The sequence below is a fragment of the Planococcus sp. TJ-301 genome, assembly GCF_058268475.1.
Genome location: NZ_JBZDOH010000001.1, coordinates 1,038,089 through 1,094,283 on the forward strand (window position 1 = coordinate 1,038,089; position 56,195 = coordinate 1,094,283).

A 56,195-nucleotide genomic window follows, 5' to 3' on the forward strand; every position below is an offset into this window, starting at 1 on the left:
TTTCGCCTGCCGTTTTCAAGATCACTGTGCCGCCTTCAACAATCGTCTCCCCGGCTTGAGGGAATTGGCCCTCCACTTTAGAGGCGTCGCCTGTTGAAATGACTTTCAGACCTTTAGCGGAAAGCTGCTCAGCAACTTTTGCTGACTGAAGACCGGTATAATCTTCAAGTTTCGCTTTTTTTACAGTTTCTGTATTTTTGGGTTCGATATTCATATATTTAAGCCCATTTTCCATTACAGAAGTGAAAATTTTCGCAACTGGCACTGAGCCATACTCATCTAGCGGCAACTCAGGTTGTTGAACGCCAATATAAATGAGCAGTTCCGGGTCTTCAGCCGGAGCCATCCCTAAAAATGAGAATAGGTAGTTGTTTCGCCCAGTCATATATAGCCCATTTTCTCCTGGAACCTGCGCCGTTCCGGTTTTGCCCGCTACGGTATAATCCTGCAGCGCAAATCCGCGTGCGGACCCAGCCTCTGAAGTTACAGTAGAAGCAAGGATTTCCCTCACCTGTTTCGCCGTTTCGGCTGAAATCGGGTTTCCGGCTTCAGTCGGTTCACTTTTCACCGTTACTTCACCCGTATCCGGATTTTTAATTTGGTCGATGACATACGGCTGCATCATCGTCCCGCCATTTGCAATGGCGGAAGCGGCTTGGATCATTTGAACCGGCGTCACCGTTGATCCTTGGCCGTAGGACATTGTCAAACGGTCAATCGGCCATTTGTCGAGAATCGTCCCCGAGGCCTCATTCGGCAGATCAATGCCGGTTTTTTGGCCAAACCCGAACGCGTCGATATACCTCATCAAATTTTCAGGTCCTAGGCGTTCGAGCAAATACGCCATTGACGTATTGGATGAACGCTGAAATCCTTCCAAAAATGTGATACTGCCCCAGCCGCGTCCGCTATTATGGTCACGGATTGTGCGGTCTAGTAAAGTATACGTCCCCGAATTGTAATAAGCATTCGGATCCCATTTTCCTTCTTCGATTGCTGAAGCGAGTGTAAACATTTTCATCGGAGAACCGGGTTCGATGGTCAACTCAATGCTTTCATTGAGCCAGTTGTCGGACAGACCTTCCCGTGTGTTCGGATTGAAAGTCGGCCGCTGGGACATGCCCAGAATTTCCCCGGTTTTCGGGTCCGCAATAACGGCGATCATGCGCGTCGGTGAATATTCTTCTTGAACGCTGGACATTGCATCTTCTAAAAAGTTCTGCAACGTTTTATCCACTGTCAATTGGACATTGGAGCCGTCCACTGCGGGAGTTACCGCCGATTCACTATTTGGCAGCAAAAAGCCCCATTTATCAGTGCTGAATTCCATTTTCCCGTTCTTTCCAGTTAATACTTTATCGTGGATTGCTTCAAGACCCATTTTCCCTTTCGTTACCATCTGCCCATCCTTTTGCTCTTCCTTCAATGCAAAGCCGATCAAATGAGAGGCAAAAGAACCGTTCGGGTAAAGGCGCTTCAAGTCCCTGACGAATAAAACGCCTGGAAGCTCCTGTTCTTTCATTTCGAGCATTTTTGTATGGCTGATTTCTCGTCCAGCAACGCCGAATTCAACTTGGTAACGTTCATTTTCCACACCGGAATTTAAAATGCTTAAAAGTTTATCTTCCGGGGTATCCAAATAATCAGACAATACTTGCGCTGTATGTTCCACGTCAGTTACATGCCGCGGGTTGCTGGCCTTCTGTGTGGCCGATTCGTCCAAGACGGCAACGACTTTATACGTCAGCGTATCTTCTGCGATAACTTCGCCGTTGCGATCAAGGATTTTCCCCCGTTTGGCAGTGAGCACTTCTTCCTGGCTGTATTTCGCTGCAGCTCTAGCGGCTAATTCCTGCCCTTCAACAGAACCTGTGGCCTGAATCGTTACGATTCTTGCCGTCAAAAGGAAAAAGAGCCCTGCAAAAACTAAAAACAGCAGAAAGGCTCCCCATTGAAATCGAAACTTTTTTTTCATTGCCCAGGCACTACCTTTACATTTCGCTCATTTAATTTTAGGCCGCGTTCATTAGCTTTTGCCCAAATGCGCTCGTATCTAGATAGTTCGCTGACTTGCACAGACAAATCTGTATTTTGTTTCACTTTTTCATCGATTGAATGTTCAATTGTTTGTATTTCTTGAGACGAAGCCTGAATCACTGACTGATTTTGCAGCACAAGCACAGCGCACAGCACGAATACAGCCACGAATGACAGGTACAAGAATTTTTCGCCTTTAGTGAGGAGATTTCTTTTTTTAGCCGGCTCCCGGGTAGGGTTTTGAGGAACGGCCGGCTGTTGTATGTATGCTTCTTTTCTTGCATGTAAAGCCATTTGAACACGTCCTAACTTTCTTTTTTATATCTTATTTCTGATCTTTCACTTTTTCGGCAATTCTCAATTTCGCTGAACGCGAACGGTTATTATGCTCTAATTCCTCCACTGAAGGAAGAATCGGTTTGCGTGTAATCAATTTTAATATCGGTTCCATGCCTTCCGGTATGACCGGCAAGTTCGGCGGAAGTTCAGGCAATGACGAATGTTCTTTGAGAATCGTCTTGCATAGCCTATCTTCAAGCGAATGGAATGTGATGACGCTGATGCGGCCTCCAATGGCCAGTAGCTCGATTGCGTCTTGCAGTGATGTTTCCGCTGCACCTAATTCATCATTGACGGCAATGCGGATTGCTTGGAAGACTCGCTTCGCGGGATGTCCGCCTTTGCGTCTGGCAAATGCCGGAATTCCATCTTTAATGCATTCGACCAATTGCCCAGTTGTTTCAATCGGCGCAAGCTCTCTCGCTGCTTCGATCTTTCTAGCAATTTGCTTGGAAAATTTTTCTTCTCCATAACGATAGAAAATACGCACCAAATCTTCGAATGCCCATTCGTTGACAACATCGTAAGCGCTTAACTTCGCCGTCTGGTCCATCCTCATATCCAATGGTGCATCATTATGGTAGCTGAAGCCCCGTTCGGGTGTATCAAGCTGTGGCGATGACACGCCTAAATCATAAAGGATGCCATCCACTTTCATAATGCCACGCATTTCCAGTTCTTCTTTAATGAATTTAAAATTCGCATGGATAAATGTAATCTTGTCTAAATAATCTTTCAACTTTAGTTTGGCATGGTCAATCGCTGTCGCATCTTGGTCGAAACAATACAAATGCCCTTTTTCAGACAATTGCTGCACCAGATACTCGCTATGCCCTGCTCCGCCAAGCGTACAGTCTACGTAAATGCCGTCAGGACGAATGTTCAGTCCATCGACGGTCTCGTGAAGTAAAACCGTGGTGTGGTTGAACAATCATTTCCCTCCGTTCAGTTTTTAAAAATCAAAGTCCGCTAAATTTTCCGCAATATCATTAAAAGAATCTTCAGATGCCGTAAAATACTCTTCCCATGCATCTTTAGACCAAATTTCAAATCTATTCGAGACACCGAGTATGACGCATTCCTTTTCAAGTTTCGCATATGATATTAAGGTCGATGGTATGTTGACGCGCCCTTGTTTATCGAGTTCCACTTCCGAGGCACCCGAGAAAAAGAACCGTGTAAATGCACGTGCGTCTTTTTTAGTGACCGGCAGCTCTTTCAGCTTGTCTTCGATCTTTATCCATTCATCCATTGTGTAGCCAAATAAGCACTGGTCCAGGCCTCGAGTAATTACAAAATTCTCCCCGAGTTGTTCACGAAATTTTGCCGGAACGATTAATCGTCCTTTAGCATCAACACTATGTTGATATTCTCCCATGAACATGCCATCCACCCCACTTATTGTTTTTAATGTACCACAATCCCCCACTTCCCACCACTTGTTTTTTAAATATTTCACGTATGTTACAGAAAAAAATCCCAATTGCACTTCTTGAGACAAAAAAAAGCCTGCCGAGGCAGACTTTACGTGCTTATAAATAGAAGAGTTTATGATTTTTGTCATATTTAAGATCGAATGCAAGCAGCTCTTTAACCAGGTTCAAGCCATAGTCATTCATATATGGGAACGGGCTGAATATTCGCTCCTGATACCCGCCATTCGGATGCAACTCCAGTTCCAGCAAATCAAAGTGGGCGAATTGCGTGCTGTTCTGCAGAATTACTTCATCCTCTAATTTGTTCTTCAGAAATTGCAGCTGTTTCTGGTGGAATTGCAGGTTTTTCTCAACCAGCGGTTCCAATCCCCCACTTATCGCTGAAAACGCACTTTTGATTTCGGCATATTTGGCTTGGAACTGCTGTTCCATTTCTTCGATGAGCCCTTCCGCTTGTTCTTCGCGTATCGACTCCATCAATTGCCGGCGCATTTCTGGAATTTTTTGGCCTTCTGCCACTTCGACAGCTGACAAATTGTATTTCTTTAATAACGCCTCAACTCTTCTTGAAACCAAAGTCATGCTTAGACGCGGCATGACAACCGGCATTTCCATCCCTGCTATTTGAAATACATTTTTTAATGCCGCCCAATAGGCGATTTCGCCTGGCCCACCTACAAAAGCCAGAACTGGAAAGACCATTTCCTGCATCAATGGACGGGTTACTACGTTATTGCTGAGATTTTCAGGCGCAGTTCTTGCGATTTCCAGCAGCTCCTCCAATGTGTATTCAATAGCTGCCCCTTTGGCTGTAAAGCGTTCGCCTTCGCGCTGAAGGAGAATCCGCTCGCCATGCACTGTGACAAATAGATTGGCGGCATTTTTTTCAGCGCCAATAGTTGCCGCATAGCCGGCTTTCTGCAATTGCGCTTCGGCATCCGCAACGGCATGCGCTATCTCTTCAGACTGGCGGATCATCCCCTCGAAATACGGAGTTTCGTATTGGCGAAGAGCCGGATCCGCAGCATCAATATACAGTAAACCTTCTTCGTTGAAAAAATGGTTTAAAAGCAACGCAAAGAAATCCGTGTAGGAATCTGCCTTTTCCAAATGTGAAAATGCCAAAGTTTGCAGCTCTCTGCTATAGGCTGTTTCTGGCAGGCTCCGGAAATATTCTTTCAAGTAGGCTTCGACCGTTGATTTATTCAATTGTGCCGTGGAAGCCGAATTTTTTCCATATTCAGTGTAGGGGACATTTAATTTGTCGAGCCGCCCGTTCACACCGCGGTACAAGTGGCTGACTTCGGCCAAATCATGGTCTTCGCCGGCGATCCAAAAAACAGGTACGACACTCGTTCCCAGGTCCTTGGCTGCCTGTTTAGCTAGCACGATAATGGAGATGGCTTTGTGGACTGTGTATAAAGGACCTGTCAGGAGCCCGGCCTGTTGCCCTGCAACTACGACCGGCGCACCCGCTTCGAAAGCTGCCAAGTTCTTTTCTGCTTTTTCGGAAAGGCCGTGCGGAGCCATATAATTGCGCAGGATTCCAGTAAGTTTGTGCCGGTCCACGGGATGCTCTTTTAGTTTTTGATAGCGCTCTTTGAACTGCGTGGTGTCCGGTTTATAAGAAAAAAATCGCTCGATTTCAGGTTCGCCGTTTATGTAATCGTTCATCAGTTTATTGGCCGGTGCTATATAATGTTCCTCGATATTCATTTAGAAATGTCCCCTTTTCCCTTTACATTCAATTTCAACTATAGCAAACCTTGGCGCCATTGAAAAAAAATAAGCTTACAAGGTTCAACTGCAGTAAATTAGCAGTCCCGCCTTATAAGCTTTATACCGTCAAGAAGTTGTTGAGTGCGAACGCGATTCCTGTTGCCCAGATTACGCAATGGGCAATGCTGAGCAGCAGAAAATAAACGCGCCAGGTTTTGCGGCCCAGTTTCAAGATTTCAATTTCCTTCGACTTTTTCCATTCATTGATAAGCATGGCAATGGCAACGATAATTGCTGCCGCATAAGAGATGAACGCAGCGTCAAAATTCCACAATGCTCCGATGGCCACCGGAATTGAAAAAAACAGCAGAAAAGTGGTCAAGTCAGCAGCCAGGCCGATTGACCGGTAGCCCATCCTCTTTCTAGCAAAAAGTACGATAAGTATAAAGGCAGTGGCAGGGGCAAATATGAAAACCGCCCCGAGCGAATAAAGGATATCCATTGATTAGACCTCGGCTGATTTTAATAAATTATAAAAGACTTTTAATGTCGGCAGTTCAATCGGCGCCCGCATCAATGTGTAACGGATAATCGTGTCGACTTCCATCTTTCGGCCGGCTCGTTTATCGGCAAGCATTGATGACGTGTTGCCAGCAGTTGATGCGCAAAGAGATGTAACTTCTTCAAACGGCAGCAGGGCGTCGATATCGGGAAATGCCCTGTATAATTCCGTATAGAGGTCTTTCATCAGTTCATAGGCGTAAGGGTTCGTCAGCAATTCGCCGTTCTTGATTTCCATTAGCGCTGTCAGCGGATTGATGATGCTATTGAGCAGCACTTTCCGAAACAGCATGCGATCAGCATCTTCATGCCAGCGAGTCAGGACTCTCCTTAAATCGAGCAAGGGCAAAAAATGCCTTTTCTCGCCTTTCAGCAAAGCCAAATTCAAAATCCCTTTACCGGTGTGTTCGATTTCGTTGTCGCTGATCCGGATAACTCCATGCTCGACACTGCCTGCACCTATGTTTAACTGAGGCATGCTTTTCAAGTACTCGAGGTGCAACATGCCGTTTTGCAGGAAGACGATCGGATTTTCCGCACATTCCTTGTTGACGATCGGCAGAATTTCTTGAAGAGCATCGTATTTCACGGCAAGCAGCACAATTGCATGGCGATTGATATTTTCCAGTTTTTCAGACGCTTCAACGACGTAATAGGCGCTGCCCCTTTTGATGCCTTGCTCGTTGATCAAGTCTGCCTGTTCTTTCCGGTGAGTAATCAGCTTGACGCTGGCCCCCGCATCGCGCAGCATGCATGACATCAGCATGCCGACAGAACCTGCTCCAACTACGACATATTCCATTACAACCCCTCCTAGCCAGAATGGTTTCATCTTTTGAAAAGAAGCCTGCCTTTGCAAGGCAGACTTCTGGTTTCATTATATTATACAGGAGTAATGGCATGTTTTCGATATGGCAACGGCAATTCTTTTGATTCATAGAATGATAGGCGCTGCGCCAGGACGTCCCGCAATTGATGGGGAGCCACAATTTCATCAATGATCAATTCAGAAGCCAATTTGTAGATATCGATTTCTTCTTTATACTCGCGATGTTTTTCCTGCACATACTTGATGCGCTCTTTCGGATCTTCGATCGCTTCGATTTTATTGGAATAAACGGCGTTGACTGCCGCTTCCGGCCCCATTACCGCAATTTGCGCAGTCGGCAATGCGATGCAGACATCCGGTTCAAAAGCCGGGCCTGCCATGGCGTATAATCCTGCGCCGTATGCTTTGCGGACGATGACCGAGATTTTCGGCACTGTCGCTGAGCTCATTGCGGCAATGAATTTCGCACCGTGGCGAATGATGCCTGCGCGCTCAACCTTCGTACCGATCATGAAGCCTGGCACGTCTGCTAGGAATAAGAGCGGAATCGAAAATGCGTCGCATAGATTAATGAATTTCGCACCTTTGTCGGCTGAATCGCCGAACAACACGCCGCCTTTGACTTTCGGCTGGTTAGCAAGGATGCCGACCACCTGGCCGTCAATGCGGGCGATTCCCGTAATCAGTTCCGCCGCAAACAATTTCTTGATGTCAAAGAAGCTTCCTTCATCAACTAATTGGTCGATCAACTCGTACATATCGAATGGCGCATTTTGGTTTTCGGGAATAATCGCTTCCAGCGTCCGGCCAGCTTTCGCTGCCTTCGCTTCGATTCTTTCCGGCTTAACTGCAAAGTTTGCAGGAAAGTTCTGCAGATAGCGGCGGGCTTCAGATATTGCTTCTTCTTCAGTCGCCACCAACACATCACCAACTCCGCTCACTGTGCAATGCATACGAGCCCCACCCATTTCTTCAAGCGTCACTTTTTCGCCGATGACTTTTTCAGCCATCCGCGGCGAGCCAAGGTACATTGAAGCATTGCCTTCGACCATGATGACGATGTCGCAAAATGCAGGAATATAAGCTCCCCCAGCTGCAGAAGGTCCGAATAACAAGCAGACCTGCGGCACCATGCCGGACATTCTCACTTGGTTATGGAAAATCCGTCCCGCACCCCTACGGTTTGGAAACATGTCCAATTGGTCTGTAATCCGCGCACCTGCCGAATCGACCAGATAAAGCATCGGAACTTGCATTTTCTCAGCAGTTTCCTGGATGCGGATGATTTTCTCCACTGTCCGGAAGCCCCAAGATCCGGCTTTCACGGTCGAATCATTGGCCATGACACACACGGTCTGGCCATTGACTTTGCCGATTGCCGTAACAACGCCGTCTGCTGGCAAATCGCCCGCTTCGACATTTGCGAAGCGGCCGTCTTCTACGTAGTTTTCGTCGTCGAAAAGCAATTTCAAGCGATCCCGAACGAATAATTTATTGCTTTCTTTCATTTTTTCATGGTATTTGGGATGGCCGCCTGCAAAAATCGTTGCGAGCTTTTGTTCCAAACGCTCATTATACCCCGTTGTTTCCGTTGTTTTAGTCATTTCACTTGCCCCCTTAGCATAAAAAAGCCACGCTTATTCAGCGACTGTAACCAATGTTTCCTCTTCGTTGACGAAGCTGCCTATCTCAACATGGACCTTCTCGACAGTGCCTCCAACTTCAGCTTCCACCGGAATCTCCATTTTCATTGATTCAAGCATAACCAAAGGTTGCCCAGGAGTTACTGTATCCCCTTCTGCTACAAGTACGCTTAAGACTGTTCCTGCCATTGATGCTTTAAGTTCTTTCATAATTTTTGTTCCTCCTTGGTTTTTTCCATCCATTCCGGCAGCACTGAAGTTGCATATGTGCCGGAGGTGAATTGTTCCGAACCGATAAATTCTCGGTATAACGGCAAATTGGTTTTAACACCGACTATTGTAGCATGATTGAAAAAATTCTGTGATTTATTCAAAGCGTCTGCCCGGTCAACGCCCGTGATGATCACTTTTGAAATCATCGGATCGTAAAACGGCGTTACGGTGTTGCCTTGTTCATAACCTGTTTCAATGCGGGCGCCCTCTCCCCATTCGACCGTTTGCAGCAAACCTGGCGACGGAAAGAAGGTTTTCGGGTCTTCCGCATAAATCCGGTATTCAATAGAATGGCCCGTTGAACGGATGCTGTCCTGCGACGGCAATGTTCCGCCAGTCGCCACGTCGAGCTGCCATTCAACCAAGTCGAAGCCTGTCACTTCTTCTGTGACAGGATGTTCCACTTGAAGCCGTGTGTTCATCTCGAGAAAATAGAATTCATTGTTTTTATCGACGATAAATTCAACAGTTCCCGCGTTTGTATAGCTGACTGCCTGGGCTGCTTTGACGGCAGCGTCGCATAAACGCTGGCGCACGTCTTCCGGCAGATCCGGCGAGGGCGACTCTTCTATCACTTTCTGGTTGCGGCGCTGGACCGAACAATTGCGTTCGAATAAATGAACGATGTTGCCATGCTCATCCCCGAAAATTTGCACCTCGATGTGGCGTGAATCGGCAATGAATTTCTCCAGGTAAACGACATCATCGCCAAAATACGCTTTAGCTCGGTTTTTGACAGACGCAAACTGCTGACTGAGCGCTTGCTCACTATCACAGCGCACCATGCCGATGCCGCCTCCACCCGCACTCGCTTTCAACATCAGCGGATAGCCGATTTTACCGGCTTCTTCAATAGCATCTTCAATTGAAGCGACTCCATTGACCGTTCCAGGCACTACAGGGACGCCTGCTTTGGCCATGGTTTGGCGGGATTCGAGCTTATCGCCCATTTTTTCTATGATATCCGCGGATGGCCCGATAAAAATCAGGCCGGCTTCTGCCACTTTACGGGCAAAGTCCGCGTTTTCCGAGAGGAGCCCATAGCCGGGATGAATCGCTTCGGCGTTATGCGCTTTTGCAGCTTCAATGATTTTGTCACTTTGCAGGTATGACTGCACGACCGGATTTGGTCCGATCAATACAGCTTCAGTCGCTTCGCTAACGTAAGGCAGATCCCCATCTGCCTCGGAATGGATAGCGACCGTTTCGATGCCAAGGCGGCTGCACGTGCGGATAATGCGGCGCGCAATTTCGCCTCGGTTCGCGATCAGGATTTTTTTCATATTAGAAATACCCCCAATGTTTTTCTCCCTTCTATAGCATATACGAATTTTGTAAGCGATTTCAACTATTGGGACAAAATTTTCTAAATAGAAAAAAGACTCCCAACAATCGGGAGCCTTATTTTTTGGATTTTGACAGGAAATTATCTACTGCTTCGTGGTGGGCGTCTTCTGCCCAAAGCTTGGCGCAGCGACTGACTTCGGCTTCTACGCGTTCTTTCAGGTTAGTTGATTGCCATTTTCTGATGGCAATTTCCTTATACGCTTGGTGGACTTCTGGCAGAATTTTTTTCATCGACTGGATAAAGTCCGCCACATCCCCATCTTCTCTAATGATCTTTGTCGCCCAGCCATTCTCCAGCAACTCATTAGCTGAATAAGGTTTGGCGTCGCACAGCATCTTTAAGGCATGGTCATGGCGCAGCATGTCCAATAAGTAGGTACCGCCACCCCAACCGCTTGTAATGGCTAACGTGCCTTGTATAAAGCCGCATTTGGCGTGTTCCCTAACGAGCCTGTAATCGCACGCCGTGGCAATCTCGCATCCACCGCCGACTGCTGCGCCATTGACGAGTGCAATCACCGGCACAGGCAATGTCTTAATGCCATAAAGAACATCGCTCATGCGCTTTAGCATCGGATATGCCTGTTCTTCTGTCTTTAATTCGTGAAACACCGACAAATCGCCCCCGGAACAGAATGCTTGTGTACCGGACGCTGTGATGATGACGAAACGCGGCTTCAATGTATGTACTTTTGATATTAAGGTTTCAAGGCCTTCCATGACATCTGCGTTGATCGCGTTGCGGATATCCGGCCGGTCAATTGTAAAAGTCAGGATTCCTTCTGCCAATTCAATTTTGTATGACATCTTGCCACCCCTTATTTTTGGATAGAGAAAAAGGCTATCGAGAGCCATGGCCTCTCAATAGCCTTTTAGCAGCAAATACTGGTTTATTTGCTTGCTACAACTTCTTTCCCTTTGTATGATCCACATGCTTTGCAGACGTGGTGAGCCAATTTCGATTCGCCACAGCTTGGGCAGATTACCATGCCCGGCACTGACAATTTGAAATGTGTACGGCGTTTTCTTTTAACGGTTTTGGACGTTCTTCTAGCTGGTACAGCCATTGGTGACACCTCCTTACAATGATTCTATTCATCTGACTGATCAAAATACTTTGCTAAATCAGCAAGTCTTGGATCCGGTTTTGGTGGTGCTACAGCTTTCTCGGCTTCCACTTGTTCATCTGTTGTGTACGACCAATCCTTGCCGCCTTTAATAACGGCTTCGTCGGCGTCTTCCTTAAAAACTTGTATCGGAATCTCAAGCAGGACCAGTTCTTCGAGTATCGGCTGAAGATCAATTGTTTCAGCATCTACAAAATGAACATTATCATCCTTGTTTCCCCGGTCTTTTTCGGACCAGGAGAAAATTTCAACCGATTCAATGTCGATAGGGAATTCAACATCTTCCCAAGTTCGTGCACAAGGCAATATTAACATACCTTCGAGATGGAGCTTGCACGTTGTTTGTTGTGAACCAACTGTACACTTTCCTGTGACCCGCACAGCTGAAATTTCGCGAATATCGCTATTGCGTTTTTTCACTGCATCAAGCCGAACAGTTTCGTCAATTGGCATTCCGTCTTTGCGATGCTTCTGAAGCTGTTGAATCGCGATTTTCATAAAGTATCACCTCTAAGACAACAAAGTTTATTGTATAATGTACAGAAAAGGATGTCAAGATAAAATCTTGTCAGGGTATTCCTGAAATCAGTAAACTGTATTGTAAGTTTACCAAAGGGGAGAATTAAATGAAAGCTACAGGCATTGTTGTTGAATATAATCCGTTTCACAACGGCCATCTGTACCACGCGCAACAAGCACGGCAGAGGGCTGGCGCAGATGTGGTCATTGCCGTTATGAGCGGACAATTTCTTCAGCGCGGCGAGCCGGCGTTCGCTGATAAATGGGCGAGGACGGAAATGGCGCTTGCCTCAGGCATCGATATCGTCTTCGAATTGCCATATGTCTACGCAACCGCACAAGCGTCCGACTTTGCAAAAGGCGCAATTGCCCTGCTGGAAGCTGCTGGCTGTGAATCTTTTTGTTTCGGCAGCGAAGAAGGCGGCATCGAGCCTTTTTTGAACACCTGGGAGCTGCTGGACAGCCAGCGCGAAACTTATGAACGGTCTATCCATGAAGCAGTCCAGACCGGCATCAGCTATCCGAAGGCATTGAACGAAGCTTATCACAGCCTCACCGGCTCACGCAGCGGATTTGCTGATTTGGCGAAACCGAATAATATTTTGGGCTTTCATTATATTGAGGCTGCGCAGAAAAGCGGCTCCTCCATAAAGCCTTTGACCATCCAGCGGATTGCCGCCGGCTACCATGATCCGATTCATACAGATTCGACGATCGCGAGCGCCACTGGCATCCGGCGCGCTTTTTTCGAAGAAGGCTCCTTGGCAGGAATTGAAAACTACCTACCCGCCCCTTCCCTTGAGGCATTAAAAGCCTTTCGCCAAGACTACGGCGCTTTTGGCAGCTGGACACAATTTTATCCGCTGCTGCGCTATAGCATTTTAAAAGAACGCCCTCAAAACATAAAACGTTTTTCTGAAGTTGCGGAAGGAATTGAATACCTGATTTTCGAATCGGCGAAAAAGGAGCCGACGTTCGAAGGATTTATTAATCGCATTAAATCAAAGCGCTATACCCGCACCCGGATTCAACGCATGCTCACGCACATCTATACAGGGTTCACGTGGGACCAGCTCCGGTCATTCGAAGGCCCATCCTATTTGCGGCTCTTGGGGATGTCGGAAACAGGCCGCCATTACCTGAATGGACAAAAAAAGAATATCGGCCTCCCACTCATCAGCCGTGCCGCCGATTTGGCGGACCCGATGGGGGAAATCGATATTCATGCCAGTTCCATGTATTTTCTTGGGCTTGGCGCAGACAACTTGAAGCGTGAATACACGACGCCGCCGATTTATTTCGGCTGAAGCTGTTCTAGGTAGTCCATAGCATCTTCAATTGTTTTTACGGGCACCACTTCCATATCGGTGCCTATTTTTTCTGCCGTTTTTTTTGCCAGCTCATAATTGGATTCCGACGCACCTTCAGTAACATCGTCTGGGGCAAAGAAAATTTCGATATCCTGGTTGTCGGCGGCAATCACTTTCTGATCGATGCCTCCGATGCGCCCCACTGTTCCGTCGCTTTCCATCGTGCCTGTGCCTGCAATATCATAACCTTTGGTAATATCTTCATCGAGCAGCCGGTTCAAAATCTCTAATGTGAACATCAAGCCAGCAGAAGGGCCGCCAATTTTTTCCGAGTCAATCGTCACTTCCGGATCTGTGGTGATTTCCTTGTTCTCAACAAATGCAATCCCAATCCCGATCCGCTCAGGCTCGGTCGGTAGCGGGGCCAGTTCCACAGCGTCCGTGATTTCACGGTCTTCCCTTTCGTACACAAGCTCTACTCGCTGGCCTTCTTCCTGGCCGCCCAAGTATTCGATTAACTCTTCCTGTGTAGAGAATTTATTGCCATCCACTGAAATAACACGATCACCGGCTTCAAGAATTCCATCAGCGGCACCGCCCTCCAGCACGGTCATCACGTAGACGCCGTTATTTTTCACTTCATATGGCTTCTCTGCAATGTCGAATGCAACTTGCAGCGCATTGACTTGGGAATCTGCCATCATTTTCAGTTGGCGTATATTGTATTCCTCATCGCTTTCGTGCGGACTTCTGACTTGATCCGCTGGCATGATTTTATGGCCATCTTGGAATTTGGCGAAGGCATATAAAATAGGAGTGGCCTTCTGCAGCGAGATGGTCATCAAGCTGAGGGTCCCTTCGTCGTCTTCGTCACCCCCAGCCACTTCGACCAATGGCCCTAATTCATACGCGCCGCCAGGTTGTGAAATATAGGAGTCCAGCGGATATGACGACAGCAGAACCGCCAATGCCACAACAACGGCGAAAAATGCCAATTTCTTCTTTTCCATATCGATTCTTCCCCCTTGCAGGCTGAATGACAAAAAGCCACGTTTGCCGTGGCTTATTGGTACTTCTGTTTCAAGGCTTCTTCAACTGCCGGCGGTACAAGGCCGGTGATTTTGCCGCCGTATTTGGCTACTTCTTTGACAATGCTTGAGCTGAGGAATGAATATTGGTTGCCTGAAATCATGAATAAGGTTTCAATGTTTTCATTCAAAAACCTGTTCATCGAAGTAATCTGCATTTCATATTCGAAATCTGACACAGCTCGCAGCCCTCTGACAATGGCATTGGCTTCAACTTCAATCGCGTAATCGATGAGCAAACCGCCAAACGAATCCACTTTGACGTTCGGAATGGCGTCTGTCACTTCACTGATCAATGCGATGCGCTCTTCGACCGAGAACAATGGGTTTTTTGAAGAATTATTCATGACCACCACTCTGACTTCATCAAAAATAGCGGCAGCCCGCTTGACGATATCCAAATGGCCCATCGTAATCGGATCAAAACTTCCTGGCACAACTGCAATTTTACTCAAACTTTTCTCCCTCTTCCCCTTGAAAACGGTAAATTGAAATAATGGTATTGCCGTACAGCTCTTTTTTAAAGCGTTCGAAAAATCGGGTGCGGTCATCCAATTCCACATCCCGGTCATGTTCGCAGACCACAATGGCGTCTTCGGTGACTAGGCCAAGCTCTGCGGCTTTATCCATCAAACCGTAAGCCTTTTCCATGTGGTAAGGCGGGTCAAGGAACAACAGCCGGGCTTGGAGCCCGTTTTTCTGCATCGCTTTCAACGCCCGCTCCGCATCTGCCTTGAAGACGTCCGCACGCTCGGCAAGCCTTGTCTTCTCAAGATTCGCGTGGATGGTTTCGATGGCTTTCCGGTCTTTATCGGTAAACGTCACGCGGTCAATGCCGCGGCTCAACGCTTCGATGCCCAGCCCTCCGCTCCCTGCAAAAAGATCCAGAGCGATGCCGCCGTCAAAAAACGGGCCGATCATATTGAAAATGGATTCTTTCACTTTGTCTGTCGTGGGCCTAGTTGTAGTGCCCGGAACCGCTTTCAGCGGAATCCCTTTTACTGATCCTGCTACAACACGCATTTTATCGCCTCTTATTTACTGATTTTCTTATGAAAAGAATGTGCTTAATGGTAAAATGGGTTTTGGAAAGGACGTGGCTTTATGATACAGCGCTTTATCGAATTAGGAGAAGGTTACGGAGATATCTTCGAACTCCGTGAACTTATCACAACAAATTCACACCGTTTCAAACACGGTTTTATATTTGTTTCAGAACAACAAAACGGCAAATCCACATTATCTGTGGCAGCTGCATTTGAACCGACTTCAGAAGGCGGTTTCATGCCAATCTACATTTGCCGGGAAGGCATTCCAGAAAATTCAAAACGCCTTGAAATTTTTGAAGAGGCCGTTAAAACACTGGGCCATAACCCGATTAAGATGGACGTGAAACATTCTTCGGCTTACGGTGAAAAGCGGTTTTATTTTAGCCATTTGATCGCCATTCTGCGATTAAACCATTATATACCGCCGATGCAATAATTACAGGCCGATCTTGTAATCGTATTCCTTAGCCTTGTCTGGCTTAGCGTTTTCGTATTCGGTTTTCAGGAACGGGCGCTGCGATTCAAGCACTAGCTTGACGTAGGGCAATTTTGATAATTTGGTTTTAGTGCTTTCAATAACATCCTGATCCATATACAGCACAACATATTTCAATTTGCGGGAAATAAAATGGACATGCCCGAATTTCCGCAATGATTTTGCTTGCTTTAAATGATGCACATAAACGATGAGGCCTTGGCGATCATGCATAATCATCCCTCTTTTCTTAACTTCTACAATACCATAGGTAAGAAAAAAGCCGCAACTGAGGAAATCCTCGCAGATGGCATGCCCACTGTGCCCGTGCTCATTTAAAAATGACATTCACATACCGGATTCGCTATAATAGCTTTAGTAAAATTTTCAAGGGGGTCTCTTATCCGCATGGGCAAAAAGACAAAAATAGGAATTGCCGCTGTCGCAGTCGGAGCTGCCGCATGGGCTGGCTCTAAGGCAATAGCAACTCCCCAGGTGCGCCCTGGCAAAAAAGTACTTACATCTACAACACCGGCCGTGCTGGCACACCGTGGGGGCAGCGCAATCGCCCCGGAAAACTCGATGGCCGCATTCACCAAATCTGCCGAATTTGGAGTCGATGGATTTGAAATCGACATCCGCCTGACGAAAGACGAAGAAATCATCGTTTTCCATGACGAATTCCTCGACCGCACGACAGACGGAGCCGGCCGCGTCGCCGATTTGACTTTGCCTGAACTGCGCCAGCTAGACCTGGGCTACCGTTTTGCAGATGATAAAGAAAACACCCCTTACCGTGGCAAAGGCGCAACGATTGTTACTTTAAAGGAATTGATCGAAAAATTTCCGGACATGTGGATCAACATCGATATGAAAGATTCTCCAGAGACATATGAAGGAAGTTTGATTCCTTCCAAGCTTTGGCGTTTGATCGATTCGCTCGGCGCACATGACCGTGTGGTTGTCACAAGCTTTTTCGACGAGCAAATTGACCGCTTCAATTTATACGCGCAAAACAGCGTCGCTATCGGTGCTGGTGAAAATGAAGTCCGGAAAGCTTATGCTGCCTTTAATAGCCAGTTTGGCCATTTATACCAGCCAAAAGCGGACGTTTTCCAAATTCCGGTCAAATCTTCGATGTTCCGATTGGATCTGCCGCGTTTCATCGCTTTTCTGTCGAATCTGAACGTTCCCGTGCATTATTGGATAATCGACGATCCGGAAGCCATTAAAACACTTGTCGCAGCCGGCGCGAAAGGCATCATTACAGACCGGCCGGACATTGCAGTGCAAACTATCAAAGACGCTGAAAACAACCAAATCCAATAAAAAAATGTGCAGCGTCTCCGCTGCACATTTTTTCGTAGCTAAGGCTCTAAGCTGAACACGAACAGCCGCCACCTGTTCCACACCCGCTGCCGCAAGACGAATCGGATGAGAAGAATGGGTTGCTTGAAGGGATTTTTACGGCTTCTGAAACCGAGCGGCCGATGATGAAGCTCACTTGGTCCATCAAATCCTGTAAATCGTTTTCCGCAAATCGCAGCGCAGCGACTTGTTCATTCAAGTCAATGCGCCGTTTGTCGACGCGGATTTGTTTCATCACCCTACTGTATTCGGGGTGGTATTTGCCGAAGCGTTGAACTTCTTCATATTGGTCTTTCAACCTTGCAAAAGCTTGGATTTCATCTGCAAGATTTTTATCATTATACACATCACGGTAGGCTTGGCGATACGTTTCCGCCTGCTCCGATTGTAAAATCAGTTCGCTCAACTCTTCCGCAGAGTCAGTAATTTGAACCCATTCATAAGTCATGAACATATTGAATTCCTCCTCTACATTTCAATAATAGCAGAAATCCCACAACATTCATACATAGCGAAAGGACTGGCCCATGGAAAATCTTACAAATCAACTCCAGCGTATTTTAGATAGCAGCACACCGGAAGACTTAAACATCCAGTCCGACTTTTTGGAGAACTTCGAGAAAAAACAGCATGGTGAATTCAACACTTATTTAAGCGCCAGTTTAAACATGAAACGCGAAACGTCCGTAGATGGCAGTGTCGTTTCCATTCCGAACACTGCTTTTATCCATAATAATATCGCCATACCACATGGCGGCATTTTTGCGGTTCTTCTGGACACCGCCATGGGTACACTTGCCAACAGCAAATGTGTTGAAGGGATGGCCGCTGTGACAACAAATTTAACAATTCATTATTTGGCTGTGGCGTCGGAAGGCGAGATCAAAGCCGAAGCACGCATGATCCGCCAAGGCCGCCATACGATGGTAGTTGAAGGCAATATATACGAATCCAGCGGCAAGCACATTGCGATCGCAACCGGTTCTTTTTTCCTTGTCCCCGTAGAGAGCTGACTTGCCGTTATTCCGCTTCTGCGGTTTCTTCTGCAGGTTTTAGCATGATCTGGGTATAGTATTTGCCAAACGCACCTACACCGATTTCATCAAAGCGGTCCGATAACAGGGCATTGCGGTGGTCCGGCGAATTAATCCAGCCATGCACTGCTTCAGCTGCGTCAAAATATTGGAACGCTGTATTCTCAGCAGCTTCCTCAAAACCGATTCCGGCATTCTCCAGCCGAACGTTCAAACTTTCCAGTTCGACTTCCTGGCCGGAAGAGAAATTTTTCTTAGCAGTATTCTCGCTATGTGTTTGAGCAAGTTTATTGGCAGCAATATTTTCATCCAGCGGTGCTAATTCGTGGTGGATTCTGTAGACATTGGTCATGTCGATAATCTGTTTAGCGTTCGCAGCATCAATTGATTGCTGTTGGGTTGAGGAAGGCTTGATGACCGGCAGCAAGTCACCCGTGAACATCATGTCATAAGGCTGATGCCTGATAAGCGTTTCTGCATCCATAAACCTCACAGCTTCAAGGATGCGGTCTTCTTCATCGATATAAAGCTGGGCATAGATTTTTTCGAAACGGATAAGCAAGCGCCTGTCCAAATCTTCAGGTCCCAAATTGAATGTAAAAATGCTATCGTCATATTTTACCGATATTTCGTTTTCCACTATTGTAAAGCGGTACAAATCATCAAGCGTCTGGCCAATGGTATACGGCTCTACTTGTGCTGCTGTCCCCGCCGCATAAACTTGTACAATCTCCCCTTCTTTGACGCCGACCATCAAATAGCTGGAATACGACTGGTTATACACCCACCACTCGTAGCCGAATGCAGACGGCTCCATGCGTGAAGGTTCGCCATAATCGTTGAGCCATTCCTCTGCAGACTGGCCGATATACGTCGACAGCCCCTCGGATGGCCGTTCCAGCTCCAATGGATTTTCCACTAAGTCATCGGCAGGAAGCGGGTCTTGTGTAACCGGTGCTTTCAGCAAGTCATTTTCTTCAATGGACGAATCGAAATAAAAGAAGACAATCAGAATAACCGACAGAAAAATCATGATGCGCAATAAGTCCTTCAATCGATCATCTCCTAAATTACTATTTTATATTAAGTTCAACTGGTCATTTTTAATAGTCGATATTCCGCAAAACAGCTACGAAGGTATTGACCCAAGGATTAGGGAAATACCTTTGCGACGAAGCACGAAGTGCTGCAACGCTCTTTAATGTCCCGAAGCTAGCGCAGCGTCGCAGGGACAGGGACATGAGCACATGTTTTTTGCCGTGGGCTAGCGCCAAGCCTCCTCAGTCGCTGCGCTCTTTGCAGGGTCTCGGCTGTCTCGTCGCTATGCTGCCCCGAAGGCAAGACATTGGCCGAAGCTAGTGAGGTTATGTCTTTGCGACGAAGCAGCGCAGCGATGCAGGAGCAGTAAGGTTTTCTCCGCTGTTTTGCTCCACATCGAGAGATATCTTAGCGGAGGCGCGTCCAAGGGCTAGGCAAGGAGCTAGCGCAGCGATGCAGAAGCAGAAGGTCTTTAGCAATGAGACGGGTGTTCTTCCCGGCTCATTACGAGAGCCAAGGAGGTGCCATTTACTTTCGGCAACTCTTTTGCGACGAGCTTGCGCAGGAGCAATCGTCTTTGCTCTACCCAAAGCGTCCAGAGCGGCGTTCAATAAGTTACTTCTTTAGTTAACCTTATATAGATAATTATAACAGCCGTCTGTATTCTGACACAATCTAGCCATTGCAACAAGCATTATTTTCATCTATTATTAAAGAAGCGTATAGTCAGTTATGATATTGAGGAGGAGATCCTATGTATTTTGAAAATACAGGACTTGAGGACATTCGAGTAGACTTTGCTCTACTAGACGACATTATGAGAAAACATGGTATGACTAAAGAAGGACAATGGGATTACGAGCGAGTAACTTTCGACCGTAAATTCATGATTCGTGAAGGCACTTTCTACCTTCGGGTATTCGCTTATGCCGTTGAAGGCGACATCGATTCAAATGATGCAATCATGCACGTCATGAAGCCGGTAATTGGCAAGCATTATTATCCGCACGGTGTTGAATATGGAGAAGGCGAGCACTTCCCTGAACATTTGATCAAATCTAGCACTGAAGTGTTAAAAGCGATCAGAACAGATCTTGAAAGCTTTATCATCAAAGCATAATGTGAAACCGCAGTTCTTCATGAACTGCGGTTTTTATTTATCTGATGTCCACTAGAAGGTTTTTAAATGCAACTTGCCTCCCTTTGCCTGGCAAAGAAATAAAGGTTAATTTTTTCAGAAATGACTTACTTGGAAATCGCCATTATTGCTATAATAATATAAGAACTTTTTAGGAGGATTGCTGTGTCTAAGTGGCTCAATAAACGCATATTTACAACTGTGATTGTTATTGCGGTGCTTGTCGTGATTTCCGTATACATATTGCCCATCTCAATTCCGCTCATTATCGCATTGCTGACAGCTATTTTTCTCGAACCGCTCGTCACTTTCGTGCAAAACCGGTTGAAATGGCAACGAAAAACATCCGTTATTACCGTCTTCATTTTTTTTGTACTGGCAGTTTCCGGTATCTTATACTGGACCGTCACACAATTGATTGGTAGGATTATCCAGTTCACTAAAATGGTACCTGAATACGCCAATTCTTTAACTGAGATGTGGAACGAAGTCCAAAGTTTCTTCCTGCGTTCTACAGAAGATATGCCGGTCGAAGTGGTTTCCTCCATTGAAACGGAATTAGCGAGCTTTTTGGAAGGAATCCGTGATTGGTTTCTGACAATCGTAAACTATGACACGGTTACCAATCTCTTAACAGGGATTCCCACATTTCTCGTTAGTTTCATCGTTTTCTTGATTGCGCTATTCCTCTTCATGCTGGAATTGCTGAACTTGAAAGAATTGCTGTTTAAGCGATTAAAGGAAAGCACTGCCGAAAAAGTCCGGTTCATGGCTGCTCGACTGAACCATGTAATCTTCGGGTTCTTAAAAGCACAGTTTTTGGTGAGCGTTCTCATCTTCATCGTCACGCTCATTGGGCTGCTGATCATCATTCCTGAGTACGCCCTGCCGATGTCGTTGTTCATCTGGCTCATTGATTTCATACCGATTTTGGGTTCGATCATTGTTTTAGCGCCTTGGTTCATTTATCAATTCATCATTGGAAATGTAGTCCTTGGAACGAAATTAGCTATCCTGGCCCTCATACTGCTAGTGATTCGGAGAACTGTCGAACCGAAAGTGATGGGCACGCAAATTGGCCTGTCCCCTCTTGCGACATTGATCGCCATGTACATCGGCCTGCAGCTTTTCGGATTCCTCGGTTTCTTCATCGGCCCACTGATCGTCATCCTGTTCACATCCGCTCGTGAATCAGGAATGATCAAAGTCGATTTCAAAATTTAATCTGTTTAATATAAAAAGCGCTGTCCCAAAAGCCTTGAAATCGGCTTTCCGGGACAGCGCTTTTTTGCAATGATGCATGTACTAGAAATATCCTATTGGGTAATAAATAAAACAGCTTGAGAGGAATCAACGATTTCTCACTAGCTGTTTGTTTTCATCCGCCTAGTATTGCTTTGAATACTGAAGTCGTGTGGCCGCCTTCGTAGATTACATAAAGCAGCATGTAAACCGCCACTCCTGTAATCGCCGTGGAAAACCAGATAACGCTTGTAATCGGACCAATTTTACGGTGCTTGTCCAAACGGTTCTTCAAACCAAGCCAAATTGTATAAAGGCCCATTACCCCGCCAGTTGTTGCCAATGTAATATGGAAAATCAAAAATACAGTGTAGAAAATCTTAAGTTCGTCTGGGCCGCCGAAAGCGGTGTTTCCAACGAATAACGTGCGTGACACATAAATGATGAAGAATGTCAGCGCAGACGCTCCTGCAGCCAGCATAAACTTTTTATGCGCTTTGATTCGGCGTTTACTGATAAGGTACCAGCCGATTGCCACAAGCACTGCGCTTAAAACGATGAAAAACGTACTAATAGTTGGTAATAACGGCAAATTCATTCAATTGATCCCCTTTTGCTTCATTAAGCATTATGTCTGTGCATCGCCATATCTTTCCGGTCCTGCAACACTTGTGCGGTAATTTCATCCACATTATCGTTTTCATTTCGGAGCCACTCGTAGAACACCAGCCATAGGAAGACCGTAAAAACGAGCTCCTGCAAAACCTTCATGATGATGCCGCCTGTACGCTGATCTTCTAAAGCAGACATGGGCGAAAACAATTCCGGCCCTGACAAGTTCAATTGCGACAAAGTCCCTGAAGGCACACATAACGCCATCGCTTGCAGCCAAGCTTCTCCGTCTGTATACGTAGCATAGAATGGGTTGCCGCTGAAAATGATCAATGCACAAGCCGGTGTCATTAGGACGCTGAGTCCAAACAGATAAGCCAATTTTTTCAAGCCGTGGAAACGGTACGTTCCTTCGAGATTGTTGACCACTGGCCACCAATAAAATATAGCAGAAACAAATAAAATAAGATTTGCAAGGGCATGAAGCAAAGTATCCGATTTCACAAAATCGAAAACCAATGGAATGTGGTAGAACGAAAATACCATCCCAAACAAAATCAATGCCAACATCGGTTTCGAAAAGAACTCGAAAATCGGTTTAACAATAGGCAGATTGACGAACGGGCGCCATATCCACGTCGGTATACCCATAATCAATAATGGCGGTATCAGCAACAGCAACAGCGCCATCTGCACCATATGCATGGAGAAAACGATGTGCCCTAGCAGGTCGATCGGTGAACCTTTGATGGCGTACATCAGCAACATGCCGGAAACAAAAAGAATCGCTTCTCTTGGCTTTAAAGATTCGCTGTCTTTAAACTTGCCTCTCCATTTTATCGTAACTAAAAAATAGAATATCGTAATTAATACGAGAATTCCTAAGTAAACCGGACTCCATAAAGCCTGAAATCCAAATATACTGATCGGCATCCCTGTAGACCTCCCTTTTACCTCAAGTACCCCCATTATATAGCCCCAGCCTTGGTATATCAATGAACGAACTATGACAATTGAGAAAAGAAAGGCTGCTGATAGTTTCCAGACAGCAAGAAAAACCCCCTCATCAATGAAGATGAAGGGGTTTAGTCTTACCACCAGACAATCGTTACAAAAGTAAGGACCGTGATGAAAGCTACAAATATGCCGCTGAACATAAAGAAGGCAACTGTTCCATGCCCTTTATTGCTCAAATGCATGAAATGATAAAGCTGCAAGACTACTTGGATTGCGGCCAACAATAGAATCGTTGGCACAATCAGGTAAGGCGAGAAGCCCGCGGAAACTGTCGTAAAGGCGATCAATGTCAAGAAAATCATGATCGCGAATGACGTCAATTGGCTGCGCATTTCTTTTGAACGCTGGCGTCTGATGTATTCGTACTCAGTACGTGATCTTGTAGGTGTATGAACGTCGTGTGCCATATTAACCGATCACTCCCATCAAATAGACTACAGTAAAGATAAATACCCATACTACGTCAATAAAATGCCAGTATAATGCGGCTAAATAAAATTTTGGTGCATTGTACGTGTTCAAGCCGCGCTTAGAGTTGCGGAGCATCAATGCGATGAACCAGCTTAAACCGAACAAAACGTGGGCTCCGTGCGTTCCGACCAACGTATAGAACGCTGAACTAAAAGCACTATTCGTATAACCGAAGCCTAAATGGACATAGTGGTTGAACTCATAAATTTCAAGTCCAAGGAATACTAGCCCCAATAGGACTGTAATACCCAACCAAGCCTGCATCGCTTTGAAGTTATAGTTTTTCATGTGATACATTGCATAAACACTTGTCAACGATGAAGTTAAAAGAATCATTGTCATTGCGAAAACCAATGGAAGTTCGAACAAGCCGGATGCGGTGAACTCCATGCCGCTTGGCCCTTTATCTTTAAGCGCCAGGTAAGTAGCGAATAAAGATGCGAACGTTACTGTCTCTGCAGCAAGCAGAAGCCAGAAGCCTACGAATTTATTTTTACCTTCGAGTGTTGCCGTTTCCGGATGATCCGGCCATGTTTGAGGGCTATATCTTTTATTTAGATCCATCTTTATTGCCCCCTTTAGCATCTCTCAGTAATTCTTCTTTTGTGATGTGGAAACCAAGATCATCTTTAAGTGAACGCAGTAGCATTGAACCGAAAGTGATCAATAAACCGATTACTAGGACTGGAAGAGCCCAAGCTTTGTCGTCCATATGGTACATAGCTCCAAAACAAGCTACGAACATACCGAAAGCAATGACGACTGGAATAATTGAACCGTTCGGCATATGGATGTCGCCAAGTGGCTCGGCGTATACCATTCCTTCTTTATTGCCTTCCATTTTCTCGATCCAATATGGGTCAAGACCACGCACCAAAGGAGTTTGGGCGAAGTTATAGAATGGCGGCGGAGATGGAATAGCCCATTCCAACGTTCGGCCGTCGCCCCATGGGTCATTGCCGACGCGCTCGTTTTTAATAGTAGTCAAGATAACGTTGATAACTAGAACAATTACACCGATTGCCATAAACAAAGCACCGAACGAACTGATCATGTTATAAGCATCCCAGCCCTGGTTAGCTCCGAACGTGTAAACACGGCGTGGCATACCCATAAGCCCTAGGAAATGTTGGATGAAGAATGTTAAATGGAACCCAATCAAGAAGAACCAGAATGTCACTTTTCCTAATTTTTCGTTCAGCATCGTTCCGAACATTTTCGGCCAGTATAAATGTGTACCTGCTAGAATCGCAAGAACAACACCACCGACGATAACGTAATGGAAGTGGGCTACGATAAAGTAAGAATCGTGCAATTGGTAATCAAGCGGCGCCATAGCTTGCATGACACCCGTTACTCCACCTGCAACGAACGAAGGAATGAAGGCTATTGCGTATAGCATCGGCGTCGTAAAGCTGATGCTCCCTCCCCAAATCGTAAGAAGCCAGTTGAAGATTTTAACGCCTGTTGGGACCGCAATGATCATTGTCGCTAAAGCGAAAACAGCATTTGCTGTCGGCCCAAGTCCAACTGTGAACATGTGGTGAGCCCATACCATGAAGCCGTAGAAACCAATAAGAATCGTCGCGAACACCAATGCCGTGTAACCGAACAGGCGTTTGCGCGAGAAGATCGCAAAGATTTCAGAGAAGATACCGAAAGCCGGCAAGATCAAGATGTATACTTCAGGGTGACCAAAAATCCAGAATAAGTGTTCCCAGATGATCGTGTTTCCTCCCATTGTTACATCAAAGAAGTTTGCGCCGAATAGGCGATCGAATACCATGAAGAATAGGCCGATTGTCAACGGCGGGAATGCCAGCAAAATCAAAGCGGAAGCGACAAAAGTCGTCCAAGTGAATAGCGGCATTCTCATGTAAGTCATACCCGGAGCGCGCATATTGATGATTGTTACAAGGAAGTTAATCCCTGAAATCAGCGTACCAAATCCGGAAATCGTCAAACCAAGTGTGTAAAAATCAATTCCGTGCCCATTAGAAGCCATAGCCAGTGATGCATAGTTTGTCCAACCAGCATCAGGCGCTCCACCTAGGAACCATGAAAGGTTTAGGAAAATCCCCCCGAAGAAGAATAGCCAAAACCCGAGTGAATTCAAGAACGGAAATGCTACGTCACGTGCACCGATTTGCAAAGGCATAACGGCGTTCATGAAGGCGAGCAATAATGGCATCGAGGCCAAGAAAATCATGGTCGTACCATGCATCGTAATAATTTCGTTATATAGTCCGGCGCTTAAGAAATCGTTTCCGGCTTTCATCAACTGGATTCGGATCAACATCGCTTCGATACCACCGATTACGAAGAATAATCCCCCGGAGATAAAATACAGAATTGCGATTTTCTTATGGTCTACTGTTGTCATGTAGTCCCAAACGGTAGCACCGAAGCCCTTTTTCTGAGCAATAGAACTCACAATGTATACCTCCCTTTTTTTAAAGATCCGACACTTTTACTCTTCAACTGATAAGCTCATCAAGTAAGCAGCAAGTGAATCAAGCTCTTGCTCTGTGAATGGCTCGCCATTGTTCAAAGTTTCCGGTTGCGGCATCAAGTTGCCTGGCTTATATTTTTGTGGATCAGCAATCCAGTTTTTAACTTCTTCTTCATTATGTTCTAAAATTCCAGCTACGCGGTTGCGGTCGCCGAATGTTGCTACGTTCGGACCCTGAGCTCCGCCTTTGCCAACTCCAGAAACTGCGTGGCATCCAATACAACCCGCGCCATCAGCACCGAAAAGTTGTTCGCCTTCTTGAGCAAGCGTCTCTTCCGCTGGTGTCGCTTCCTCTTGCATTGCGGCTACCCATTGATCGAAATCTTCCGGGCTGAGAGATTTAACTTTAAAGTCCATCAATGCGTGTGAAGGGCCGCAAAGCTCAGCACATTTACCGTAGAAAACTCCATCTTCAAGTTCTGAAGATTCTTTGTCGAACGTTAAGTAGAAAGTATTGACGTTTTCAGGGTTAGCGTCCAATTTCCCTCCGATAGAAGGAATCCAAAAAGAGTGTTTAACATCTGCAGCTAGCAAATTGAAGTAAACTCTTTCGCCTGTTGGAACGACTAATTCCTGTGAAGTGACGATGCCTTGTTCTGGGTATTCAAACTCCCACCAGTACAATTTAGCGTTTACATTTACAGTCAGGTTGGTCATGCTTCCATCTTCAGCCGCTACGTCCATTGTTGACGTATCCGCAAGGTCGAATGTGGAGTATACCGTTGGAACAGCGATGATTAAAATCAGCACGATAGGAATAGCTGTCCATAAAAATTCAAGTTTCGCGCTTCCTTCAACTTGCTCAGGAATCACATCTTCGCCAATTTTAGAGCGGCGGAATTTTACGATTGCCAAAACATAGATGATAGTAACAACAAGAATGACAAACGCCATAACGGCTGATGAAAGGATCAACATGTTGAATTGATCGCTTGCTACTTCGCCGGCAGGCAATAATGTGGAGATTTCTTCACGCCCGCATCCTGACAGAAAGACGAGCAAAGCTGTCAACAAAGCGAAAAGACGCCAATTTTTGAGCCCTTTTTTCATAGCTTTTCATACCCCTCTCTCAATTAAATGAATTTGTTTGAAATGCTGGATCTAGACGAAAACAGCGAAGATGATCATCGATACAAATAGGATGGTCATATAGTTCAACGAATAGATGAACATCGTTTTCGCCCATTTCAAATCATCTTTCACTTTGAAGCCTTTGATGGCAAGTGCTAACCATCCAAGATTCAATAATGTCGCTAAGATGATGAAGCTTATTCCGAGATCCATTAACAGGAATGGCAGAGGGAACAGCAGCAAAACCCATGCAAGCATGGATTTCTTAGTGCGGTGAAAACCTTTGACCACTGGCAGCATAGGGATGCCCGCTGCACGGTATTCTTCTGTGCGTTTCATAGCCAATGCATAAAAATGCGGCGGCTGCCAAACGAACATGATCAAGAATAACGCCCAAGCGCCCATGCCGAGAGCCGGTTCAACTGCAGCCCAGCCGATAAGCGGCGGGATGGCTCCCGAAATACTCCCCACTATTGTGTTGCTGACATGCCTTCTCTTTGACCACATCGAATAAAGGACGACGTACGCCAAAATTCCTGCAATCCCTAAAACACCAGCTGATACAGAAGCAGAGAACAAAAATACTTCGCCTAGAACGATGAAAGATGAAGCGAGTGCCAATACAGCAGACGGCTTGAATCTCCCTGTTACAGTCGGACGGGATCTTTTGCTCGCCATCAACGGATCGATATCTGTGTCAATGTAATTATTCATTGCAGCAGAACCAGCAATTATTAATGCTGAGCCGACCAGCGTATAAACGAGGATGTCCAACTCTTGCAGAAAATGCCTGTCGGAAAACTGAAAAGCCAACCACAAACCGGTGAATACAGTTATTAAATTCGAATTTACGATTCCGATTTTTATCAAAGCGAGAAAATCTTTCATAAATGTGGTCGTTTCAGTTGTCTGATGGACTTCTGCAGACAAAGACCGGCCGTTTGACATATAATACCCCCTCCTTTCAAAGTTGTAAGCATATTCCGCTAACCATAACTATATCTAAATTCCAGTCCGTTTTCTACATATAACTGAAATTTCCCGATAAAAGCGATGTATTCATGTAATTTGTCTCAGAAATACGCTCCTCTTATCATACATGAGTATCCACGTTATTTTAAGATAGAAAAAGATTTGTTTTTGAACAGTTTGTGAAGGACAGGCCTATTATGTCCAAATCTTGAAAGTTTCCGCTATCGCTGATTTTCCGTTGTGTTTTCCAATGACTTTCGCTATTATCGAGTATGCAGGCAACGGACATATTATAAAAGTTTTCTATAGAAAAAAGTAGGTGGCATCCTTGCAACAAAGTAAATATATTAAATGGTTTGCGGTGGCGGCTACAGTCGGTATGTTGCTCATTTTGCTGGGCGGCGCTCTTGTCACAAAGACCGACAGCGGAATGGGCTGCGGCCGTTCATGGCCCAGCTGCAACGGTGAACTGATTCCGGCAGAAATCAACGCGGAAGTCCTTATTGAATTTTCCCATCGGCTCGTCACAGGCGCTGTCGGAATTCTGATTCTCGTTCTAGGCGTCTGGTCTTGGATCAAGTACGGCCATATCCGCGAAACGAAGTTCTTAGCAGCTATGGCAGTTTTCTTCCTGATTCTACAGGCATTAATCGGCGCTGCCCAAGTCCTTTGGGGCCAAGGCGATTTCATCTTGGCGCTGCATTTCGGCATCTCGCTCATTTCGTTTGCGTCCGTCTTATTGCTGACACTGCTGATATTTGAGGTGGACCGTAAATTCGATACCGACCGGTTGGCTATCGGCAATAAATTGAAGTTCCACACAATCGCTGTTACATTGTATTCCTACATCGTCGTCTATACAGGCGCGCTTGTGCGCCATACCGAAGCGAGCCTCATTTGTTCTGACTGGCCTCTTTGCCGCAATGACCAGTTCGCTTTGCCGAACAATATGTTTGAATGGGTCCAAATGGGCCACCGAGCTGCGGCCGGATTAATCGTCATTTGGCTGGGCTATATTGCATGGCATGCATTCAAGAATTACAAAGATCAACGCGCGATTTACTGGGGTTGGATCACAGCATTCATCATTGTGTTGCTGCAGGCAACAACAGGCATGCTCGTCGTGCTGACTAAATTGAACCTCGTAGTTGCACTTTTGCATTCGCTGCTGATCTCACTGCTGTTCGGATTGCTTTGCTATATGGTTCTTCTCGTATCCAGAAGCAGAGTCAAAAAATCTTAAAAATTTAAAAAGCGCCGCCGCCCTCCACTGATTTGTGGGGGCGGCGGCGCTTTTTTTGTTCTGTTTAGCTGAGTCCGCCTTTCGGGACAGACTCATTGACATACGTATTAAGCTCTTTCCATTTCAATCAGCAAATCTCCTGTTGAAATGCCTTCACCTGCATTGACATTAATTTCTTTGACAATGCCGTCGAACGGGGCTTGTACAGTCGTTTCCATCTTCATCGCTTCCGTTACAAGCAGATGGTCGCCGCGCTTCACCTTCGCTCCGACTTCCGCCACTACCTTTAAGACAGTACCTGGCATCGTCGCCGCAATATGAGATTCGTTCTTCATGTCCGCTTTCGGACGAGCAAGTGTATCCGCTTCGATTGTCATGTCCTGTATATTGACTTCACGCGGCTGGCCGTTCAGCTCGAAATAGATTGTACGATGGCCGTCTTTTTGAGGTTCGCCGATTGATACCATTTTAATCATCAACGTCTTCCCTTTTTCGATTTCCACTTCTATTTCTTCACCGAGCCTCATGCCATATAGGAAGGTCAATGTGTCCAAGACGGAAACATCTCCGAACTGCTGATTTGTGGCCGTGTATTCATCGAATACTTTTGGATACAGTGCATATGCCAAAACTTCATGGCTCGTAACCGGACGATCCAATTTCTCAAACAGCAATTTTTCAATGCTGTCAAAATCCGCTGGCTCCAGCAATTCGCCCGGACGCACAGTGATCGGCTTCCGTTCTTTCAAAATGACCGCCTGCAGCTCTTTCGGGAATCCGCCATGAGGCTGTCCGATATAGCCTTCAAAGAATTCGATGACCGAATCCGGGAAATCGATTGTTTCTCCACGAGTTAGCACTGTTTCTTCATTTAAATCATTTTGGACCATGAACAAAGCCATGTCCCCGACTACTTTGGAAGATGGTGTAACTTTTACCACATCACCGAACAATAAGTTGACGCGGGAATACATTTCTTTCACTTCTTCCCAGCGCATGCCCAGACCAACCGCTTTTGCCTGTTGCTGTAAGTTGCTGTACTGGCCGCCCGGCATCTCATGGACGTAGATTTCTGAATGCGGGCTGTTCATGCCGCTTTCGAAATCGCCATAGTATTTCCGGACATCTTCCCAATAATGGGACAGTTTTTCGAGTGACTGGACATCGGTTCTCACTTCACGCCCGCTGCCTTTCATTGCGTAATACAATGAATTCGCACTCGGCTGGGAAGTCAGTCCGGCCATTGTTCCAAGAGCCGTATCAACGATATCGACACCCGCTTCGATTGCTTTCGAATACAAGTAAATGCCATTCCCGCTCGTATCGTGCGTATGGAGGTGGATTGGCAATGAAACCGTATCTTTCAATTCTGAAACCAGGCGGTACGCCGCTTCAGGCTTCAACAACCCAGCCATGTCTTTGATCGCCAGAATATGCGCACCGGAAGCTTCTAGCTCTTTTGCCATATCTTTATAGTATTGCACTGTATATTTGTCGCGGCTCGGGTCAAGAATATCGCCTGTGTAGCAAATAGCTGCTTCAGCCACTTTACCTGATTGGCGGACTTCATCAATCGCCACTTCCATACCTTTGATCCAGTTTAAGCTGTCAAAGATACGGAAGACATCGATTCCGGCATCCCCTGATTTGCGGACAAATTCACGGATGACATTATCCGGATAATTCTTATATCCAACTGCATTCGCACCACGGAATAGCATTTGGAACAATACGTTCGGCACCTGTTCGCGCAATTTGATCAAACGCTGCCATGGATCTTCTTTCAAGAAACGGTATGAAACATCGAATGTTGCCCCGCCCCACATTTCCATCGAGAACAAATCGCTCTGCAAATGCGCTGTTTCTTTGGCGATCGAGAACAGATCGTGTGAGCGGACGCGTGTCGCTAGCAATGACTGATGGGCATCTCGGAATGTCGTATCTGTTAAAAGAACATCTTTTTGTTCATGGATCCACTTCGCCAATCCTTCTGGACCCTGAGCATCAAGAATCTGCTTCGTTCCTGCAGGCGGTGCCGCCGTAAAGTCGACCGCCGGTTTTCGCGGAGATGCATAAATCGGCTTTTTCTTCTTCTCAATTCCTGGAAAGCCGTTGATCGTCACATTGCCAATATAGCTCAACAATTTCGTACCTCGGTCTTTGCGGACCGGGAAGATGAACAATTCAGGGGTCGAATCAATAAAGCTTGTATTAAATTCCCCTTTTAAAAAGTTTGGATGTTTTACAACATTTTCCAAGAAAGGGATATTAGTTTTTATTCCGCGAATACGGAATTCTTGAAGATTGCGGTCCATTTTAGCGGCTGCATCATTGAATGTCACAGCCCATGTTGATAGTTTCACGAGTAATGAATCATAAAACGGCGTAATGACAGCTCCTTGGAACCCGTTCCCTGCATCCAACCGGACACCGAAACCGCCCCCTGAACGATAAACCATCAATTTTCCGGCGTCGGGCATAAAGTCATTTAACGGATCTTCGGTCGTGACACGGGATTGGATGGCAAAACCGAATAATGGAATATCTTCCTGTAAAGGAATCGCGATTTCCGGGCTGTGAAGGCTAAAGCCCATGGCGATTTTAATCTGCGCATGAACGATGTCAATGCCTGTCACCATTTCTGTAATCGTGTGCTCCACTTGGATCCGTGGATTAACTTCGATGAAAAAGAATTCATCGTTTGCCACAAGGAACTCTACCGTTCCAGCATTTATGTAATCGATATTCTTCATCAACTTCACTGCTGCATCGCAAATGCGGTTGCGCAGCTCGTTGCTGATAGAATTTGAAGGAGCAATCTCGACTACTTTTTGATGGCGGCGCTGAATTGAACAGTCGCGCTCATACAAATGGACGACGTTGCCTTCTGCATCCCCTAAAATCTGAACTTCAATATGTTTTGGTTTGTCTACGAATTTTTCCACATACATTTCGTCTGAACCGAAAGCAGCTTTTGCTTCTGATTTAGCGCGCTCATATGCTGATGCCAGCTCTTCATGGTTTTTGACGATGCGCATGCCGCGGCCGCCTCCGCCAAGAGATGCTTTAATCATCAATGGGAAGTCTGCTGTTTTACTGAATTCTTCTACTTCCGCCAAAGATTCCACAGGACCGTCTGTACCCGGAATAACCGGTATGCCAGCTGCAATCGCCTGATCGCGGGCTTTTACTTTGTCTCCGAACATGTCCAAATGACGAGAAGTCGGGCCGATGAAAATGATTCCTTCTTCTTCGCACCTGCGTGCAAAGTGAACGTTCTCCGATAAAAAACCATATCCTGGGTGAACCGCATCTACTTCTGAATCTTTTGCGATGCGGATGATGTCTTCAATATCCAGGTAAGCGTCGATTGGCTTCTTGCCTTTGCCGACCAAATAAGATTCATCTGCTTTATAACGATGGAACGAACCGCTGTCTTCCTGCGAATAAATCGCAACTGTTCGAAGTTTCAGTTCTGTACACGCGCGGAAAACCCGTATAGCGATTTCTCCGCGATTGGCTACTAAGATTTTGTTAATAGTCTTCACACCGCAGCACACCCTTTACTTTTTGGATTTTTCAAATCTGTGGAACATGGAGACATTCATCAATACTCCCATAGCTAACGATAACAAAATTACGGACGTTCCGCCATAGCTGATAAATGGCAAAGTGACACCGGTAAGCGGAATCAGACCGGTCATACCTCCTAAATTGACGAATGCTTGGATGCCGATCATGCTTGAGACTCCAGTTGCCAGCATTCTGGCAAGAGGATCTTTCGTCGTCATCGCTATCGATAAACCTCGCAATACGATAAATGCCAAGCCGCCCAGTACAAAAAGTACGCCAAAGACGCCGAGTTCTTCTGCAATGACTGACATGATGAAATCAGTATGGGGTTCAGGCAGGTATCCGAGTTTCTGAATGGATTGTCCAAGGCCGAGTCCACTGAGGCCCCCTGAACCGATTGCCAGGTAGCCATTAACTATTTGCAAGCCAAAACCGAGCTCATCGGAAAATGGATTAAAGAAGGCATCCAGCCGCCCGAGTCGTTTTTCCGTGAAGATCATATCTGATGCGAAAATCATGATCGGCAAGATGAATACAGCGGATGCTCCGACAACGAGTGCCGCTAGCCGCGCAAAGAATTTGAAACGGATGCCGCTTGCTGCCATGACGGATAGGCCGACAGCACCGATGATCATCATTGAACCAAGATCCGGTTCGAGAAACACCGACAATAATACGAGTGTCAGAATAATTACTGGCGGCGCAACGGATTCGTTTATTTTATTGATGTTGCCATTTTTGTACTTGTTTGCAAAAACACCTGATAGATAGAAAATGATGCCGACCTTCGCCACTTCGGACGGTTGGATATTTGCAAAACCAAGGTTGATCCAGCTTTGCGCCCCGCCTGCTGCGTAGCCAACGAAATGGACCAGTACCAAACCGAGAAAGATGACCGCAAGTATGGTCATGAGCATCCATTTTTTACTGAAATGCTTATACGGGAATAGCGCTGCTACTGCAAAAACGGGAAACGCCAAAGACAAATTGATCAATTGCTGTATATAGAAACGATCCGGGTCATCACCGTAATAATTGACCGACCATGCCATGCTAGCGCTGTAAATCATCACCAGACCGAACAAGGTTAAAGCTATGTATACAAAGAATAAGGGATAGTCGAAGTTTTTTGCGTATCTTTTGATGTATTGTTTCATGTTTTAAGACCTCTTTTTTCTGGATTAGTAAAAAAACTCAAACAAAAGTCGTTTGAGTTTTAAGTCATTTATTTGTGTACGCATCGTGGAGAATCGAGAGTTTCTTCTCCAGCGTATCCATTAGGTTTTTGCCAGTTTCGCGGTCAATAAGCCCGAGTTTGACAGCAAAATCGATTTCCCGCGACAAGCCGAACATTTGCGTGTCAAGCACTTCTTCATATAATGGGCAGGAAGGCAAAGTCAGGTTGTCCATTTGGACTTTTATCAAATGCTCTATTTTTTCAGCATCGGCCCTTAGGAGATCCAATGCCTTCAATTGGTAAGTTTGTTCTTCTGTATTTTCCATGAGGACTCCCCCATTAATTGATATTTATCTCTATTAACCTGTTTAAAGTGTATCTTTTCACAGGTGAAATTGCAAGCCTCTTTCCCGTGTGGAATTAATCCCTTTAGGATTTTGCCAGGAAACGGTATACTGATAAAAGAGTTATATTTAATGGAGGTTTTCAGGATGGAATTTATTGTACCTTTTAAAGGAGAAGTTAAATTCAAATTGACTCTGGATCCTACGGTCTGGATTTTTGATGACCGCAAGCTCAATTTGGAAACCTACTTTACGGAAGAACATATTGAAAAAGACGAATTAGAAGAATACAAACGCGGCATGGGTGAACACTGGTCGCGTGAAATCATGGAAGGCGCAACCGTACCTCCCACTTTGAATTCAGAGAAGAAATACAAAAAACAAGAAAAGAAAGAAATGCTGACAGGCACTTTCGGCATGAAATTCGCTCCGTTTTTGAAAAATGCAGAACCGGAAGCCGGCGCTAGCACTGTCGTATTTGAAACTGCGAATGGCGAGCACGCATTTCCAATCGCAGAAGCGCAAGAGCTGATCTTCAAGTTCAGCGAAAAAGGCAAGCCTTTGAAAGAAGACGGCCCTGTCCATGTGCTGCTTCCGGACGGCGCCAACCAAGACAACCCCATTACGGACATCTTAGCGATCCGGGTCGAATAGGAGGATTTACCATGCGTGTGCAATGTGTAATCTGTGATACCATCGAAGAACTGGTCGACGATACGCTTGAAGCAAAAAGACTTCGCAACCGTCCCATTCATACCCATATGTGCAAAAAATGCCACGACCGGATCACTGAACGGACAAAACAGCGGATTGCTACCGGAAAGTTCCATTTTTACCGGAGCTCCAGAAGAATTGAGGATGACTTTTAATGAAACTGCTTAAAGGCATTTGGATCGGCTTATGGAGCGGGCTGCTCCTTGGGCTTCTCCTTAAATGGATCCAGGCTGTGACAGGCGAACAAGTCTATACGCTTCTATTGAACGTTGACTTCATACCGCTCATCGGTTCCATCAATTGGTCAGAGCCAGTGGAGTTCGCTTTTCACATCATCATTTCTCTTATCATCGGTATCGTTTATGTCTACTTGGCAAAACGCCGCCCCCATTCGTTCGGGCAATTGGTGCTGCTGAGCCTAGCGATGAGCATCCCGTTCTATCTGCTTTATTTCCCCTTGTCCGCTATGGCCATCCGGGAAGATGTGCCGGGCTTAACTGACGCTGGTGCAATTCTGTATTGGATTTTCGCCCACTTGACTTACGCAATGGCGCTCCCAGTACTTTATAAAACATTTGAACGCAAAAACGGTTCATCTCAATGAGATGGACCGTTTTTTATGTTCAATAGTTTTTCTGAAGCTCGAGTTTTAAAAGAAATATTAATCGCGATATTCCGCAAATCACCCCCGCTAAAACGCATGCTCCTGTCCCTGTCCCTGCAACGTTTCGCTAGCTTCGGGACTTGAAAGTGCGTTGCAACGCTTCGCTAGCTTCGAGACATGAAAAACCGTTGCATCGCTTCGCTAGCTTCGAGACATGAAAGTGCGTTGAAGCGCAATGAAAAGAATTCTACAAGAGTCCAATAACGCAAAAAACGCTGCATCTCATTGAGATACAGCGTTTTCGCGTTTTTCACGCCATAGGCGGATTTTATACAGAATCAGAATCAATGCGGCGATTACGAGGCCTTCCACAACCGGCAGGAAAAAGGCTAAGAAAGTCAGCCCTAATCCTCCAGTCAGTAGAAACAACGTAATCACTGCATTTTTTCCAACGGATAGTTTTTTTGCAAATCCGAGTTTATAGACGAACGCAGAAAGCAGAAAGATCACTGCAAAGAGCGCATATCCTGCTATCGTGTAATTCGGCATGGTTTCGTATAAAAATCGAGCTACGGGATACATACTGTCATAGACAAAAGCTTGTTCGTCGCCCACAGATTATACATCCTCCCCGTCTATTATTCTTCGATTGCTACTTTTTTCTTCTTAGCCATACGCTCGCGTTCGTTTTTATCAAGAATTTTCTTGCGCAAACGGATTGTTTGTGGCGTGATTTCGCAATACTCATCGTCGTTCAAGTATTCTAGCGCTTCTTCAAGGCTCATCAAACGAGCTTTTTTCATTGTTGTTGTTTGGTCTTTGTTCGCTGAACGAATATTTGTCGCAGCTTTGATTTTGACGATGTTCACTGTCAAATCGCTGTCACGATTGTGTTCGCCGACGATCATGCCTTCGTAGATTTCAGCTCCGACTTCGACAAAAGCAGTTCCACGGTCTTCGATGCCCATTAAGCCGTAAGTCGAAACTTTACCGCGCTCCATAGATACCAATACACCTTGGCGACGTCCGCCAACACGGCCAGAAGCAACTGGCTGGTAGCTGTCGAATGTGTGGTTGATAATTCCGTAGCCGCGCGTCTGAGTCAAGAACTCAGTCGTGTAGCCGATCAATCCACGTGCCGGTACGTTAAATACCAAACGGACTTGTCCGCTTCCGTTATTAATCATATCCAGCATTTCACCTTTGCGTTCACCAAGAGACTCAATGATAGCGCCAGTGTATTCTTCAGGAACATCAACCTGAACGCGTTCAACTGGTTCACAGCGTACGCCATCAACCATACGGACGATAACTTCCGGTTTAGAAACCTGGATTTCAAAACCTTCGCGGCGCATGTTCTCGATTAAGATCGACAAATGCAATTCTCCGCGTCCTGAAACAACCCATGCGTCAGGTGAATCTGTAGGATCTACACGCAAGGATACGTCAGTCTGTAACTGAGCGTCCAAACGTTCCTGAATTTTTCTAGAAGTGATCCATTTACCTTCTTTACCGGCAAATGGGCTGTTGTTGACAAGAAATGTCATTTGCAATGTAGGCTCATCAATGCGCAGGATCGGCAAAGCTTCAGGATGATCCGCAGGGCATACCGTTTCCCCGACATTGATATCTTCCATACCAGAGATGGCAATCAAATCGCCAGCTTCAGCTTTTTGGATTTCAATACGCTTCAAGCCCATAAAACCATGGATTTTGGTTACACGGAAATTCTTGACGGACCCGTCAAGTTTCATCAATGCAACAGATTGTCCGACTTCGATCGTTCCGCGGAATACGCGGCCGATTCCGATACGCCCAACATAATCGTTGTAGTCAAGAAGCGCTACTTGGAATTGAAGTGGCTCATCTCTGTTATCGATTGGCGCTGGAACATGTTCCATGATTGCATCGAAAACTACTTGCATGTTTTCTTCTTGGTCTGCAGGGTCAGATGAAAGACTTGCCGTACCATTCATGCCTGATGCAAAAATAACCGGGAATTCCAACTGCTCGTCATTCGCTTCAAGTTCGATGAACAGTTCGATGACTTCGTCAACCACTTCTTCCGGGCGAGCGAAATCGCGGTCAATTTTATTGACAACTACAATCGGCTTCAAGTTTTGCTCAAGTGCTTTCTTCAATACAAAACGCGTCTGTGGCATACAGCCTTCGTAAGCGTCAACTACTAGCAAGACACCATCTACCATTTTCATGATACGTTCAACTTCTCCACCGAAATCGGCGTGTCCAGGTGTATCCAAGATGTTGATCTTAGCGTCTTTATATTGAATAGCAGTGTTTTTTGCAAGAATCGTAATTCCGCGTTCTCTTTCAATATCATTTGAGTCCATTGCGCGTTCTTCCATGTGTTCGTTTGAACGGAAGATTCCAGATTGCTGCAGAAGCTGATCCACAAGCGTCGTTTTACCATGGTCAACGTGGGCAATAATAGCAATGTTTCTTAAGTCGTTACGTAAGTTAGTCATACTTTCACTCCAATTAGTCTTTTTTCGTCCCTATAACTGTGTTAGTATATCACATATAGGGGAAAAACCCTAAGACTTTATTTCAAGTGTTCATACTAGGAGGAAAATACCGTGAAAAATATAAAATGGATTTTTGTCTTCTATTCACTAGCTGCCATGCTTTCAATGGCTGGCATCGGAGTCGCGGTTGGCTTTCGCAGTGTGCCGGGTATTCTACTAGCTATCGTGCTGCTTGGCTTTGTCATGGCGCGCGGTTTCAAAAAGAAAAAAGAGATGATTGACGCGGGCGTTCTTTAAGCGATCAAAAATAAAGCCGCCGGGAACTTTCCCGGCGGCGAGCAGCTAAGGTGCGGATATCCGCATCTTTTTTATTTGGGCTGAATGTATTCAGAAAGAATCTTTCCATGTACCGACCGATTAGCGGCGATAAAAGTGTCCTGCACCAGCAAATTTTCCCCCTGCCCTTTGAAATTCGACGTCATCCCGCCTACTTCCCGAACAATGACTGACCCGCCTGCAATATCCCATGGCGACAAGCGCATGGATATATACGCGTCGAGGCGCCCACAAGCGACAAATGCTAACTCCAGCGCAGCTGAGCCGTATGAGCGGGTGCCGCGGATGTCACGGATCATCCGGATGGTCGATTCATGTTCGACGTATTTGTTGGGCGTCACCCACATTGCGTTGATGCCGATTATCGATTCGGAAATCGTGGTCTCTTGCAACATCGGCAATTTCTCGTCGTTGAAATAAGCGCCGCCGTCTCTCACCGCATGGTATAAATCGTCATTGACAACATCGTAGATATAGCCAAGCTCGCCAACGCCGTCTTTATAAATGCCAAGTGAAATGGCAAAATTGCGCTGCTGGTGTACAAAATTCATTGTTCCATCAATTGGATCAAGCATCCAGATGACACCTTCTAAGTCTTGGATATCGTTACCAAATCCTTCTTCACCAAAAATCCGATGGCCAGGATAATCGGTATTGATGCGTTCAATAAAGAGCTGCTCAATTTCTTTGTCGATATTCGTCACCAAGTCGTTGACGTGCGCTTTTGTTTCGATTTCGATATCCCCGCGGAATGACGTGCGGATGCGGTGGCCCGCTTCTTTGATAAGTGATTTTATGTATCTGTCCAACTCATGCAAATCCAATGGTGGTCCTCCCTTTTTTTACTACTAACTATAATATAAACGAAAAAGGCACATACTGTCTTATCTCAGTAGGTGCCTTTATGTGATAAATGTATTAGAGCGCATGAAGGGCCTCCAGTTCTACATGGATTTCTAGGAGCCTTTTTTTGCTTTTGCCACTTTGCAGTTCGTCTTTCTGCTGCATTGCGTCAAACAAAGAAGCAAGCTCATAATCCAATTCCAGCTTCAATGCATTGATGTATTCCTTTTCCACTTCAGCTTTGCGGATGATTTGAATCATCTGTTTCATAAACAAGCACCCCTTCCTCTTCGCATTCCGATAATTCAGACTTATTGAATTAAAGTTACCTATATATACCCCAATGGCGAGCGAGAAAAACTTATTTATACTCTTTCTTCCCAAACTTCGTTAAAATGAAACCTGAGTTTCGATTTAAAGGAGGAAACCTATTTCATGGCCTACTGGAACCAGCAAGATTTCGAAGTTTTTGAAACACCTGGACTTGAGAAACGCATGGAGGCGTTAATCGTTCGTGTACGCCCTAAATTTGAAGAACTCGGTAAAGACTATTCATCTTTTTTCTCCGGAATGACAGGTGAAGAGTTTTACCCGCATGTCGCCAAGCATATGCGGCGCACCGTGAATCCCCCGAACGACAGTTGGGTGGCTTTCGCTCCGCATAAACGCGGCTATAAAGCTGTGCCGCATTTTCAAATCGGCTTATGGAACAGCCACGTGTTCGTGATTCTGGCTGTTATTTACGAAGCTTCCGGAAAAAGCGCGATGGCGGAACGGCTGATGGCGTCGAATGCTCTTGAAGTTTTGCCAAAAGACTTTATGCTGTCCGGCGACCACATGAAGCCAGAAGCCTCTGACTTGGATGAATTGTCTTCTGACGGCATCGACCGCTTGCTCGTGCGCTTAAGAGATCTAAAAAAAGGCGAGCTGGTGATCGGCCGCCACATTACACGCGAAGAAGCAGTTCAGATGAGTACGGAAGAATTCAACGCAGCCGTGGAAGACACTTTTACAGAATTGCTGCCGATCTACGATATTCTTCTAAACAAAACAAAAGTTCCGCAAGCCTAAGCTGCGGAACTTTTATTTATTTTTTTATCTTGATAATTTCATCATCGTTTTTCGCTTTCATGTCCTTGATGGCAGGAAAACTGGCATAGCCGCTTTCTTCCTCGAACTCCCTGAAATACGTTTTTTCTTCAGCGATGGACGGCACGATTTCCTTGAACCTGCGGTAGCGGGCTAAAAGATCTTGCCGTTTGATGCCTTTTTCATAGGCCATTTCAATACCTTCGAAAAAAGCGACCACATCGATGATTTCATCTGTGCTCCAGTCAATGGAGAAAGGGTACGAATAATCCATGTTGATTTCCTACTTTCTAATCATGAGAGACCATTTGTTTGCTACGGCTTGGGCATCCCGCTCCATGCGGCTGAATAGCTCCTGAACGGTTGGTACGTCATGGATGAGCCCAGCCACTTGTCCGGCCCAGCCAAAGCCTTCTTCTGTGCGTCCCTCATAGATGTATTTTTTATTGGCCTCGCCGCTGACATATGCGCGGAGCGCTTCGTAAGTCGGCGTTTCGGCTTCTATTTCAAGAATCCGCTCGGTCCAGCTGTTCTTCAACGTGCGGGCTGGTGAACCGATGCTCTTCTTGATGATGACGGTATCAATTTCTGAACTGGAAATCAATGCATCCTTATAAGTTTGGGATGCATGGACACATTCCTTCGTCGCGATAAAACGCGTCCCCATTTCGATGCCTTCTGCTCCTAGGGCGAGGGCGGCCATTAATCCCCGGCCGTCCCCGATGCCACCGGAAGCAATGACGGGAATCGATACTGCATCCACGACTTGGGGTATCAGCACCATCGTGCCGATATCGTCCCGACCAAGATGTCCGCCGCCTTCGTGGCCGACAACCATTACCGCATCCGCGCCAAGCTCTTCGGCTTTCTGCGCTTGCCTTCTTGCAGCCACCAACACTAATTTTTTAATGGGCGTACCTTTTAATTGTTCAAAAATCGGTGTCGGATTCCCGCCAGTCATTGAAACGACCGGCACATTTTCTTCAATAGCTACTGCGAGCATATGGGAAAATGCGCGTCCGTGTTCGCCTATTGCGAAATTGACCCCAAAAGGCTTATCGGTCATCGTGCGCACTTTACGGATTTCCTCCCTCAATTGTTCCGGGTCCGATAAGCTCATAGCGGTTATCTGACCGAGGCCACCAGCATTTGAAACAGCCGCCGCCAAATCTGCATATGCTAAATACGCCAAGCCTCCTTGGACAATCGGCAAACGAATTCCCAGCATTTCCGTTATTCGTGTATTAAATTCCATTAAGCAATCTCCTCCCTTTCCACTTTCATTTATTCGATAAAACTGAGTAAATTCCTCTTATTTGATAGTATAGCGAAAGCTGGCGTGCTATAATTCAATTTGTTTTTATTTTTAATAAGTTAGGTGGGTTCCCATTGTCTCAATTAGAAACTCCGTTATTCGATGCTTTGCTGAAGCACCGGAATCGGCACCCCATTCAATTCCATATTCCTGGCCATAAAAAAGGACAAGGCGTCGATCCGGCATTCAGAGAATTTGTCGGCGATAATATATTATCGATAGACTTGATCAATATCGCTCCTTTGGATGACCTGCATGCACCAAAAGGCGCGATCAAGCAAGCACAAGAACTGGCTGCAAAAGCTTTCGGGGCAGATTACACATTTTTCTCTGTCCAAGGCACGAGCGGTGCAATCATGACGATGATTTTAAGCGTCGTCGGACCAGGTGATAAAATCCTGGTGCCGCGCAACGTCCATAAATCAATTATGTCGGCAATTGTTTTCGCCGGCGCCATCCCGGTCTTCATCCATCCGGAAGTTGATCCGGAACTCGGCATTTCGCATGGCATTTCAGCGGAGGCTGTGGAAAAGGCGTTAATCGAATACCCGGACGCAAAAGCAGTGCTCGTCATCAATCCCACTTATTTCGGGGTCGCAGCCGATTTAAAGCGTATTGTGTCCATCGCACATGAACGCGACATTCCTGTGTTGGTTGATGAAGCGCACGGCGTCCACATCCATTTCCATAAATCGCTGCCGGTTTCAGCAATGTCTGCCGGAGCGGATATGGCCGCTACTTCTGTCCATAAACTCGGCGGATCGATGACGCAAAGCTCGGTCTTAAATGTCAAAGAAGGCCTTGTTTCACCCAAGCGCGTGCAATCCATCCTGTCGATGCTGACAACCACGTCGACGTCTTACCCAATCCTGGCTTCACTCGATACGGCGCGCCGCCAATTGGCGGTCCACGGCTTTGATTTGATTGACCAAGCCATCCGCCTTTCCCAGGATGCCCGCAAGCGCATCAATAAAATTCCGCATCTGCGCTGCGTCGGCAAAGAAATCCTGAATACGTCGGCTACTTATGATATGGATCCGACAAAGCTCTTGATCAGCGTCAAAGATCTCGGCATCTCCGGACACCAAGCCGAAGAATGGCTGAGAGAAAACGCGAATATCGAAATTGAATTGTCCGATTTGTATAATATTCTTTGCCTTGTGACCATCGGCGATACCCGAAAAGAGCTGAATTTGCTGGTCAATGCGCTGCAGCGCATGAGTGAAGCGTATGAAAGCGAAGCAGCGATTGTCGAGCCTGTCGTACTCTTGCCGGACATTCCTAGCCTTGCGATGACACCGCGCGACGCTTTCTACGCGACGACCGAAGTGGTATCCATTGAAGAAGCAGTCGGACGCATCTCGGCAGAATTCATCATGGTCTACCCGCCTGGCATCCCGATTTTCATACCGGGTGAAATCATTACTCAGGAAAACATCGATTATATCGATATGAACATTAAAGCCGGGTTGCCTGTACAAGGTCCGGAAGACGACTCTTTGCAAAAACTGCGCGTCATCAAGGAACAAAAAGCCATACGTTAAAGTTAAAACAGCCCGGGAGCTAAGCCCCAGGCTGTTTTTTATTTTCCAGCGCGTTCAATGTCTGCGGGGTCGATAAAGCCGTAGCCCTTGCTTTTCAGTCCTTTTACGATATCCGGAAGCGCCTGCGCTGTCCAGGCACGATCATGCATCAGCAGATTCGACCCGTCTCGCAAAAATTCTGTATTGACCATGATGTCGGCTAAAGCTGCCGCTTCGCTATACTGTTTTTCCCAGTCATAGCCGTAACTCCAATTCATCCCAAGCATGCCTTCTGCTTCAACAAGCGATTTGCTGAAATCTGTATTCGTTCCATTCGGAGCGCGGAAGAATTCCGGTTTTTCGCCGATAATTTCTTCCACTGTTTCGCTCAATAAGATGATTTCCTCACGTTGCTGTTCGTCATCAATCGTTTTCAAATTGGTATGGCTGTAGGTATGATTGCCGATGGCGAAGCCCATTTCATGGATTTTCTTCAAATTCGCTTTTTCTTCTTCGGTATCGAGAAAATGTCCGTTGACAAAAAAGATTGCCGGAACACCTAAGCTCTTCAGCGTTTCCGCCATCTGTAACGAGTGTTCAGCAGGCGCATCATCAATGGTCAGCAATACAGCTTGCGCCGGTGCATCTCCGATTGGTTCAACGCTCCAGTTGGCAGGATTGAGGCGGTATGCCGGTTCCATTTGTTCAACTGGTGCTTCAGGTTCTTCTGCCGCTTCTTCCGGCACTGGAACCTCTTCTTTTGCAGGTGCCGGTGTTTCTACAGGTGCAACGTCTTCCTGTAGGTCAGGTTCTTCTGAACCCCCGCTCTCGGTGCTGCATCCTGCCAATAAAATCGTGCTGGCCAACAAGGCAGCCCATTTTTTCTGTATCATGATTTATCACCTATTGCCCTTTCAGAGAAATTTTACCATAAATTTTCGCATAAAAAAAGAAGCCGTGCAAGCTGCACCGGCTTCTTTTGATTATTATTTAATGATATGGATTGGAGTTCCTAGCGCTACTTCCGCAGCTTCCATCGTGACTTCAGACAAAGTTGGGTGAGCGTGGATTGTCATTGCAATATCTTCAACAGTCATTCCTGCTTCAATTGCAAGGCCAAGCTCAGCGATCATATCAGATGCGCCCGCACCAACGATTTGTGCGCCAAGCAGCAAGCCGTCTTCTTTACGTGAAACCAACTTCACAAAACCGTCAGGAGCGTTAAGAGACAAAGCACGGCCGTTTGCACCGAATGGGAATTTCGCAGCTTGCGCTTCGAATCCTTCTTCTTTTGCTTGCTCTTCAGTAAGTCCAACGCTTGCAAGTTCTGGATCTGTAAAGCAGACCGCAGGAATCGCCAAGTAATCAACGACTGATTTTTCTCCAGCAATCGCTTCTGCAGCAACTTTACCTTCGTATGATGCTTTGTGAGCCAATTGCAGGCCAGCGACAACATCACCGATTGCATAGATATTCGAAATGCTTGTACGGCATTGTTTGTCTACTTCAATCAACCCGCGTTCAGACATTTTAAGACCCAATTCTTCAAGGCCCATTTCGTCTGTATTCGGACGGCGCCCGACAGTGACCAATACATAATCAGCTTCAACGGTTTTTTCTTCCCCACCTGCTTCAAATGTCACTTTTACGCCTGTATCGGATTCTTCAACGCCTTTTGCTGAAGCTTTAGTAATGACTTCAACGCCTTTTTTCTTCAAGCCTTTTTTAACAATTGCCGTCATTTGCTTTTCAAATCCAGCCAAGATATCAGGTGCGCCTTCAAGGATTGTTACTTCAGAACCCATATTCGCAAATGCAGTTCCGAGTTCCGTACCGATATAGCCGCCGCCGATAACAACCAGTTTGCCAGGCAATTCTGTAAGAGCCAAAGCTCCTGTAGAGTTGATGACACGCTTCGTGAATTTAAATGTCGGAATTTCAACTGGACGAGATCCAGTAGCAATAATGACGTTTTTGAATTTATAAGTCTGAGAAGCTTTTTCGTCCATGATGCGGACTGTGTTCTCATCTACGAAATAAGCTTCGCCGCGGACGATTTCAACTTTATTGCCTTTAAGCAGCGATTCAACTCCGCCAGTCAATTTTTTCACAACGCCGTTTTTGAATTCTTGCGCTTTTTCAAAGTTAAGGGAAACTTCTTTCGCAATAATCCCCATGTCTTCAGAATGCTTCGCTTCTTCGAAACGGTGCCCTACAGAAATCATTGCTTTTGAAGGGATACAGCCGACGTTCAAACAAACTCCGCCGATATATTCTTTTTCAACGATTGTTACTTTTTGGCCAGTTTGCGCTGCACGGATTGCTGCTACATATCCGCCAGGGCCTGAACCGATGACGAGCGTGTCTGTTTCGATCGGAAAATCTCCTACTACCATAAGTTTTACGCCTCCATTAATAATAATTCTGGTTCGCTTAATAAACGTTTAATGTGATTTAAAGCATGCTGTGCTGTTGCTCCATCAATCATTCTATGATCGAAGCTCAATGATAATGCTAACACAGGTGCTGCTACAATTTCACCATTTTTAATTACTGGTTTCTCGGCTATGCGGCCGATTCCAAGAATTGCAACTTCCGGGTGGTTGATGACCGGTGTGAACCATTGGCCGCCAGCTGAACCGATATTCGTGATAGAGCAAGAAGCGCCTTTCATTTCTGCAGGCGATAATTTGCCATCGCGCGCTTTCGTTGCCAAGCCATTGATTTCGTCGGAAATCGCGAATACTGATTTGCGGTCAGCATTTTTGATGACCGGCACCAACAAGCCTTTTTCCGTGTCAGCAGCGATGCCGATGTTGAAGTAATGCTTTTGGATTACTTCGCTTGTTTCGTCGTCGAATGACGTATTCAATGCCGGGAATTCGCGTAAAGTGCTGACCAGCGCTTTAACCACGTACGGCAAGTAAGTCAACTTGATTTCTTTTTCAGCTGCAATGTCTTTGAACTTTTTGCGGTGTGCGACAAGTTCTGTCACATCGACTTCATCCATCAACGTTACATGCGGTGCAGTTTGTTTCGAGTGAACCATCGCTTTGGCAATGGCACGGCGCATGCCGGACATTTTCTCGCGTGTTTCAGGGAATTCGCCTTCTGGTGCCGGAGCCGCTTTCGGAGCCGCTTCTTTAGAAGCAGTTTCCTGTGTAGCTGCTTCCGATTTCTCGGCAGCTATAGCCGGTTCTTGCGCTGCTGCTTGCTGCTGTCCGCCGCTCATGAATGATTCGATATCTTCTTTTAAGATGCGGCCGTTATTGCCTGAACCTGTAACTTGAGTGATATCGACGTCTTTGTCACGTGCGAATTTGCGCACAGATGGCATTGCGATTACGCGGGCATTTGGATCTTTCGGCTGGGTTTGTGCTTGTGCCTGTGAACCTGCACCCGTTTCTTCTGAAGCAGGCTGTTCTTCTTTAGCCGGTTCTTTTTCGACATTCTGGGCAGCTTCCGCTGTTCCAGCCTGTACTTGTTCTTCAGTTTTTTCTTCGCCTTTAGGGTCTTCTTTTTTCTCAGGAGCCGCTTCTGTTTCTTCGCCTGAACCTTCATTGTCAGAAGCATCATCACTTTCGATGCGTACGAGTACATCCCCGACAACTGCGACTGTGCCTTCTTCTACAAGGATTTCTTTAACTGTGCCTGATACTGGCGATGGCATTTCAACTACCGCTTTATCGTTTTGCACTTCGAACATGATGTCATCTTCTTCAATGCGGTCGCCCGCTTTTACGAACCATTTTACGATTTCACCTTCGTGGATACCTTCACCGATATCCGGTAAACGAAATTCAAAAGCCATTAGTTTCACCCTTTCTATTCTCGAACATTAAAACGTTAGAACTTTTTTAGCTGTTTCTACTATATCCTTCGAATTTGGAAGCCAAACTTGTTCAGCCTGCGAGAATGGGAATATAGAATCTGGTGCAGTTACACGCAGTACTGGAGCCTCGAGGCTTAAGATTGTGCGATCCATCAATTCAGCGACGATGTTTGCAGCGATGCCCGCTTGTTTCTGTGCTTCTTGCACGACCATAGCGCGTCCCGTTTTTTCGACAGAAGCGACAAGCGTTTCGATGTCAAGCGGCTGAATGGTGCGCAAATCGATAACTTCTACTGAGAAATCCTCTTTTTCAAGTTCTTCTGCAGCTTTCAAGCTTTCTTGGACCATTGCGCCGTAAGCGATAATCGTCAAGTCAGTGCCTTCACGTTTCACGTCTGCTTTGCCTAGTGGAATCGTATATGATTCTTCTGGAACTTCCTGTCGGCCTGAACGGTATAATTTCAAATGCTCAAGGAAGATTACAGGGTCGTTGTCGCGGATAGAAGAAATAAGCAATCCTTTTGCGTCATAAGGTGTGGACGGAATGACAACTTTCAAGCCTGGCTGTGAAGCCATCAATCCTTCTAATGAATCCGCGTGCATTTCAGGTGTATGAACACCGCCACCGAAAGGCGAACGGATAGTGACCGGCGAATTCAAGCTGCCGCCGCTGCGGAAACGCATGCGTGCCATTTGCCCGCTAATCGAATCCATCACTTCATAAACAAAACCGAAAAATTGGATTTCAGCCACTGGACGGAATCCTTGCAGGCCTAAACCGATTGCCAGTCCGCCGATCCCTGACTCCGCCAAAGGCGTATCAAAAACTCGGTCTTCGCCAAATTCTTTTTGCAGCCCTTCCGTTGCACGGAAAACGCCGCCGTTGTTACCAACATCTTCTCCAAAAACCAAAACATTTTCATCGTTTTGCATTTCGGTTCTTAGAGCGTCAGTGATTGCCTGAACCATAGTCATTTGTGCCATCGCTTATTTCGACTCCTTCGCTTTGTAGATTTCGAGCTGTTCCTGAACGTTGAATGGAATTTCGTCGTACATAATTTCAAGCATATTCGTAACCGTCTGCTTCGGAGCGCTGTCCGCTTTTTTGATAGCGGCTTTGATTTCGTCCTTCGCCTGTTCGATCACTTCGTTTTCTTTCTCTTCATTCCATAAGCCTTTCGCTTCAAGGTATTTGCGGAAGCGGATAAGCGGATCTTTCTTTTCCCATTCGCTGTCTGTATCCGATGTACGGTAGCGTGTTGGGTCATCCCCAGCCATCGTATGCGGTCCGTAGCGGTAGCAAAACGTTTCGATCAATGTCGGGCCTTCGCCTTTAACTGCGCGCTCGCGTGCGTCACGCGTTACAGCATAAACTGCCAAAGGATCCATACCGTCAACTAGCACGCCTGGAATTCCGGCTGCAACAGCTTTTTGGGCGATCGTTTTAGCCGAAGTCTGTAGGTCACGCGGCGTAGAAATTGCGAATTGATTGTTCTGCACAATGAAAATAGCCGGTGAGCGGAATGATCCCGCAAAGTTGATTCCTTCGTAAAAATCTCCTTGAGATGAACCGCCGTCCCCTGTATATGTAACAGCTACTGCTTCTTTTTTGCGCTTCTGCAAGCCTAATGCCACGCCAGCAGCTTGGATGAACTGTGCTCCGATGATGATTTGAGGAGGCAAAATATTCAATCCTTCTTCCATCTGATTGCCCATGAAGTGCCCGCGTGAAAATAGGAATGCCTGGTGAAGCGGCCAGCCGTGCCAGATCAATTGAGGCACATCCCGGTAGCCTGGTAAAATGAAATCGTCTTTCGTCAATGCGAAATGCGATGCCAATTGGGAAGCTTCCTGCCCTGCAGTTGGTGCGTAGAAACCAAGTCGGCCCTGGCGGTTCAACGAAATCGAGCGTTGGTCAAGAATACGCGTAAATACCATGCGGCGCATTAATTCCTGCAAGTCTTCATCCGATAATTTCGGGTCTGCCTCTTCGTTGACGATTTCGCCTTCTTCATTAAGAATCTGAACCATTTCAAACTTTTCTTCAATTGCGTGCAGTGTTTCCACTGGTTGGAACTGCTTTGATTTTTCTGCAGCCATAATAGCAACTCTCCTTTATCTGTATTAAAATTATTTTATTCAATTAGTAATACAATGCATATACTTTTTCAGTATACGTGAGAAAATTTTGCAGGTCAATCATAGCTAACCTATAAGCCATAAGCATTATATGAAAATAGAAAATTCCATCTTATTTAATCTGTACTAGTTGAAATAGAATCACTGTACTATATTACAGGGCGATTTCGCGAAGCTTTTATAACACAGAAAAAGCGGCCACGTGGGCCGCTTACTCTTCACTTTTTTCAATCTCGCTGATTACGCCGTTTTTCAGTTCATTGAACTGTTCGGTCTTTTCGTTGAATACTGTAACAGCATCTTGCACGGTCTGGTTCTGGCTATTTACCTCCAGCGCTTTTTCCTGCAGAGACTGGAGAGTGGAACTTTCATCTTGCAGCATCGTATATAATTCCTGCTGCTGCATGTTCAGATTTTCATAAGCGTCAGCAAAAGCTGCGTGCGCTTCAAAGCGCTCCTGCATCTTCGCTTTCAAGTCCGTCAAACCGGATTTGACGTTTTCTTCTTCGGTTTCTTTTATTACTGCGTCAATTTCTTTGAAGTTTTTCTGCGCAGCGTCCATCGATTCTTTCTCACTAGCCAATAGCTCCAAGCGTTCATTGGCCGATGCAATCGCTTCTTCTGCTTGCGCACCGACTTCTTCCTGCTCTTCCTGAGTCAATGACATGATCGATTCGAATAGCTGTTGTTCATCTTCTTCCAGTTTCTGCATATCTTTCTGTGTATCGCGATAATTTTTTTCAGCATCAAATGTACTTTTCAAAACGCTATCCAATTGTTCTTCCGCCGCCGGCCCTGAACATGCGCCCAAAAATAGTGCACTTGAAATTACAGTGGCCGTAATCACTTTATTCAATATAAACCCTCCTCTTAATCCATACTTTAACTATAATGTCGCCATTTAAAAAACACAACTGCGTAAGGCAGTTGTTGATAAGAAAGGTAAATCTTATTACTTTTCAACCGATATTCCGCAAAACAGCTGCGAAGGCATGGACCCAAGCATTGGGGCAATGCCTTTGCGACGAAGCACACAGTGCTTCGTCGCACTTTCATGTCTCGAAGCTAGCGCAACAATGCAACGGTCTTTCATGTCCCGAAGCTAGCGTAGCGATGCAGGGACAGAGACAGGAGCACAAGTTTTTTGCTGCGGGCGAGCGCCAAGCCTTCTCAGCCCGCTTTCGCGTCCTTCCGGGGTCTCCACTGTTTTGTTTCATATCTGAAGATTAGTATTAAACTACAGACAGTTTATCTTTTAAGGTTTCGACCAAAGAAATATCTTACTTTAACGAAACACATTTGAATAAAGCGGAAAGCGTCCGCCTGAAGCGAAATGAAAATATAATTTAAATTTTTGAACAGTGCATCTCCGAAGCGGCTTTTCTTTTCCTGAAAAGCTTTTTTAAGATATAATTGCCATAATGGCAAGAATGAAAGGATGAATACTGTTGATATTGATGAAAGACATTATACGAGAAGGACACCCCACTTTAAGAAAACGCTCGGAAGAAGTGGCACTTCCCTTATCGGCTGAAGACAAGGCATTGGCTGAAAGCCTTTTGGAATATGTGAAAAACAGCCAAAATGATGAACTCGCTGAAAAATACGACCTACGTGCAGGCGTCGGCATAGCGGCTCCGCAAGTCAATGAACCAAAGCGGATTTTCGCGCTTTATTTCGACCCTTCTACGGAAGAAAACATGAGCCTGATCGCCATCAACCCGAAAATTGTCAGCCATTCCGTTGAAAAATCCTATTTGACTACCGGCGAAGGGTGCTTATCGGTCGACCGCGCAGTGCCTGGCTATGTGCCGCGCTACGCACGCATCACCGTAAAAGCGTACAATCTCCAAGGCGAGGAATACAAAATGCGCTTGAAAGGATTGCCGGCCATTGCATTTCAGCATGAACTTGACCATTTGAACGGCATCATGTTCTTCGACCACATCAATGCCGAAAATCCATTCGCTGAAATTGAAAACGCAACGCCAATTGAAAGAGGCTCAGGAGAATAATCTCCCAAGCCTTTTTCTTTTTTTATGAATTTTATTAGATTAAGCCTAGGTGCTTGAATGCTTTTGCCAGCCCATCGTTGTCGACATGGTCCGTGGTATAGGAAGCGATTGCTTTCGTTTTAGCATGGCCGTTGTCCATCGCAACACTGAATCCGGCAGTCTCCATCATTTGCAAATCATTCAATCCGTCGCCGAACGCGATGGTGTCTTCAATCGAATGGCCGGTCAGTTTGATAAGACGCTTGATGCCGCTTGCTTTCGTGCCGCCTTGTGGCAGGATATCACAGGATACCCGGTGCCAGCGCACGAAGTCGACCGTCTTGAAATGGTCGCGGTATTGCTGTTCTTCTTGTTCTTCGCAGAAAATCAGCGCTTGGTAGATTTCGTTGTCTGAATGAAATCCTTCTTCGGTTTTCGGGTGCAAAAACTTAAGGCTCTTGATGCTTTCCTCAATATCCGGATGGTAATCGATCGACGACACCATTTTGATTTCATTCATAAAGACTAGTGGATGGTCTCGCTGCTCCGCATATTCGAAAATCGATTGCAGCGTATCCGGGTCCAGTGCCTCTTTATGGATAGGCTCCCGCTGATGGACAATGTATTGGCCATTAAACGAAATGAACGTTGAGATCTCCAGTTCTTTTCTCAATTCCTCGAACATGAATGGCGCTCGTCCAGTTGCTATTGCCAATTCATGGCCATTTGCACGCGCCTTTTGGAGTGCCGTTTTTGCGCTTTCAGGCAATTCCTTTTTAGAATTTAATAACGTACCGTCGATATCGAGCAATAATAATTTCCCCATGGTATAAAATCTCCATTCTGTCTTAAAAGTATGCAGTGCCCGTAACTTTACAATTGTCAGAAAAAATAGTATAATGCCAGCAAGGAGTGAGTCAGCCATGTTGAAACGTCTTAAGAGAAAACTGCTTAGACAGCTCAATGGCATCATGAACAAAAAGAAAATCGCATAATTATTCGGCCCTTCTAAAAGAAATTAGGAGGGCTATTCTTTATTTTAGAACATTGTCGTGATAATATAAAGAAAGTGAATTTAATTGAACGTGCAAAAGGAGAGCAAAATATGATTTTTAAAGTATTATATCAGGAAAACCGTGCAGAGGTACCAGTTCGCGAAAACACTAAGAGCCTCTATGTTGAAGCTTCATCCGAGCGTGAAGTAAGAGACCATTTGAAAGACCGCAATTACAACATCGAATTCATCCAGCTGCTTGAAGGAAACCACCTTCAATACGAGCAAGACAGCCAGAATTTCGAATTAGAGAGTTTGGAATAACAATGAAATTCGTTAAAAATGATCAAGTTGCAGTTTTCGCCCTCGGCGGACTAGGCGAAATCGGCAAAAACACATACGGTGTGCAATTCCAGGATGAAATTATCCTGATTGACGCCGGCATCAAATTTCCGGAAGACGATTTGCTCGGAATCGATTATGTAATTCCGGATTACACTTATTTGGTAAAGAATGCTGATAAGATCAAAGGCCTCTTCATCACACACGGCCACGAAGATCATATCGGCGGCATCCCTTATCTATTGAAACGGATCAATGTCCCAGTATACGGCGGGAAGCTCGCATTAGGCCTGCTCCGCAAAAAATTGGAAGAGCATGGCTTGCTCCGCCAAACCAAAATGATTGAAATCGCAGAAGAAGATGTCATCAAATTCCGTAAGACGTCTATCAGTTTCTTCCGTACAACCCACAGTATTCCGGATTCGTTCGGCGTTGTCGTTAAGACGCCGCCTGGCAACATTGTCCATACAGGAGATTTCAAATTCGATTTCACTCCTGTAGGCGAACCGGCAAACTTGTTGAAAATGGCTCAAATCGGCAGTGAAGGCGTTCTTTGTCTCTTGTCCGACAGCACAAACGCTGAAATTCCGAACTTCACGATGTCGGAACGCAAAGTCGGCGAAACAATCAAAGACATTATGAGAAAAGTGGATGGCAGATTGATTTTTGCTACATTCGCATCCAACATCTATCGCTTGCAGCAAGTTACTGACGAAGCGGTAGCGCAAGGGCGTAAGATCGCTGTATTTGGACGCAGCATGGACAATGCAATGACTATCGGCCGCGAACTTGGCTATATCAATGCACCGGAAGATGCTTTTGTCGATACACAAACCTTGAACCGCCTGCCAGCAAACGAAACATTGATTCTTTGCACTGGCTCCCAAGGCGAACCGATGGCCGCCTTGTCGCGCATCGCGAACGGCACACACCGCCAAATCCAGATTCAGCCGAATGATACGGTTGTCTTCTCGTCTTCCCCGATTCCGGGCAATACGAGCAGCGTTAACCGGACAATCAACTTGCTGTTCCGCGCCGGTGCTAATGTCATTCATGGCTCGTTGAATAATATCCACACATCCGGCCACGGATCTCAAGAAGAAAACAAATTGATGCTTCGTTTGATCAAACCGAAATTCTTCATGCCGATCCATGGTGAATACCGGATGCAAGCCCAGCATGCTGAACTTGCTGTTGACTGTGACGTCCCGCGTGAAAACACCTTCATCATGGAAAATGGCGACGTTTTGGCATTAGGCGAAAACGAAGCTTCTGTTGCTGGCCGCATCCCTTCTGGCGATGTTTACATCGACGGCAGCGGCATCGGCGATATCGGCAACATTGTCTTGCGCGATCGCCGCGTCCTTTCTGAGGAAGGGCTGGTCATCGTCGTTGTCAGCGTTGATATGAAGAACAATAAAATGGTCTCCGGCCCGGACATTATCTCCCGCGGTTTTGTCTACATGAGAGAATCAGGCACGATGATTTACGAAGCCCAGCAAATGCTGAACCGCCATTTGAAGAAAAAAATCCACGGCAAGGATACGGAATGGTCAGAGCTTAAAAACGACATTTCCGATGTCTTAGGACCGTACCTATTTGAAAAAACAAAACGCCGTCCAATGATCTTGCCGGTCATTATGGAAGTGTAAGTAAATATAAAAGACAGTCCCGAAAGCCGCTAAAGGCTTTCGGGACTGTCTTTTTTGTTTTTATCAGTGTTATTAATTCAATACTTTTTTCTCAAAGCGGTTAATATCTGAATCTGATCCGATAATGATCAGCACATCCGCCAACTCGATTTCCATATCCGCTTGCGGCGACACGATAATATCTTTCTCGCGTTTGATGGCAACGATGTTGATGCCGTATTTTGCACGGATGTCGAGCCCAATCAATGTGCGGCCTGCTAGTTTTTCATTGGCCTGGATTTCTGCAATCGAATGCTCGTCCGACAGCTCCAAATAATCCAAAACGTTGTTTGACAGCATATTATGCGCAATGCGGATGCCCATATCGCGCTCCGGATGGACGACGCGGTCAGCACCGATTTTGTTCAGCACTTTCGCATGATAATCGTTTTGGGCTTTCACGGTAATCTGCTTGACCCCGATTTCTTTCAGCATCAATGTTGTCAGGATGCTTGCCTGAATGTTTTCGCCGATTGCGACAATGACATGCTCAAAATTACGGATGCCCAGCGATTTCAACACGGTTTCATCTGTTGTGTCCGCTACTACCGCTTGTGTCGCAATAGATGCAAATTCGTCGACCCGTTCTGAGTCTTTATCTATCGCCATTACGGCGGCGTCTTGTTCGATCAGTTCGCGGACAATGCTGCCGCCGAAGCGCCCCAGTCCTATTACTACGAATTCCTTTTTCATGTCCATCCCCCAAACTCATTGACTGCTCTCATTTTATCACAATTACCTGCGGTATTGACAAGCCTTCTTGCGGTTTTCCATCTTATCCATCAGAGGAATACAAAAAAAACCCCGCTCATCGGCGGGGATCCAGCGGCCTTTTCGGCCGTTTGTCGCAATATTCGCATGTGGCATCGCTGCATTTCTCTTCGCGCCATTCGTTGCAGCCTGAGCAGTAGCTCGCATCGAATTCGTCGTCGAATGTCAGTTTTGACAAGCAGGAATGGCAATACGTATGAACGTCCATCCAGTTGATGAACTTTTTATCTGCTAGAAGGTAAAGCCCCTGCTGTTCTTGTCTGTAATTCATAATAGAAGATTTTTGGACAACACGTTTTTTAGGGTCTAAGAAAAAATTCATTTTGCTGTTCACTCAAATCACTCCCAAAATTGGTTAAGCTTTTATCCGTTTTGCCGCGAGCGGTGGCTGGGATTCCATCAAAGCGAATTCCCGGCGTCCATCATTGGGATGGCGCGGCCAATTAATTTATAAGTTAGCTGTTATTGTATGTTTTATGTTTTGCACTTTCTCTATGATAGTAAATCATTGCAGTAAAAAGCAATAGATATGTTCCAATTAAATTTAAATAACATTAATTTGACTCTAAACTGCTTTTTTGTATACTTAAAGATGCTAAGAGTAAACTATTAATCTACTTTAACTAAACTTTTGTTTGATTGGCTCAGTAATTCTTGGTGGGGGGATAATATGGAGATTGGGGCAAAAATTAAGCGTCTGCGCTTAAAGAACGGTTTGACACAGGAAGAGCTGGGTGAGCGCACTGACCTCAGCAAAGGATTTATCTCCCAGCTCGAACGGGACATGAACTCCCCTTCTATAGAAACTCTTTTTTCCTTGCTTGAAGTGCTCGGCACAACGCCTAAAGATTTTTTTGATGATACGGACAAAAGACTGAAAGTCACGTTTACGCCGCAAGACCATGTCGTGCACAAAGACGAAGAAGCCGGCTATGAAATAGATTGGCTCGTTGCCACT

General features: G+C 45.9%; 61 protein-coding genes (2 of these 61 running past the window's edge). 17 read left to right on the forward strand and 44 right to left on the reverse strand.

Annotation, left to right across the window (positions count from 1 at the left end; all coding sequences use genetic code 11):
• The 13 genes from AC4EHJ_RS05295 to AC4EHJ_RS05355 all read right to left on the reverse strand — a co-directional run.
• Positions 1–1,975, reverse strand: partial view of a penicillin-binding protein gene (locus AC4EHJ_RS05295; protein ID WP_490974530.1) — the 5' portion only. 341 nt of this gene lie to the left of the window's left edge; only the first 1,975 of its 2,316 coding nucleotides appear in the window; its start codon is at positions 1,973–1,975; the stop codon falls past the left edge of the window.
• Positions 1,972–2,331 carry a cell division protein FtsL gene (gene ftsL / locus AC4EHJ_RS05300; RefSeq protein WP_490974531.1) on the reverse strand — a complete coding sequence of 120 codons (360 nt, stop codon included), beginning with the start codon at positions 2,329–2,331 and terminating at the stop codon, positions 1,972–1,974. The genes AC4EHJ_RS05295 and ftsL overlap by 4 nt, the downstream gene beginning before the upstream one ends.
• A gap of 31 nt (positions 2,332–2,362) precedes the next feature.
• Entirely contained in the window at positions 2,363–3,307 is a 945-nt protein-coding gene (gene rsmH, locus AC4EHJ_RS05305; protein ID WP_490974532.1) for a 16S rRNA (cytosine(1402)-N(4))-methyltransferase RsmH, read from the reverse strand.
• Between the two features lie 21 nt (positions 3,308–3,328).
• Positions 3,329–3,760: a division/cell wall cluster transcriptional repressor MraZ gene (gene mraZ / locus AC4EHJ_RS05310; RefSeq protein WP_135500281.1), complete on the reverse strand. Its 432-nt coding sequence runs from the start codon at positions 3,758–3,760 to the stop codon at positions 3,329–3,331.
• Positions 3,761–3,908: 148 nt separating this feature from the next.
• On the reverse strand, positions 3,909–5,528 hold the full coding sequence (gene bshC, locus AC4EHJ_RS05315; protein ID WP_490974533.1) for a bacillithiol biosynthesis cysteine-adding enzyme BshC: 1,620 nt from the start codon (positions 5,526–5,528) through the stop codon (positions 3,909–3,911).
• A 121-nt stretch (positions 5,529–5,649) separates the two neighbouring features.
• A complete protein-coding gene (locus AC4EHJ_RS05320; RefSeq protein ID WP_490974534.1) occupies positions 5,650–6,033 on the reverse strand; it encodes a DUF3397 family protein in 384 nt (127 codons plus the stop codon).
• Positions 6,034–6,036: 3 nt separating this feature from the next.
• A complete protein-coding gene (locus AC4EHJ_RS05325; protein ID WP_490974535.1) occupies positions 6,037–6,894 on the reverse strand; it encodes a ketopantoate reductase family protein in 858 nt (285 codons plus the stop codon).
• Positions 6,895–6,974: 80 nt separating this feature from the next.
• On the reverse strand, positions 6,975–8,525 hold the full coding sequence (locus tag AC4EHJ_RS05330) for an acyl-CoA carboxylase subunit beta (protein WP_490974536.1): 1,551 nt from the start codon (positions 8,523–8,525) through the stop codon (positions 6,975–6,977).
• 33 nt (positions 8,526–8,558) lie between these two features.
• Positions 8,559–8,774, reverse strand: coding sequence for an acyl-CoA carboxylase biotin carboxyl carrier protein subunit (locus AC4EHJ_RS05335; RefSeq protein ID WP_490974537.1), 216 nt, complete (start codon positions 8,772–8,774; stop codon positions 8,559–8,561).
• Positions 8,771–10,120 (reverse strand): acetyl-CoA carboxylase biotin carboxylase subunit, encoded by a 1,350-nt coding sequence (locus tag AC4EHJ_RS05340; RefSeq protein ID WP_490974538.1) that lies wholly within the window; start codon positions 10,118–10,120, stop codon positions 8,771–8,773. Before AC4EHJ_RS05340 ends, AC4EHJ_RS05335 begins: the two co-directional genes overlap by 4 nt.
• Before the next feature lie 118 nt (positions 10,121–10,238).
• Positions 10,239–10,991 (reverse strand): enoyl-CoA hydratase/isomerase family protein, encoded by a 753-nt coding sequence (locus AC4EHJ_RS05345; RefSeq protein WP_490974539.1) that lies wholly within the window; start codon positions 10,989–10,991, stop codon positions 10,239–10,241.
• An 83-nt stretch (positions 10,992–11,074) separates the two neighbouring features.
• Entirely contained in the window at positions 11,075–11,251 is a 177-nt protein-coding gene (rpmF, locus tag AC4EHJ_RS05350) for a 50S ribosomal protein L32 (RefSeq protein WP_490974540.1), read from the reverse strand.
• 24 nt (positions 11,252–11,275) lie between these two features.
• Positions 11,276–11,809, reverse strand: a complete 534-nt coding sequence (locus tag AC4EHJ_RS05355) for a YceD family protein (RefSeq protein ID WP_490974541.1) — start codon at positions 11,807–11,809, stop codon at positions 11,276–11,278.
• Between the two features lie 128 nt (positions 11,810–11,937).
• Here AC4EHJ_RS05355 and AC4EHJ_RS05360 point away from each other — a divergent pair, with 128 nt between their 5' ends.
• Positions 11,938–13,137: a nucleotidyltransferase gene (locus tag AC4EHJ_RS05360; RefSeq protein WP_490974542.1), complete on the forward strand. Its 1,200-nt coding sequence runs from the start codon at positions 11,938–11,940 to the stop codon at positions 13,135–13,137.
• Here AC4EHJ_RS05360 and AC4EHJ_RS05365 read toward each other — a convergent pair.
• Genes AC4EHJ_RS05365 through rsmD form a run of 3 tightly spaced genes read right to left on the reverse strand, consistent with a single transcriptional unit; the run spans position 13,125 to position 15,251 of the window.
• A complete protein-coding gene (locus tag AC4EHJ_RS05365) occupies positions 13,125–14,150 on the reverse strand; it encodes a SepM family pheromone-processing serine protease (RefSeq protein WP_490974543.1) in 1,026 nt (341 codons plus the stop codon). The two genes, AC4EHJ_RS05360 and AC4EHJ_RS05365, sit on opposite strands and share 13 nt — an antisense overlap.
• Before the next feature lie 53 nt (positions 14,151–14,203).
• On the reverse strand, positions 14,204–14,683 hold the full coding sequence (gene coaD, locus AC4EHJ_RS05370; protein WP_490974544.1) for a pantetheine-phosphate adenylyltransferase: 480 nt from the start codon (positions 14,681–14,683) through the stop codon (positions 14,204–14,206).
• Positions 14,676–15,251, reverse strand: a complete 576-nt coding sequence (rsmD, locus tag AC4EHJ_RS05375) for a 16S rRNA (guanine(966)-N(2))-methyltransferase RsmD (RefSeq protein WP_490974545.1) — start codon at positions 15,249–15,251, stop codon at positions 14,676–14,678. Before rsmD ends, coaD begins: the two co-directional genes overlap by 8 nt.
• 81 nt (positions 15,252–15,332) lie before the next feature.
• On the opposite strand from rsmD, the gene AC4EHJ_RS05380 reads away from it, so the two are divergent.
• A complete protein-coding gene (locus AC4EHJ_RS05380; RefSeq protein WP_490974546.1) occupies positions 15,333–15,713 on the forward strand; it encodes a DUF7147 family protein in 381 nt (126 codons plus the stop codon).
• On the opposite strand, the gene AC4EHJ_RS05385 is transcribed toward AC4EHJ_RS05380, so the two are convergent.
• Positions 15,714–15,986 (reverse strand): YlbG family protein, encoded by a 273-nt coding sequence (locus AC4EHJ_RS05385; protein ID WP_135500235.1) that lies wholly within the window; start codon positions 15,984–15,986, stop codon positions 15,714–15,716. It abuts the gene before it with no gap.
• A 174-nt stretch (positions 15,987–16,160) separates the two neighbouring features.
• Between AC4EHJ_RS05385 and AC4EHJ_RS05390 the strand changes: the two genes are divergently transcribed.
• Complete coding sequence (locus AC4EHJ_RS05390; RefSeq protein ID WP_490974547.1) at positions 16,161–17,081, forward strand: glycerophosphodiester phosphodiesterase family protein; 921 nt, start codon at positions 16,161–16,163, stop codon at positions 17,079–17,081.
• 46 nt (positions 17,082–17,127) lie between these two features.
• Here the strand turns inward: AC4EHJ_RS05390 and AC4EHJ_RS05395 are convergent, their stop codons facing one another.
• A complete protein-coding gene (locus AC4EHJ_RS05395) occupies positions 17,128–17,574 on the reverse strand; it encodes a YlbF/YmcA family competence regulator (RefSeq protein ID WP_135500237.1) in 447 nt (148 codons plus the stop codon).
• Positions 17,575–17,647: 73 nt separating this feature from the next.
• Here AC4EHJ_RS05395 and AC4EHJ_RS05400 point away from each other — a divergent pair, with 73 nt between their 5' ends.
• Positions 17,648–18,133: a PaaI family thioesterase gene (locus tag AC4EHJ_RS05400; RefSeq protein ID WP_490974548.1), complete on the forward strand. Its 486-nt coding sequence runs from the start codon at positions 17,648–17,650 to the stop codon at positions 18,131–18,133.
• A 7-nt stretch (positions 18,134–18,140) separates the two neighbouring features.
• Here AC4EHJ_RS05400 and AC4EHJ_RS05405 read toward each other — a convergent pair whose 3' ends face one another.
• A complete protein-coding gene (locus tag AC4EHJ_RS05405; protein WP_490974549.1) occupies positions 18,141–19,208 on the reverse strand; it encodes a CAP domain-containing protein in 1,068 nt (355 codons plus the stop codon).
• A 738-nt stretch (positions 19,209–19,946) separates the two neighbouring features.
• Here AC4EHJ_RS05405 and AC4EHJ_RS05410 point away from each other — a divergent pair.
• Both AC4EHJ_RS05410 and ytvI read left to right on the forward strand, forming a co-directional pair.
• Positions 19,947–20,312: a YugN family protein gene (locus AC4EHJ_RS05410; protein WP_490974550.1), complete on the forward strand. Its 366-nt coding sequence runs from the start codon at positions 19,947–19,949 to the stop codon at positions 20,310–20,312.
• 183 nt (positions 20,313–20,495) lie between these two features.
• Entirely contained in the window at positions 20,496–21,554 is a 1,059-nt protein-coding gene (gene ytvI / locus AC4EHJ_RS05415) for a sporulation integral membrane protein YtvI (protein WP_490974551.1), read from the forward strand.
• 154 nt (positions 21,555–21,708) lie between these two features.
• On the opposite strand, the gene AC4EHJ_RS05420 is transcribed toward ytvI, so the two are convergent.
• The 7 genes from AC4EHJ_RS05420 to cyoE form a co-directional block, all read right to left on the reverse strand.
• Entirely contained in the window at positions 21,709–22,170 is a 462-nt protein-coding gene (locus tag AC4EHJ_RS05420; RefSeq protein ID WP_490974552.1) for a DUF420 domain-containing protein, read from the reverse strand.
• A gap of 23 nt (positions 22,171–22,193) precedes the next feature.
• Positions 22,194–23,117 carry a cytochrome c oxidase assembly factor CtaG gene (gene ctaG, locus AC4EHJ_RS05425; RefSeq protein WP_490974553.1) on the reverse strand — a complete coding sequence of 308 codons (924 nt, stop codon included), beginning with the start codon at positions 23,115–23,117 and terminating at the stop codon, positions 22,194–22,196.
• Positions 23,118–23,275: 158 nt separating this feature from the next.
• Positions 23,276–23,608, reverse strand: coding sequence for a cytochrome c oxidase subunit IVB (ctaF, locus tag AC4EHJ_RS05430; protein ID WP_490974554.1), 333 nt, complete (start codon positions 23,606–23,608; stop codon positions 23,276–23,278).
• 1 nt (position 23,609) lies between these two features.
• Positions 23,610–24,236 (reverse strand): cytochrome c oxidase subunit 3, encoded by a 627-nt coding sequence (locus tag AC4EHJ_RS05435; RefSeq protein ID WP_490974555.1) that lies wholly within the window; start codon positions 24,234–24,236, stop codon positions 23,610–23,612.
• Positions 24,223–26,106, reverse strand: a complete 1,884-nt coding sequence (locus AC4EHJ_RS05440) for a cytochrome c oxidase subunit I (RefSeq protein WP_490974556.1) — start codon at positions 26,104–26,106, stop codon at positions 24,223–24,225. The genes AC4EHJ_RS05435 and AC4EHJ_RS05440 overlap by 14 nt, the downstream gene beginning before the upstream one ends.
• Before the next feature lie 36 nt (positions 26,107–26,142).
• Positions 26,143–27,234 carry a cytochrome c oxidase subunit II gene (gene coxB, locus AC4EHJ_RS05445; protein WP_490974557.1) on the reverse strand — a complete coding sequence of 364 codons (1,092 nt, stop codon included), beginning with the start codon at positions 27,232–27,234 and terminating at the stop codon, positions 26,143–26,145.
• A gap of 51 nt (positions 27,235–27,285) precedes the next feature.
• Positions 27,286–28,203 carry a heme o synthase gene (gene cyoE, locus AC4EHJ_RS05450; protein ID WP_490974558.1) on the reverse strand — a complete coding sequence of 306 codons (918 nt, stop codon included), beginning with the start codon at positions 28,201–28,203 and terminating at the stop codon, positions 27,286–27,288.
• Between the two features lie 403 nt (positions 28,204–28,606).
• On the opposite strand from cyoE, the gene AC4EHJ_RS05455 reads away from it, so the two are divergent.
• Positions 28,607–29,470, forward strand: a complete 864-nt coding sequence (locus AC4EHJ_RS05455) for a COX15/CtaA family protein (RefSeq protein ID WP_490975622.1) — start codon at positions 28,607–28,609, stop codon at positions 29,468–29,470.
• A 107-nt stretch (positions 29,471–29,577) separates the two neighbouring features.
• Here AC4EHJ_RS05455 and pyc read toward each other — a convergent pair whose 3' ends face one another.
• From pyc to AC4EHJ_RS05470, 3 genes are all read right to left on the reverse strand, one after another.
• On the reverse strand, positions 29,578–33,018 hold the full coding sequence (pyc, locus tag AC4EHJ_RS05460) for a pyruvate carboxylase (RefSeq protein WP_490974559.1): 3,441 nt from the start codon (positions 33,016–33,018) through the stop codon (positions 29,578–29,580).
• A 15-nt stretch (positions 33,019–33,033) separates the two neighbouring features.
• Positions 33,034–34,200 carry an FtsW/RodA/SpoVE family cell cycle protein gene (locus AC4EHJ_RS05465; protein WP_490974560.1) on the reverse strand — a complete coding sequence of 389 codons (1,167 nt, stop codon included), beginning with the start codon at positions 34,198–34,200 and terminating at the stop codon, positions 33,034–33,036.
• Positions 34,201–34,264: 64 nt separating this feature from the next.
• The gene (locus tag AC4EHJ_RS05470) at positions 34,265–34,546 is read right to left on the reverse strand and encodes an Fpa/YlaN family protein (protein ID WP_135500252.1); all 282 of its coding nucleotides are present in this window, start codon (positions 34,544–34,546) and stop codon (positions 34,265–34,267) included.
• 165 nt (positions 34,547–34,711) lie between these two features.
• Between AC4EHJ_RS05470 and AC4EHJ_RS05475 the strand changes: the two genes are divergently transcribed.
• The 3 genes from AC4EHJ_RS05475 to AC4EHJ_RS05485 are packed head-to-tail and all read left to right on the forward strand — an operon-like array spanning position 34,712 to position 35,882.
• Positions 34,712–35,218, forward strand: coding sequence for a peptidyl-prolyl cis-trans isomerase (locus tag AC4EHJ_RS05475; RefSeq protein ID WP_490974561.1), 507 nt, complete (start codon positions 34,712–34,714; stop codon positions 35,216–35,218).
• Between the two features lie 11 nt (positions 35,219–35,229).
• Positions 35,230–35,433 carry a YlaI family protein gene (locus AC4EHJ_RS05480; RefSeq protein ID WP_135500254.1) on the forward strand — a complete coding sequence of 68 codons (204 nt, stop codon included), beginning with the start codon at positions 35,230–35,232 and terminating at the stop codon, positions 35,431–35,433.
• Positions 35,433–35,882 (forward strand): hypothetical protein, encoded by a 450-nt coding sequence (locus AC4EHJ_RS05485; RefSeq protein WP_490974562.1) that lies wholly within the window; start codon positions 35,433–35,435, stop codon positions 35,880–35,882. Before AC4EHJ_RS05480 ends, AC4EHJ_RS05485 begins: the two co-directional genes overlap by 1 nt.
• 282 nt (positions 35,883–36,164) lie before the next feature.
• Here AC4EHJ_RS05485 and AC4EHJ_RS05490 read toward each other — a convergent pair whose 3' ends face one another.
• Positions 36,165–36,464, reverse strand: coding sequence for a YlaH-like family protein (locus tag AC4EHJ_RS05490; RefSeq protein ID WP_490975623.1), 300 nt, complete (start codon positions 36,462–36,464; stop codon positions 36,165–36,167).
• Positions 36,465–36,520: 56 nt separating this feature from the next.
• Positions 36,521–38,368, reverse strand: coding sequence for a translational GTPase TypA (gene typA / locus AC4EHJ_RS05495; RefSeq protein WP_490974563.1), 1,848 nt, complete (start codon positions 38,366–38,368; stop codon positions 36,521–36,523).
• Positions 38,369–38,479: 111 nt separating this feature from the next.
• On the opposite strand from typA, the gene AC4EHJ_RS05500 reads away from it, so the two are divergent.
• Positions 38,480–38,665, forward strand: a complete 186-nt coding sequence (locus AC4EHJ_RS05500; RefSeq protein ID WP_490974564.1) for a YlaF family protein — start codon at positions 38,480–38,482, stop codon at positions 38,663–38,665.
• Positions 38,666–38,736: 71 nt separating this feature from the next.
• On the opposite strand, the gene AC4EHJ_RS05505 is transcribed toward AC4EHJ_RS05500, so the two are convergent.
• The gene (locus tag AC4EHJ_RS05505; RefSeq protein ID WP_490974565.1) at positions 38,737–39,528 is read right to left on the reverse strand and encodes an inositol monophosphatase family protein; all 792 of its coding nucleotides are present in this window, start codon (positions 39,526–39,528) and stop codon (positions 38,737–38,739) included.
• A 94-nt stretch (positions 39,529–39,622) separates the two neighbouring features.
• On the reverse strand, positions 39,623–39,817 hold the full coding sequence (locus AC4EHJ_RS05510; RefSeq protein WP_490974566.1) for a YkzI domain-containing protein: 195 nt from the start codon (positions 39,815–39,817) through the stop codon (positions 39,623–39,625).
• A 165-nt stretch (positions 39,818–39,982) separates the two neighbouring features.
• Between AC4EHJ_RS05510 and AC4EHJ_RS05515 the strand changes: the two genes are divergently transcribed.
• Positions 39,983–40,618 carry a YktB family protein gene (locus AC4EHJ_RS05515; protein WP_490974567.1) on the forward strand — a complete coding sequence of 212 codons (636 nt, stop codon included), beginning with the start codon at positions 39,983–39,985 and terminating at the stop codon, positions 40,616–40,618.
• Between the two features lie 16 nt (positions 40,619–40,634).
• Here the strand turns inward: AC4EHJ_RS05515 and AC4EHJ_RS05520 are convergent, their stop codons facing one another.
• Together AC4EHJ_RS05520 and AC4EHJ_RS05525 are read right to left on the reverse strand one after the other, a co-directional pair.
• Entirely contained in the window at positions 40,635–40,910 is a 276-nt protein-coding gene (locus tag AC4EHJ_RS05520) for a UPF0223 family protein (protein WP_490974568.1), read from the reverse strand.
• A gap of 9 nt (positions 40,911–40,919) precedes the next feature.
• Complete coding sequence (locus tag AC4EHJ_RS05525) at positions 40,920–41,891, reverse strand: NAD(P)H-dependent flavin oxidoreductase (protein ID WP_490974569.1); 972 nt, start codon at positions 41,889–41,891, stop codon at positions 40,920–40,922.
• Between the two features lie 134 nt (positions 41,892–42,025).
• Here AC4EHJ_RS05525 and AC4EHJ_RS05530 point away from each other — a divergent pair, with 134 nt between their 5' ends.
• A complete protein-coding gene (locus AC4EHJ_RS05530; RefSeq protein WP_490974570.1) occupies positions 42,026–43,495 on the forward strand; it encodes an aminotransferase class I/II-fold pyridoxal phosphate-dependent enzyme in 1,470 nt (489 codons plus the stop codon).
• 38 nt (positions 43,496–43,533) lie between these two features.
• Here AC4EHJ_RS05530 and AC4EHJ_RS05535 read toward each other — a convergent pair whose 3' ends face one another.
• From AC4EHJ_RS05535 to AC4EHJ_RS05560, 6 genes are all read right to left on the reverse strand, one after another.
• Positions 43,534–44,367 carry a polysaccharide deacetylase family protein gene (locus AC4EHJ_RS05535; protein ID WP_490974571.1) on the reverse strand — a complete coding sequence of 278 codons (834 nt, stop codon included), beginning with the start codon at positions 44,365–44,367 and terminating at the stop codon, positions 43,534–43,536.
• A 93-nt stretch (positions 44,368–44,460) separates the two neighbouring features.
• A complete protein-coding gene (lpdA, locus tag AC4EHJ_RS05540) occupies positions 44,461–45,870 on the reverse strand; it encodes a dihydrolipoyl dehydrogenase (RefSeq protein WP_490974572.1) in 1,410 nt (469 codons plus the stop codon).
• Positions 45,871–45,875: 5 nt separating this feature from the next.
• On the reverse strand, positions 45,876–47,285 hold the full coding sequence (locus AC4EHJ_RS05545; RefSeq protein ID WP_490974573.1) for a dihydrolipoamide acetyltransferase family protein: 1,410 nt from the start codon (positions 47,283–47,285) through the stop codon (positions 45,876–45,878).
• Between the two features lie 27 nt (positions 47,286–47,312).
• Positions 47,313–48,290, reverse strand: coding sequence for an alpha-ketoacid dehydrogenase subunit beta (locus AC4EHJ_RS05550; protein ID WP_490974574.1), 978 nt, complete (start codon positions 48,288–48,290; stop codon positions 47,313–47,315).
• 3 nt (positions 48,291–48,293) lie between these two features.
• Positions 48,294–49,406, reverse strand: a complete 1,113-nt coding sequence (gene pdhA / locus AC4EHJ_RS05555; RefSeq protein WP_490974575.1) for a pyruvate dehydrogenase (acetyl-transferring) E1 component subunit alpha — start codon at positions 49,404–49,406, stop codon at positions 48,294–48,296.
• A 250-nt stretch (positions 49,407–49,656) separates the two neighbouring features.
• Positions 49,657–50,292: a YkyA family protein gene (locus AC4EHJ_RS05560; RefSeq protein WP_490975624.1), complete on the reverse strand. Its 636-nt coding sequence runs from the start codon at positions 50,290–50,292 to the stop codon at positions 49,657–49,659.
• Between the two features lie 601 nt (positions 50,293–50,893).
• On the opposite strand from AC4EHJ_RS05560, the gene def reads away from it, so the two are divergent.
• Positions 50,894–51,460 (forward strand): peptide deformylase, encoded by a 567-nt coding sequence (gene def / locus AC4EHJ_RS05565; protein WP_490974576.1) that lies wholly within the window; start codon positions 50,894–50,896, stop codon positions 51,458–51,460.
• Positions 51,461–51,494: 34 nt separating this feature from the next.
• Here the strand turns inward: def and AC4EHJ_RS05570 are convergent, their stop codons facing one another.
• Complete coding sequence (locus tag AC4EHJ_RS05570) at positions 51,495–52,265, reverse strand: Cof-type HAD-IIB family hydrolase (protein ID WP_490974577.1); 771 nt, start codon at positions 52,263–52,265, stop codon at positions 51,495–51,497.
• Positions 52,266–52,544: 279 nt separating this feature from the next.
• Here AC4EHJ_RS05570 and AC4EHJ_RS05575 point away from each other — a divergent pair, with 279 nt between their 5' ends.
• The gene (locus tag AC4EHJ_RS05575; RefSeq protein WP_490974578.1) at positions 52,545–52,757 is read left to right on the forward strand and encodes a DNA-dependent RNA polymerase subunit epsilon; all 213 of its coding nucleotides are present in this window, start codon (positions 52,545–52,547) and stop codon (positions 52,755–52,757) included.
• A 2-nt stretch (positions 52,758–52,759) separates the two neighbouring features.
• On the forward strand, positions 52,760–54,427 hold the full coding sequence (gene rnjA / locus AC4EHJ_RS05580) for a ribonuclease J1 (RefSeq protein WP_490974579.1): 1,668 nt from the start codon (positions 52,760–52,762) through the stop codon (positions 54,425–54,427).
• A 72-nt stretch (positions 54,428–54,499) separates the two neighbouring features.
• On the opposite strand, the gene AC4EHJ_RS05585 is transcribed toward rnjA, so the two are convergent.
• Positions 54,500–55,159, reverse strand: a complete 660-nt coding sequence (locus AC4EHJ_RS05585) for a potassium channel family protein (RefSeq protein WP_490974580.1) — start codon at positions 55,157–55,159, stop codon at positions 54,500–54,502.
• Between the two features lie 115 nt (positions 55,160–55,274).
• On the reverse strand, positions 55,275–55,571 hold the full coding sequence (locus AC4EHJ_RS05590) for a hypothetical protein (RefSeq protein WP_490974581.1): 297 nt from the start codon (positions 55,569–55,571) through the stop codon (positions 55,275–55,277).
• Positions 55,572–55,907: 336 nt separating this feature from the next.
• Between AC4EHJ_RS05590 and AC4EHJ_RS05595 the strand changes: the two genes are divergently transcribed.
• A protein-coding gene (locus tag AC4EHJ_RS05595; protein WP_490974582.1) for a helix-turn-helix domain-containing protein crosses the window boundary here: on the forward strand, positions 55,908–56,195 show its 5' portion. It continues 255 nt past the right edge of the window; only the first 288 of its 543 coding nucleotides appear in the window; it begins with the start codon at positions 55,908–55,910; the stop codon falls past the right edge of the window.

Coding starts and splice junctions, on each gene's coding strand:
- ftsL (WP_490974531.1), bottom strand. CDS start 2,331: ATGGCTTTACATGCAAGAAAAGAAGCATACATACAACAGCCGGCCGTT.
- mraZ (WP_135500281.1), bottom strand. CDS start 3,760: ATGTTCATGGGAGAATATCAACATAGTGTTGATGCTAAAGGACGATTA.
- bshC (WP_490974533.1), bottom strand. CDS start 5,528: ATGAATATCGAGGAACATTATATAGCACCGGCCAATAAACTGATGAAC.
- AC4EHJ_RS05320 (WP_490974534.1), bottom strand. CDS start 6,033: ATGGATATCCTTTATTCGCTCGGGGCGGTTTTCATATTTGCCCCTGCC.
- AC4EHJ_RS05325 (WP_490974535.1), bottom strand. CDS start 6,894: ATGGAATATGTCGTAGTTGGAGCAGGTTCTGTCGGCATGCTGATGTCA.
- AC4EHJ_RS05330 (WP_490974536.1), bottom strand. CDS start 8,525: ATGACTAAAACAACGGAAACAACGGGGTATAATGAGCGTTTGGAACAA.
- AC4EHJ_RS05335 (WP_490974537.1), bottom strand. CDS start 8,774: ATGAAAGAACTTAAAGCATCAATGGCAGGAACAGTCTTAAGCGTACTT.
- AC4EHJ_RS05340 (WP_490974538.1), bottom strand. CDS start 10,120: ATGAAAAAAATCCTGATCGCGAACCGAGGCGAAATTGCGCGCCGCATT.
- AC4EHJ_RS05345 (WP_490974539.1), bottom strand. CDS start 10,991: ATGTCATACAAAATTGAATTGGCAGAAGGAATCCTGACTTTTACAATT.
- rpmF (WP_490974540.1), bottom strand. CDS start 11,251: ATGGCTGTACCAGCTAGAAGAACGTCCAAAACCGTTAAAAGAAAACGC.
- AC4EHJ_RS05355 (WP_490974541.1), bottom strand. CDS start 11,809: ATGAAAATCGCGATTCAACAGCTTCAGAAGCATCGCAAAGACGGAATG.
- AC4EHJ_RS05360 (WP_490974542.1), top strand. CDS start 11,938: ATGAAAGCTACAGGCATTGTTGTTGAATATAATCCGTTTCACAACGGC.
- AC4EHJ_RS05365 (WP_490974543.1), bottom strand. CDS start 14,150: ATGGAAAAGAAGAAATTGGCATTTTTCGCCGTTGTTGTGGCATTGGCG.
- rsmD (WP_490974545.1), bottom strand. CDS start 15,251: ATGCGTGTTGTAGCAGGATCAGTAAAAGGGATTCCGCTGAAAGCGGTT.
- AC4EHJ_RS05380 (WP_490974546.1), top strand. CDS start 15,333: ATGATACAGCGCTTTATCGAATTAGGAGAAGGTTACGGAGATATCTTC.
- AC4EHJ_RS05385 (WP_135500235.1), bottom strand. CDS start 15,986: ATGCATGATCGCCAAGGCCTCATCGTTTATGTGCATCATTTAAAGCAA.
- AC4EHJ_RS05390 (WP_490974547.1), top strand. CDS start 16,161: ATGGGCAAAAAGACAAAAATAGGAATTGCCGCTGTCGCAGTCGGAGCT.
- AC4EHJ_RS05395 (WP_135500237.1), bottom strand. CDS start 17,574: ATGTTCATGACTTATGAATGGGTTCAAATTACTGACTCTGCGGAAGAG.
- AC4EHJ_RS05400 (WP_490974548.1), top strand. CDS start 17,648: ATGGAAAATCTTACAAATCAACTCCAGCGTATTTTAGATAGCAGCACA.
- AC4EHJ_RS05410 (WP_490974550.1), top strand. CDS start 19,947: ATGTATTTTGAAAATACAGGACTTGAGGACATTCGAGTAGACTTTGCT.
- AC4EHJ_RS05420 (WP_490974552.1), bottom strand. CDS start 22,170: ATGAATTTGCCGTTATTACCAACTATTAGTACGTTTTTCATCGTTTTA.
- ctaG (WP_490974553.1), bottom strand. CDS start 23,117: ATGCCGATCAGTATATTTGGATTTCAGGCTTTATGGAGTCCGGTTTAC.
- ctaF (WP_490974554.1), bottom strand. CDS start 23,608: ATGGCACACGACGTTCATACACCTACAAGATCACGTACTGAGTACGAA.
- AC4EHJ_RS05435 (WP_490974555.1), bottom strand. CDS start 24,236: ATGGATCTAAATAAAAGATATAGCCCTCAAACATGGCCGGATCATCCG.
- coxB (WP_490974557.1), bottom strand. CDS start 27,234: ATGAAAAAAGGGCTCAAAAATTGGCGTCTTTTCGCTTTGTTGACAGCT.
- cyoE (WP_490974558.1), bottom strand. CDS start 28,203: ATGTCAAACGGCCGGTCTTTGTCTGCAGAAGTCCATCAGACAACTGAA.
- AC4EHJ_RS05455 (WP_490975622.1), top strand. CDS start 28,607: ATGTTGCTCATTTTGCTGGGCGGCGCTCTTGTCACAAAGACCGACAGC.
- AC4EHJ_RS05465 (WP_490974560.1), bottom strand. CDS start 34,200: ATGAAACAATACATCAAAAGATACGCAAAAAACTTCGACTATCCCTTA.
- AC4EHJ_RS05470 (WP_135500252.1), bottom strand. CDS start 34,546: ATGGAAAATACAGAAGAACAAACTTACCAATTGAAGGCATTGGATCTC.
- AC4EHJ_RS05475 (WP_490974561.1), top strand. CDS start 34,712: ATGGAATTTATTGTACCTTTTAAAGGAGAAGTTAAATTCAAATTGACT.
- AC4EHJ_RS05480 (WP_135500254.1), top strand. CDS start 35,230: ATGCGTGTGCAATGTGTAATCTGTGATACCATCGAAGAACTGGTCGAC.
- AC4EHJ_RS05485 (WP_490974562.1), top strand. CDS start 35,433: ATGAAACTGCTTAAAGGCATTTGGATCGGCTTATGGAGCGGGCTGCTC.
- AC4EHJ_RS05490 (WP_490975623.1), bottom strand. CDS start 36,464: ATGTATCCCGTAGCTCGATTTTTATACGAAACCATGCCGAATTACACG.
- typA (WP_490974563.1), bottom strand. CDS start 38,368: ATGACTAACTTACGTAACGACTTAAGAAACATTGCTATTATTGCCCAC.
- AC4EHJ_RS05510 (WP_490974566.1), bottom strand. CDS start 39,817: ATGAAACAGATGATTCAAATCATCCGCAAAGCTGAAGTGGAAAAGGAA.
- AC4EHJ_RS05515 (WP_490974567.1), top strand. CDS start 39,983: ATGGCCTACTGGAACCAGCAAGATTTCGAAGTTTTTGAAACACCTGGA.
- AC4EHJ_RS05520 (WP_490974568.1), bottom strand. CDS start 40,910: ATGGATTATTCGTACCCTTTCTCCATTGACTGGAGCACAGATGAAATC.
- AC4EHJ_RS05525 (WP_490974569.1), bottom strand. CDS start 41,891: ATGGAATTTAATACACGAATAACGGAAATGCTGGGAATTCGTTTGCCG.
- AC4EHJ_RS05535 (WP_490974571.1), bottom strand. CDS start 44,367: ATGATACAGAAAAAATGGGCTGCCTTGTTGGCCAGCACGATTTTATTG.
- lpdA (WP_490974572.1), bottom strand. CDS start 45,870: ATGGTAGTAGGAGATTTTCCGATCGAAACAGACACGCTCGTCATCGGT.
- AC4EHJ_RS05545 (WP_490974573.1), bottom strand. CDS start 47,285: ATGGCTTTTGAATTTCGTTTACCGGATATCGGTGAAGGTATCCACGAA.
- AC4EHJ_RS05550 (WP_490974574.1), bottom strand. CDS start 48,290: ATGGCACAAATGACTATGGTTCAGGCAATCACTGACGCTCTAAGAACC.
- pdhA (WP_490974575.1), bottom strand. CDS start 49,406: ATGGCTGCAGAAAAATCAAAGCAGTTCCAACCAGTGGAAACACTGCAC.
- AC4EHJ_RS05570 (WP_490974577.1), bottom strand. CDS start 52,265: ATGGGGAAATTATTATTGCTCGATATCGACGGTACGTTATTAAATTCT.
- AC4EHJ_RS05575 (WP_490974578.1), top strand. CDS start 52,545: ATGATTTTTAAAGTATTATATCAGGAAAACCGTGCAGAGGTACCAGTT.
- rnjA (WP_490974579.1), top strand. CDS start 52,760: ATGAAATTCGTTAAAAATGATCAAGTTGCAGTTTTCGCCCTCGGCGGA.
- AC4EHJ_RS05585 (WP_490974580.1), bottom strand. CDS start 55,159: ATGAAAAAGGAATTCGTAGTAATAGGACTGGGGCGCTTCGGCGGCAGC.